The sequence below is a fragment of the Gordonia sp. 852002-10350_SCH5691597 genome (genome assembly GCF_001665715.1).
In the GTDB taxonomy this organism is placed as follows: Bacteria; Actinomycetota; Actinomycetes; order Mycobacteriales; family Mycobacteriaceae; genus Gordonia; species Gordonia sputi.
Genome location: NZ_LZMO01000131.1, coordinates 1 through 57,671, shown reverse-complemented (window position 1 = coordinate 57,671; position 57,671 = coordinate 1). Strand labels below are relative to the sequence as shown.

Sequence of the window (57,671 nt, the reverse complement as noted above, 5' to 3'; positions counted from 1 at the left end):
CTCCATGCTCCTGTCCTCCGACGATCCGCAGCAGCTCGCGCGCTGGTACGCGACCGCATTCGAAGCCGAACCGACGTCGGCACCGGGCGGTCCTGACGGGCCGGGCTACACAATCGTCGAGCTCGACGGCTTCTACCTGATGTTCGACAAGCGCGACGACGTCTCGGGGCGCAACCCGCAGGGCGCGCGCACGCTGCTCAACGTCGAGGTCGACGATGCAGCCGCGACGGCCGCGCGCCTCGACGCCCTCGGCGCCACCTGGATCAGCCCGCTCGAAAACCGCGACGGCAACCAGTTCGCGACGGTCGAGGACCCCGACGGCAACTGGCTGCAACTCGTATCGCTCTCCGACGAGCACGAGGCGCAGATGAGTTATCCGACGTCGCCGTACTCCGGCTTCGCGGTTCGCGACACCGCAACGACCGGGCAGTTCTATCGTGACGTACTCGGCATGCGAGTCTTGCGATTCCCCATGGGGGACAACGACATTCTGGGTATCCGCATCAACCGCGGTACCACTGTCCTCGCCTATCCGAAGCCCGATCACCAACCCGCGACCTTCACCGTGCTCAACATCCCGGTGTCCGACCTGGCCAAGAGCATCGACGACCTGACCGCGCGCGGCGTCGAGTTCCTGCGCTACGACGGCTTTGAGCATGACGAGCGCGGCATCGTGCACGGCAACGGTGTCGGACCCGACATCGCCTGGTTCACCGACCCCTCGGGCAACGTGATTGCACTTGCGCAACGAGGCGAGCAATGATGTCGGGCTCGACGTCGGCGGACTCGTACCCTTCCCCCATGCGCCCACTGCGGTATTCCATCAACATCACGATCGACGGCTGTGTCGACCACACGGCCGTGACCCCGACCGAGGCGATGCATCGGCACTCGGCACAGCTGCTCGCCGACGCCGACGCGCTGCTCTTCGGCCGGGTGATCTACGAGATGATGGAAGCCGGATGGCGAGAGGTCGCCAGAAACGACGAGATGCCCGACGGCAGGCCCGAGTGGATGGTGCCCTTCGCCCACGTCATCGACCGCGCGCCGAAGTATGTCGTCTCCGACTCGCTCACCAGCGTCGACTGGAACGCAGAACTGATCCGTCGCGACGACCTCGAGTCGACGGTCCGCGAGCTCAAGGCCCAACCCGGCAACGGGCTGGCCACCGGAGGCGTCACGCTGCCGCTCGCCCTCGCCGAGCTCGACCTCATCGACTCCTACGAGTTCATCGTCCATCCGAGGATCGTCGGCCACGGCCCACGGATCTTCGAAGGGATCTCGCAGCACGTCGACCTGCGTCTCGTCGAGCGATCCGAGCTCGACACCGACATCGTCGTGCTCCGTTATGAGCCGGTCCGGTAATCCACAGAACCTCGTTCGCTCTCGGCGTAGCCCACGTCACCATTTGCCGGAACATGCCCGTGTCCTGCGGAGTTGTAGCTGTCAGATCCCCGCCGACACCTGTTTTCGTTGCGACCTGTGCAGACGTTAAGTGCAGGTGCACTCCTGTTGACCACTACAGTGGAAGCCAGGCTGGTCGTCGTATATCGACACCACCGCAGTTGTCGCCAAGAGGCTTGAAGACATCGACGGCCGGGGCGCTAGCAATGTGAGGGAGAACAATGTTCGAACGGTTCACCGACCGCGCACGCCGGGTTGTGGTTCTGGCCCAAGAAGAGGCGCGGATGCTCAACCACAACTACATCGGCACCGAGCACATCCTCCTGGGGCTGATCCACGAGGGTGAGGGCGTTGCCGCCAAGGCACTGGAGTCGTTGGGGATCTCCCTCGAGGGCGTCCGCAGCCAGGTCGAGGAGATCATCGGCCAGGGTCAGCAGGCGCCGTCGGGGCACATCCCGTTCACGCCGCGTGCCAAGAAGGTCCTCGAGTTGTCGCTGCGTGAAGCGCTGCAGCTCGGCCACAACTACATCGGCACCGAGCACATCCTGCTCGGCCTCATCCGCGAGGGCGAGGGCGTTGCCGCGCAGGTCCTGGTCAAGCTCGGCGCCGACCTCAACCGGGTCCGCCAGCAGGTCATCCAGCTCCTGTCCGGCTACCAGGGCAAGGAGCCGCAGGAGGCGGGCACCGGCGGTCGTTCCAGCGAGGCAGGCACTCCGTCGACCTCCCTGGTCCTCGACCAGTTCGGCAGAAACCTGACCGCGGCCGCCGCCGAGGGCAAACTCGACCCCGTCATCGGGCGCGAGAAAGAGATCGAGCGGGTCATGCAGGTGCTCAGCCGCCGCACCAAGAACAATCCTGTTCTGATCGGCGAGCCCGGCGTCGGCAAGACCGCCGTCGTCGAGGGTCTCGCGCAGGCCATCGTCAACGGCCAGGTGCCCGAGACGCTCAAGGACAAGCAGCTCTACACGCTCGACCTCGGTTCGCTTGTCGCAGGCAGCCGTTACCGCGGCGACTTCGAGGAGCGCCTCAAGAAGGTGCTCAAGGAGATCAACACCCGCGGCGACATCATCCTGTTCATCGACGAGCTGCACACGCTGGTCGGTGCGGGTGCCGCCGAGGGCGCGATCGACGCGGCGAGCATCCTCAAGCCGAAGCTGGCCCGTGGCGAGCTGCAGACGATCGGCGCCACCACGCTCGACGAGTACCGCAAGTACATCGAGAAGGACGCCGCACTCGAGCGTCGCTTCCAGCCGGTGCAGGTCGGCGAGCCGTCGGTGGAGCACACCATCGAGATCCTCAAGGGTCTGCGCGACCGCTACGAGACGCACCACCGCGTGTCCATCACCGACGGAGCTCTCGTCGCTGCGGCAACCCTGGCCGATCGGTACATCAACGACCGCTTCCTGCCCGACAAGGCGATCGACCTCATCGACGAGGCGGGCGCGCGCATGCGCATCCGCCGGATGACCGCGCCGCCAGACCTGCGTGAGTTCGACGAGCGCATCGCCGACGCGCGCAAGGAGAAGGAAAGCGCGATCGACGCGCAGGACTTCGAGAAGGCCGCGAGCCTGCGCGACAAGGAGAAGCAACTCGTCAACGAGCGTGCCGAGCGTGAAAAGCAGTGGCGCAGTGGCGATATGGACGTCGTGGCCGAGGTCAACGACGAGCAGATCGCCGAGGTTCTCGGTAACTGGACCGGCATCCCGGTGTTCAAGCTCACCGAGGAGGAGACCACCCGTCTGCTCCGCATGGAGGAGGAGCTGCACAAGCGGATCATCGGTCAGGAAGACGCGGTCAAGGCCGTGTCGAAGGCGATCCGTCGTACCCGCGCCGGGTTGAAGGACCCGAAGCGCCCGTCGGGCTCGTTCATCTTCGCCGGCCCGTCCGGTGTCGGTAAGACCGAGCTGTCCAAGGCGCTCGCCAACTTCCTGTTCGGCGAGGACGACGCACTGATCCAGATCGACATGGGCGAGTTCCACGACCGCTTCACCGCGTCGCGCCTGTTCGGTGCGCCTCCCGGATACGTCGGCTACGAAGAGGGCGGCCAGCTCACCGAGAAGGTGCGCCGCAAGCCGTTCTCGGTGGTTCTGTTCGACGAGATCGAGAAGGCCCACTCGGAGATCTACAACACCCTGTTGCAGGTCCTCGAGGACGGACGTCTCACCGACGGCCAGGGTCGCACCGTCGACTTCAAGAACACGGTGCTGATCTTCACCTCGAACCTCGGTACCTCCGACATCTCGAAGGCAGTCGGCCTCGGGTTCTCGAAGACCGGCTCCGACGGCTCGCAGTACGAGCGGATGAAGCAGAAGGTCAACGACGAGCTCAAGAAGCACTTCCGGCCAGAGTTCCTCAACCGCATCGACGACATCGTCGTGTTCCACCAGCTCACCCAGGACGAGATCATCCAGATGGTCGACCTGATGCTGGCACGCGTCGAGACCGCACTGCGCAACAAGGACATGGCGATCGAGGTCACGGACAAGGCCAAGTCGCTGCTGGCCAAGCGTGGGTTCGATCCGGTGCTCGGTGCGCGCCCGCTGCGTCGCACCATCCAGCGTGAGATCGAGGATCAGCTCTCGGAGAAGATCCTGTTCGGCGAGGTCGAGCCGGGCCAGATCGTGCTGATCGACGTCGAGAACTGGGATGGCGAAGGCGAAGGCGAGGACGCGAAGTTCACCTTCGTCGGCTCGGAGAAGCCTCGCGAGCTGCCCGACGCTCCCGTCGAGCTGACGAAGGCAGGCGAGGGCAAGAGCGACGCCTGAGTCGAAGGACCGACAAGTCAATAGATCGACAAGTGCAGGGGCGCAACAGTAATAGCTGTTGCGCCCCTGCGCTTTATCCTCTCGGATAGTTGCCGCAGCGTCTGTCAGAAGGGCAGCGTCTGCCGAAGGGGCAGAGCGTGCCGAAAGGACATCGGGATGTTTCGACGTGGGCCCAATGCGCCGACCGCGCTGTATGAGGTCGGAGCGCAACTCGGATGGGCCACGGCCACGTCGGTGGATCTCTCGGCCATCCAGCCACCGACCCACGCCGGCGTCGATGTCCACGATCTCCGGCGACGTCACGCCCGGTGGCAGGCATGGGCGATCGAGAGTCCCGTCGGTGTGCTGGCCTCACACCTCGAGGTGTTCAACGACGAGTACGACCAGCCGGTGTACGACGTCGTTGGTCGCGCGGCTCCCGATCACACACGTGTTGCGTTGCCGCATGTCGAGATCGGATGGCGGCTGGTGCCGTACGGCAATCACCGGCTGGCCGGCCGGTTCGGGTCGCCGGGGTCGCGCAAGGTGTCGTCGAAGGGCACCGGCATGGCGGTGCGAGTGTCACGGGATTGCGACGAGGCCGCCGTCGATTCGTTGCTCGTCGACTCACGATGGACCGAGATAGGCCGTCGCGCACAAGCGATTTCGCGAACCGGACTGGCGGTGGAGATTGTCGGCAGCCGTGCGGTGGTGTTCACCACGACGGCCACGGCGCCACGCGGCACCGAGCGATGGCGTGAGCTGATCGCCGCCGAAGAGGTGCTGCACACCATTCTCGACGAGCACTGCAGATGACCGATCAGGGCTGACGTGCACGTGTCTATAGGTTGAGTCGTCGAAAAAAAATCTCGATGCGGGGGAACATGTCGGTGCTGTGGCCGCATCCAATGTAATGACAACGCAGAAAGCGTTGACGACCACCGGAGATCCACTCCTCGAAAGGACCATGATCATGGCGACTGCAAGCTACGACACCAACGGCGACGGCTACGTGGACGTTCAGCTCACCGACACCAACGGTGACGGTTACGCCGACGTCGAACTCCAGGACACCAACGGCGACGGCTACGCCGACGTGCGGTACACCGACACCAACGGTGACGGCTACGCAGACGTGCAGGACAACGACACCAATGGCGATGGGTACGTCGACACGCAGTACGCCGACACGACCGGTGACGGTTACGCCGATGTCGAGAACTACGACACCAATGGCGACGGCTACGTCGACACGCAGTACACCGACACGACCGGTGACGGCTACGTCGATACCGCCAATTACGACACCAACGGCGACGGATACGTCGACGCCAGCTACGGCGCCTAGTTGACATCACACCTAGTGCGCACACGCAGCCGCTGACTCGGTGGCGCCTACCATCGGCGGGATGAAACGAATCGCGCTCGGCGCCACTGATGTCACCGTGCCCAACGTCGTCCTCGGGATGATGCGTATCCAGGATCGCTCCGACGACGAGATCCGCGAGCTCGTCGCAGCGGCCCGCGACGCGGGCATCGACTTCTTCGACCACGCCGACATCTACGGCACAGCGCCCGCGCACGGATGTGAACAACGGTTCGCGGAGGCCCTGCGGTTCTCGTCATCGGAGCGTGAGCAGATCACGATCCAGTCGAAGGCGGGCATCGTCAAAGACGGCCCCTACTACGACTTCTCGTACGACCACATCGTCGGGGCCGTCGACGGATCATTGCAGGCACTCGACACCGACCACCTCGACATCCTGCTCCTGCATCGACCCGACGCCCTCGTCGAGCCCGACGAGGTGGCGCGCGCCTTCGACGACCTTGCGCAGGCGGGCAAGGTGCGCCACTTCGGGGTCTCCAATCACACGCCACGCCAGATCGAACTGCTGAAAAAGTCTGTGACACAACCGATCGTCGCCAATCAGCTACAACTGTCGATAACCCACGCACCGATCATCGCGCAGGGTGTTGCCGCGAACATGGCGGGCGAGGAGCAGGCGCAGACCCTCGACGGCGGAGGCGTCCTCGACTACTGCCGACTCAACGACATCACCGTGCAGGCCTGGTCGCCGTTCCAGGCGACATTCTTCGACGGAGTCTTCCTCGGTTCCGACCGCTACCCGGAACTCAATGCCGTGATCGATGCGCTCGCAGACAAGTACGACGTCGCACCGATCTCGATCGCCACGGCCTGGATCACGCGACATCCCGCCCAGATGCAGGTGGTGCTCGGCACCACCACCCCCGCACGCGTCGTCGCAGCATCGCAGGGTTCCGACATCCAGCTGACCCGTCCGGAGTGGTACGAACTCTTCCTTGCCGCCGGACACCGCGTCCCGTAGCCGCAGGCGACTGGCACCCGAATACTAGGATGTGCAACTATTTGGGAGAAGGTAGGCGAGACAGCGAGGAGTGGCACCCATGACGGATCAGCCGACGGTTCTCATCGATGTGGTCGGACGGATCGGGCAGGTAACGCTCAATCGGCCCGCGTCGATCAATGCGCTCGACCATTCGATGGCGCTCGCGATGCACGACGCGCTTCGCGCGTGGGCGAACGACCCTGCCATCGAGGCCGTCGTCGTCGCAGGTGCGGGTGAACGTGGACTCTGTGTGGGAGGCGACATCGCGGCCATCCATCGCGACGCGTCGAAGCTCTCGTCGGGTGGCGGAGATGATGCCGCGGCCGCGGAAAGCCCGTCGGGGCGCTTCTGGGCAGACGAATACCGCCTCAACCTCGACATCTCGACCTATCCCAAGCCGTATGTCGCGATCATGGACGGGATCGTGATGGGCGGCGGTGTCGGGATTTCCGCGCATGGCAACACACGCGTCGTGACCGATAGGACTCGTCTGGGCATGCCGGAGGTCGGTATCGGCTTCGTTCCCGACGTCGGCGGGACATTTCTCCTTTCCGGTGTGCCAGACGAACTCGGCACCTTCGCGGCGCTGACCGGCGGAACGCTGTCCGGTGCCGACGCGATCGTCATGGGCCTCGCCGATCACTACGTCCCGGCCGAGAATCTCGACGCCTTCCGCGACGCGATCGTCTCCGATGGCGTCGACGCCGCGGTGGCTCGGTACGCAGTGACGCCGCCGGCATCGGCGCTGGACTCCGAAAGAGACTGGATACGTGAGGCTTTCGCGGCCGACACCGTGTCGGAGATCATCGAGAGGTGCCGAGCAGTCGGCGTCGAGTCGGCCGATCGCGCCGCGGATCGAATTGCATCGAAGAGTCCTGCCTCCCTGGCCGCAACCCTGTACGCGCTGCGCCACAGGGACTCTGACCTCGCAGCGGCGCTGCGTCGTGAATACCGTGTCTCCCTGCGCTTCCTGCAGCACTCCGACATGGCTGAAGGGATTCGCGCCCAGGTGATCGACAAGGATCGCGCCCCGGCGTGGACCTCGGATCATGCGTCGGCGGCAGCGACGCTCGACGCCGTGTTCGCCCCGCTGCCCGCACGGTATGAACTTTCGCTCGACACCACAACGGTCCAGGAGGAATCGAATGTCTGACCACGAGACGATCATCGTCACCAGTGCCGACGGAGTCGGTGTGATCACACTGAACCGACCGAAAGCGCTCAACGCGCTGAACACCACGCTGATGAACGAAGTCGTGTCTGCGGCAGAGCAATTCGACGCTGACCCGGGGATCGGCGCCATCGTCATCACCGGTTCCGAGCGTGCCTTCGCGGCAGGCGCCGACATCAAGGAAATGGCCGACAAGACCTTCAGTGAAGTGGTCAGCGAGTCGTTCTTCGGTGCCTGGGACAACCTGTCGCGGCTGCGCACCCCGACCATCGCCGCGGTGACCGGCTATGCACTCGGCGGTGGCTGCGAACTCGCGATGCTCTGCGACATCCTCATCGCAGGCGACAACGCGGTGTTCGGGCAACCGGAGATCACCCTGGGCGTCATCCCCGGTATCGGCGGTTCGCAACGCCTGACGCGCGCCGTCGGCAAGGCCAAGGCGATGGATCTGATCCTCACGGGTCGCCAGATGAAGGTCGACGAGGCCGAGCGCGCGGGACTCGTCTCCCGTGTCGTCCCCGCCGCCGAATGCCTCGCGACCGCGAAAGAGGTCGCCGCGACGATCGCGGGCACGTCGTCGATCGCTGCGGGACTCGCCAAGGAGGCGGTGAACCGTGCTTTCGAGACCACGCTGACCGAGGGCGTGCGCGCCGAACGCGGCTTGTTCTACTCGACGTTCGCCACCGACGACCAGACCGAGGGTATGGCGGCATTCGTGGCCAAGCGCAAGCCGGAGTTCCGTAACAGCTGAGAAGGGTCCCGTCGCCTCGAGTGTGCCCTCCGTCATGACGGTCGACGGGTGTGGTCGCGGTGGTCTGCGCGAGGAGTATGGGAAGATCGCAGTCGTGTCTCGACGCCTGTTCCGCCGTGTGGGTATTGCCGCGGGTGCGCTTCTCGCTGCTGCCGCAGTGGTCGTGCCAGGTGTCGGCGGCGGAGACAGCACGTCCCAGGGGCCGACGATCAAGCCTGCCGTCCGCGCCTCCGCTGAGACGCCACCCGCGTACGTGGCACTCGGAAGTTCGTATGCCGCAGGCCCCGACGCCGTACCGACGCGACTGAACGTCTGCTTCCGTAGCCCGGACAATTACCCCAATCGGGTGGCCAGGGCGATGCGCCTGCGGTTGGTCGACGTGACGTGTTCGGGCGCGACGACAGAGAACATCGTCGACAAGCCGCAACGATTCCTCGCGCACAAGCAGATCGACGCCGTCACCCGCAACACCGCACTCGTGACCGTCACCAGCGGCGGAAACGACATCGACTACATCGGCCGACTACTCGCGATGAGCTGCAACAACGTCGCGAGCGGCGTCGACAAGGCGTTGGGGCCTGCCGCCAGGAGTTGTCACACCGGGCATCGGATTGCCGCAGAGCCCACGGACGCCGACTACGCGAAGGTTCAGCGCAAGTTGATCCAGACGGTCCTCGAGATCAAGCTGCGTGCCCCACGTGCGCGAGTGGTCATCGTCGACTATCCGCCACTCACCGTCGCAGGCGAGGCGGCGTGCGATCTGCTGCCACTCACGCCTGAACAGGTCGCGCAGACGGTGCGTATCTTCGACAGGCTCGCGGGCGCCACGGCGCTGGCGGCACACGAGACCGGCGTCGACCTGGTCCAGGCGTCCGTCGCCGGGGCCGACCACACCGTGTGCTCTGCGGAGCCGTGGCTGCGGGGGTTCGCTCCGCCGATTCCGTATCACCCGACGACGCGTGGCAAGGCGGGCGTCGCCGACCTCGTCGTCGCATCTCTCGGCGGTCCGGTCGCCTGACTGACGTCCCGTCCCCTGAAAGTCGATTGCCCTGAGAGTCGATGGCCCAGAGAGTCGATGGCCCAGAAAGTTGGGGCATGTGCGGATGATGGGGTCGCTCTAGGGTTTCTTCATGGCCCCGGTATCTCCGGGGTCAGGTCGGGGCCAATCCGTCATCGTCGTGCGATGTCATCGTGGATGGAGATCTCGTGGGTGCAGGTTCATGTGACTGTTGCCGGCGCTGTTGTCTGCCGAGTTCGGGTGCTCTGGGGAGGGGGCCGCGATCTCGGCAGCGTCTGCATCCGACTGTGACATTTCGACGACAGGGGACATCCCGACAGGGGACATCCCGACAGGGGTGGACGCCTCCGCCCACGACGGTCACCGAGAAGGACTTTCCGTCACCTCGGTGATTCTATGAATCCCAGGTCGGTAACACCCATCTCGGTGACTGTCGTGCGAACGCGGCCGTCGGTGTCGACTCCGATCCACTCGCATCGGTCGTCGGCCTCGGCGACCACGCTGACAGCAAATGTTCGGTGTTGCGGCAGCGCACGTATCCGGACCGCACCGTCCGCGGCTCGGCGGAGCGTGTCGATGATCAGGTCGCGCGTCGACTTGTCGAGGGGATCCGGGGCGTCACTGTCGGGGCGGTCGAGTCCGCGGTCGTCGAGCAGGCTGACCGTGACACCCCGACGTCGGGCAGCGTCGACCGCGGCGTTGATGTCCGGAGTGCACAATGCCCTGGAACGCAACAGATCTCGTAGTCGCGCCTCGGTGAGACCGCATTCGGTTCGGGTTGCGTCGTCGATGTATTCGCCGCTGCAGAGTCGCAGCAGGAGTGGCCGGGCGAGCGCGGTCACCGGTTCGAGTTGTCGAGCGCGTTCCTGGGCCGCCGCACGCGTCGCGGCGACATTGCCCGCAGCATCCGCGGTGCGTCGTCGACTGTCTGTCAGATCTCGCGCCAGCGTCCGATTGACCCGCGCGAACACGATGCCGATCGCGACGAAGCCGCCGGACGGGCCGATCAGCAGAATCCCGGGAAGTGCGTTGCCCGTCGCGGTGTACGACCACAGACCCGAAACGGCCAAGGCAACGGCGAAGCCGAGAATCGCAGCGGTCGGGCGTCCCCTCATCGCGAGCAACGCCGCCATCAGCGCCGGAGGGCCGGTGACCCACAGCGGGATCGTTTGCGTGGTGTCGGCGAGCGTGAACAGGTAGGTGGCGCACATGAGCGCGGGCACCGCGGCGACGAAGAGCCCTGGCAGCGGTCGCAGCAGGTCTGCTGCACCGCCGACCAGGAACGCGACCGCGACCGCCATCATGGCGATGATCGCCACCGGGGCCCACCAGGGAACGGAACCCGGATTGAGGGCCGCAGACACAGCAAGGACGACGATGATCGTCGAAGCGAGCACCCGAGCGGTGGATGAGCGCAGCCGGAGGGGGTCGGGGTCGTCGACGGGGACGGGCTCGGCCGGTCTGCGCCAGCCTAGAGCCAAGGTGGTGCCCCTGCCGGGAACGGAGTCGACAGTTGCCTCACCGCCGACCCGGCGCAACCGTTCTTCGACCGACATCGCGAGTCCGAGCCGCTCACGCGGCACCGCCGAGCGGTCGAAGCCGGGTCCGTCATCGCCGATGGTGACCTCGATCCCATGATCTTCCACGAGTATTCGGCAGAACCGGGTGCATTCGGGCGGAACGTGTCGAAAGCAGTTGCGAGCGGCCTCCGCGGTTGCGCCCACCAGCGCGTCCACGGCCGATTGCGGATACGTCGATCCGGCGGATGCGCGTACGTCGCTGCTCACGGTCATGCCCGGATCGTTGCGCTGTGCGGCCTCGCTGAGCCTGCCCACGACCCCGGCGGGTTCGGGGTTGAGGCCCGATGTTGTCTCACGCAGAGCGTCATCCAGTGCGACCAGCGTTGCGGTTGCACGAGAGGGGAGTTCGGGCGACTCCGGGTCTCGCGAGGCCTCGAGCAGAGTGGACATGATCTCGTCGTGGGTGATCGCCCGCGCGAGCGCGCGTTGGGCCAACCGTGCACGGGTCGCAGCGGTCTGCTCGGCGAGGGCGATTTCGGCGGCAGAGTTGCGGTCGAGTGTGGCCGCGATGCTCAGCCCGGACACGCCCAGTGCGAACGGCACGATGGCGAATGCCGCACTGCACGCGGCGTCGGTGATCATCGTTGCCGGAGACGAAACCCCTTGTGCCACATTGCCGGTGACTTTGAAGGTGACCGCGCACACGATCAGATACAGAGCTGCCGGGGCGGGCTTCCACGCGATCATCGCGCAGATCGTGCCCAACACCACGAACGGCCCGAGCCAGTACACCGTGGCGTCGTCGAGCGGCGTTCCGTTCCACGCAGGCCACCAGAGGAACTCCGCCACGAGCACACCGAGGGCTCCGAGGGCGGCCCACCGTCGGAGCCGGACCGGATTGGCCGAGATCAGGCAATGAACTCCGACGAGGACGCCCGGGAGTGCCGCACAGATCAATGCCGTCGGAGTCCACCACCACGCCGATATCGAGCGTGCTTGCGCTACTGCGGGAATCAGAAATGGAATGAACACGCAGTAGGCCGCACCAGCAAACAACCCGTAGTAGCGAAGGGCTCGGGAGACAGCTGTTCGAGACGCAGCGAAGTCCGGGGTAGGCGATCGGAGCGCAGCATTCTTCGGCAGTCGGCCCGCATCAATCCGACGGGACTCGGACACCGACCGATATGGTCGGGGGAATCGCCGTGCGTTCACCGCCCGCATTATTCCCCTCAGCGCTCATGCTGTCTTGTAGAGAGAGTATTCCGACCACTTTCTGGAAGAAGGACTATCCCATGGTGAATTCGGAAGAATCCGAAAGCCACATCGTGGTGCGGCGAATTGGCGTCATCGACGATCACGATTCGGTGATCGAAGGCCTACGGGGCTTCTTCGCGGACACAGATGACCTGCACCTGGTGGTCGGCGCGCACACCGTCGGAGACCTCCTGGCTCAGCTCACATCCGACTCTCCTGACATGGGCCTTCCACTCGACCTTGTCGTCCTCGATCTCCGGCTCGGTGACGGGTCGACGCCCGCGGGCAATATCGCGGAGTTGTCGGAAGCGGGGGTATCGACACTCGTCTACACCTCGGGAGACGAACCGTATCTGGTCCGGGATGCGGCTGGTGCAGGGACTCTCGGCGTCGTCCGCAAGAACGCGACGAAGACCGAGGTGTGCGCGGCTGTCCGTACGGCAGCGTCGGGGTCGACCGTCGTATCGATGGATTGGGCTGCGGCGCTCGACTCGGACCCGCAATTCGTCGACCTTCCCACGCGACTGAGAGAAGTGTTGGAACTGTACGCAGCGGGCGGCTCCGGGCTCACGTCGCTCGTGTCATGGGGCTCTCTCCGGACACTGTCAACGAATACATCGAGCGCATTCGTAGTAAATACCGCGAGGTACATCGCGACGCTCCGACGAAGACGGACCTCTACAAAAGAGCTGTCGAGGACGGCTGGCTTCCTATGCCGCGTCGGAATCCGCCGAAATAGCCGCCTCCGATACGGCAATTGTGTCCCCAAATGATGGGGCTTTCCAGTGATCGCAGTAGTTGGAATCGTCTGTGGTGCAGGCGCGTTCCGCCCGCGCGTCGATTGCGCACAACCCGACGCGAGGCTTCCCCATCACTGAGGAGTGGCGACGACCGAGGCAACACGATGACCCAGACGAGATGTAGCGGTTCGACTCGCAGGGTACGGGCGGCGGTGGCGGGTGCGGGGATCGGTGCTGTGTTGTGGTGGGGAGGGCAGGCGGCGATCGCTTCGGTGGCACGGTGAACTCCGACGGCAAATATGCCTTCGTCGGCGAGACGCTTGCGAACAAGGTCGTGATCCTCGACGCCGACCCCGCCAGCCCCACCTACAACCAGGTCATCGCGGAGGTGCCTGCGAATGATGCGACCGGGGCGGTCGCCACGCCGGACGGCAAGACGCTCTACGTCGCCGATCAGAGCTCGAACAAGTTGGTGAACGTGATCGACCTCGATCCGGCGAGTCCCACCAAGGGCACCGTCGTTGCGAGTATCGCCGTTCCAGGTGAGCCCGGCGGCCTGACGATGAGCCCCGACGGCAACACGTTGTATGCGACCACCCTCGACGACGTCGTTGCCATCGACGTCGATCCGCAGAGCCCGACCTACAAGCAGGTCCTCGGGACGAACGCGGTGAGCGCGAAGCCGTACGACGTCGCGCTCACCCCGGACGGCACGCGTCTGTACACCGCCAACTCCGATGACACCGTGAGTGTGATCCCGACGGGCGTCGTGACCGGAACAGCGCGCGGCTCGGACGCTGACGGAGACACACTGGCCTATTCGGTCAGTGGCCAGCCGGCCCACGGCGCGGTGGTCATCGATCCGATGACTGGCGCGTGGACCTACGCACCCGGCGTTCCGGGCTCGAGCACCCCCGACAGCTTCGTCATCACGGTTGACGACGGCCACGGCGGCGTTGCGTCGCAGACGGTCACGACCAACGCCCCCGCGGCTCGGTGTGATGTGCCGATTCACCCCGCGGAATGTCATTCGCTTGGAGGGATTCGTGTCCTTGTGGGCATCGGATCGTGGACAGGCCCCAATGTGTGACACACTAGAAGTCGGGTCGTCGAACTGACGGCTCAGCAAAACAGGAAGAGAAATTGCATGACTCAGGGCACCGTCAAATGGTTCAACGGCGAGAAGGGCTTCGGCTTCATTGCTCCCGATGACCAGAGCCAGGACGTGTTCGTTCACTACTCCGCCATCACGGGCAGCGGCTTCCGCAGCCTCGAGGAGCAGCAGCGCGTCGAGTTCGACGTCGAACAGGGCGCCAAAGGACTTCAGGCCACCAACGTGACCGCTCTCTGATTTACATCAGACACAGGTAAAAAGCCCCGACGATGTCGTCGGGGCTTTTTCGTGCCTGCTGGTTTTTTCAGACCGGCTGTTCGGTGAACTCGTCGTCGCGGTTGCGCCACTGATGCCATGCGACGATCACGGCGGAGATCGCGAGTAGCGCGCCAGTCGCGGCGAACAGGTAGCCGGCCCAGACGTCGAACGCCTCGGAGGCGATCACTCCGCCGACGATCGCGACCGTCGCGACGGCCAGCTCGCGGCCGACATTCTGTGATCGCCAGTCGAGACGATTACGACCGGTGGTGATCAGACTGACGGGGCTGCGTCGAAGTACCTCGACCACGAAGACCGTCGCCGCGACGGTGATCGCGTAGGCAAAGATCACGCGCGGAACGCCGGGCCACGACGCCGGTGCGATGGTGGGCAGCAGTGCGCTCAGCGCAAGGGGATGCGCGAGGTAGATCCCGAATGATCTGTCCGACGCCGTGCGGAGAATCTTGTCGGGGACCGACCCCGGTGTTCGACGCTGCTGCCAGATCGTGCCGAGGCAGTACAACATCATGATGATCGCGATGAATGCGTAAACGTTGTGCGGCAGGAACACATTGGTGGCGCGCGCGACGCTCGTGCCGGTCGACGTGATGTGCAGGTAGTACGCCAGCGTGGCGCCGATGGTTGCGACACAGGCCGCGAGAAGTGCCCAGCGCCAACGGATCACGAATGCCTGGAAGGCCTCGTAGTGCATGGCCGCGACACATCCCGCGAGGATGAAGAACTGATACGGGAAAATCGTGATGACCAGGTGCGTCCAGATCACGCCGCCGACGCCGTCGGCAAAGATGTCGAGCGGCGGACGAACCATGAGATACATCAACGTCACCTGGATCGCGAAGCTCACGATCAACTGGTAGCGGTGAAATCCCCACGTGCGCTTGAGGATTGCGAGGATGAGCGGGAAGAACAGATAGATCTGCATGCTCACCGACAAGAAGTACAGGTGATACATGGCGTTGCCGGTGATGAGGTCGTAGCCGATGCTCTTGGCTGCGGTCGCCATCGAATGTTGGTCGGCGACAATACCTTTTAATGTCTCCAGGCCGCCGATGCGGTATCGTCCGTACAGCCAGTAGAACAGTGTCCACGTCACGAAGGGCAGCCCGATGAGCTTGAATCGACGGCGCCAGAAGCTGATCGGCTCGAGACTGCGGTGGCGGTACTGATAGGTCAGCACGAAGCCGGTCAGCGCAAAGAAGCCGTAGCGGGTGTAACGAAGAAAGAGCTCGACGGAGCCTGCGGCAACGCTCGTCGCAGCGGTGATGCCGATCATGACGTGATCGAGGATCACGCCTCCGAATGTCACAAGCCGGACCAGGTCGATCTGATAGAGATGCTTGTCGCGCCGCGGCTTCTCGGTTAGCGACGGCTTCTCGGTCGGCGACTGTTTTTCGGTCAGCGACGGCGTGTCTGCTTTGCCGCTTTCGGAGGTGCCTTCGGGTTCTGGCAGTCGCGGCGTGGTCTGCTGGCTTACGATTGCTCACCCTCCGTTAACCCGGCGCCCGTAGATCCTGAGTCGCCCTAAATGGTGCGTTGCACCGAGGAACGGTACTCCTGCACCCTGTGATTCTTCCTGTGCGATCGCTGTCGAACCTAATCGACGTCCGATTTGCGTCGAATCGGGTAATTGCAGGTCAGCGAGTTCGCCGCCACACCACGAGACCGATCGCTGCGGCCACGAAGCACGACCCCGCGCCGACCGCGAGTCCGGTGCGCGCCCCGGCCACCTGGGTGATCGCGCCGATCAACGGTCCGCCGATCGGCGTCGAACCCATGAAGGCGACGGACCACAGTGCCATCACCCGACCCCGCATCTGCGGGCGTGAGTTGAGCTGGAGCGTCGCATTGCCTGTCGACATGAACGACACGCTGAGCCAGCCGACGAAGAACAGCGCGACGATCGCCAGCCACAGGCTGGGCGCTGCCGCAGTCACCGCAATCGTGATGCCGAACCCGGTTGCGGTCACGATCAGCGTGCGCAGGCCGGTGGTGCCGCGTGCGGCGACGATGAGACCGCCGACGACCGCGCCGACTCCCATCGACGAGGTCATGAACCCGAAGGCCTGCGGTCCTCCGTCGAAGACGTCGCGGGCGGCAACGGGAAGCGACACCTGGAACTCATACGCGAGTGTGCCGACGAGCGCCATCATGACCAGCGGAACCCACAGGATGGGTTTGCTGCGGACGTAACGCAGTCCCTCGCGGAGCTGTCCCTTGGCGCGGGGGACGGGGATCTCGTGGGAGATCTCGGTGGTCCGCATCGCCAGTAGCGAGACCACCACCGCGACGAAACTCGTCGCGTTGATGACGAAGCACCATCCGGCACCCACGGCGGCCAGGATCACGCCTGCCACCGCAGGCCCGATCGCTCGCGCGGCGTTCACCATGACGGAGTTGAGGGTGACCGCATTGCGGATCAGCGATTCGCCGACGATCTGGTGGATGAACGCCTGCCGCGCCGGATTCTCGAATGCGTTGTTGAGTCCGAGAAGTAGCGCGAGGATCGCGATCTGCCACACCGCGATCCAGCCGCCGAGCGTGAGGATGGCCAGCACCAGCGCGAGGACACCCATGATCGACTGCAGAAAGATCATGAGCAGACGCCGGTCGACGCGGTCGGCGACGACCCCCGCGTACGGCCCGATGATCAGGATCGGCAACGCCTGCAGCGCGACGATCAGACCGAGAATCGACGACGACCCGCTGAGCGTGAGCACCAACCACGCCTGCGCCGTGGCCTGCATCCACGTCCCGACCAGCGAGACGGCCTGGCCGCCGAAGTACAGGCGGTAGTTGTGTACCGACAGTGACGCGAAGACCCCGGTCGACTGCGCGGGTAGCGGCGACGTCGGGGCTGTCAACGCTGCGCGCGATTGAGCCGCCAGACGTCCGTCGACAACTTCGTCGCGAAGCCGCACCACAGCGGATACGGCGCAAGCGCGGCGCCTGCTGCGGGTGAGACCTTGGCCGTGCGCCGCGCGAGGTCGGCGCTGCTCGCCGTCAGCGCCAACGCGGTGATCGCCGACGCCCCGAGGCGGTGCGCGCCGAAGAACAGCCAGCTCCAGCCTGCGTTGAGCACCAGATTGGTGCCGAGCGCTGCGATGTATTTCTTCGCCTCGGCGGCGTCGTGCTCACTCAGATCGTCGATGCTGATCGCCGATGTCACCGCTATATCGGCATAGAGTGCCGTCCACACGATCGGGAACGCGAGATCGGGTGGCACGTACGATGGCTTGTTCAGTTTCGGATACCACGACTGCAGCGCCGAGCGAGATGCGAAGCTGCCGACGGCTGCCGCTGCGGCGGTACCAAGACCCGTTGCGAGAAGTGTTGTCAGACGCACGCCACCGACGTTACCGCCGCGCCCAACTCAATAGACTATATTGTTCGACATGAGTGCCGAGGTCCCCGCACGTCCCCGGAGACGACGACCTCGGCTGTCCGACGAGGCGGCCGAGCATGTGCGCGAGCTGATCGTCTCAGGTCAACTCGAGCCCGGACAGTTCATCCGCCCCGAGACGATGGCAGCCGAACTCGACATCTCCGCGACGCCGATGCGTGAGGGACTACTCACCCTGCAGAGTGAAGGCCTGCTGCGCGTCGAACCGCGCCGCGGTTTCATGGTTGCGCCATTGAGCGCCAACGACATCGAGGACGTGTTCGTCGGGCAATCGCTCCTCGCGGGCGAATTGGCTGCGCGCGCGACATCGCGGATGTCCGACGACGATCTCGACGCCCTTGAGAACATTCAGGCCGACCTCGAACATGCCGCTGACACAGCCGATTACGACGAGGTGGAACGGCTCAACCATGAATTCCACCGGTTGATCTATTCGGCTGCCGACTCCGCAAAGCTGTCATGGATGATCAAGGGATCGCTCAACTACGCGCCGCGCCGGTTCTTCGCCTCGGTCGACGGGTGGCCGCAGGCGTCGGCCGCCGACCATCGGGCGATCATCGCGGGGTTGCGTGCTCGCGACGGCGAGGCCGCACGGGTGGCGATGATCGACCACATCAGGAATGCGGGCCACCTCCTCGCCGCGCGGCGCTGAGTGAGGCATCGGGCTGAGGAAAACATCGGGCTGAGGAAGTCGTCGGGCTGACGAGGGACCGGGCAACGACTTACGGATTCTGTGCAATCCGCCTACGATGAGGGCATGGCGGGCCAGGACGAGACGAGTGTTGAGGTCGCGACCCGACTGTTCGACCTGTTGACCGACACGCTCGAACGCAGAACCAGAGAGCTGAGTATCGGCGGGTCGTCGACGCTGTTCAGTTTGTGGCGCTGGGGGCCGCGGCGCGCGACGAGCCTCGCCGCGCTCGAGGGTGTCAACCAGCCCGCCATGACCGCACTCATCGGCTCGCTCGAACGGTCGGGGATGGTCGAGCGTCGTCCCGATCCAGCCGACGGACGGGCATCGCTCATCGCGATCACCGACTCGGGTGCCGCCTACATGCAGGAGCGGGTGCGCGAACACGTCCACATGCTCGCAGTGGGAATCGACGCAATGTCGGAGCGTCGAAGGTCTGAATTGTTCTCGGCGACAGACGCTCTCGTCGAACTCGCCGAACGCCTTCGTGTCGACGACTAGTCCGCTAGTCGTCGAGGAAATCCATCACCAGCGGACTGGCCTCTGCACGACACTCGTCGAAGTACGCGTGCCGGGCGCCGTCGAAGACGTGTGTCCTGGCGTCGGGTATGGCCGACGCCAGTATCTCGGCGTTGACGACCGGTGCGAATCTGTCGTCGGAGCCGTGGAGGATGAAGGTTGGCGCGGCGATCTCCGGCAGGTGGTCCCACGCATCGTGAGAGTCGCTGGCCCGCAGGTGTTGTCGTCGTGCACGCGGTGTCATCGTCGGGTCACCGAGAACCGTGTACGGCCCGGGGTTGGTCGCCTGCCATTCGGGCGTGTACATCAGGTCGGTCATGACCTGCGTGGCATCCGGACCCGCCAGTGCGCGACGGACCTCCGGATCACGTTCTCGCGCATGGCTTCCCCCGGGAGTGGTGCAGCCGAGGACGAGTCTGCGGACGCGGTGCGGTGCGGAGATGGCGATCCACTGCGCGGTGCGCCCACCCATGGATGTGCCGTAGATGTCGAATCTGCCGATCGACAACGCATCGAGCACCGAGAGCGCATCCCGCGCGAACAATTGGGTGCTGTAGTCGCCGTCGGGGGAATCGCTTGCGCCGGTGCCGCGATAGTCGAAGGTGACAGTGGTGCGGTGGCGTGCGAAGTCGTTGCGGGTGCGGTCCCACCAGTGATGGTTGTTGGACTGACCGGGTAGGAGGAGCAACACCGGTCCGCTCCCGCGTACCTGTACGGCCAGGCGGGTGCCGTCTGACGCATGGGTGGTTTCGTGATACTCCTGCACGGGCACCATTCTGACAGCACCGCTGGTCATGACCGGACCGCGGCGAGGATCTGCTGCGCGCGTGCGACGACGGGGGGATCGACCATGTGACCGTCGACCGCGACAGCCGATCCGTCGGCACGCGTGGCGTCGACGATCCGCCGTGCCCACGCGAGCTGATCGTCGGTCGGTGCGAGTCGGTCGTGCACCGCAGCGACTTGGCTCGGATGAATGCAGAGCTTGCCGCGCAAACCGATTCGTGCGGCGTATCCGACGTCGTCGGTGAGCTTCTCGGCGTCGCGTAGCGCCGTCGTCACACCGTCGACGGGCGATGCGACCCGTGCCGCGGCCGACGCCAGCACCAGCGTCGACCGTGCGTGGAGCAGGGCCTCGCGGTCATCGGGGTCGACGCCGAGTTCGGCCGCGAAGTCGATGGCGCCGAACGCGATCCGTGCGACACCGGGTGTCGCGGCGATACCGGGCGCGTTGAGCACGCCGACCGCGGTTTCGATGAGCGGGATGACAGGTGCGTTCGACGCCGTGGCGACCCTCGAAACGATCTCCGACGCTTCGGCTTTGGCGAGCATGGCCCCTGCCCCTACCCCTTCCGCTGCCCCGGCTGGGTTGTTGATGCCCACTGCGGCGAGCATGGCGATGTCGCCGTCGAACCACTGCGTGTCTGCGCCGTTGATCCTGACAACAGCGGCGTGCCCGGACGACAACCACTGGGCGACATCGGATCTCGCGGCATCCTTGTCGTCGGGAGCGACCGCATCCTCGAGATCGATCACGACGACATCGGCGCCCGCCGCCTCGGCTTTCGCGAAGCGATCGGGGCGGTTTCCCGGAACGAACAGAAATGTCCGGGCGGCACGGAGTAGATCGACGTTCATCGCAGCGCACCTCGCCCGGTGACGTACACCGTGTCGGCACCACTGATGATCTGGAGCTCGATGTCACCATCGTTGCCCGAGGGTCGACCCTCGAGTCGGAAGGCGTCGCCGAGGAACAGGGGCTTGCGGAGTCGGAAGTCGAAGCTGCGCAACGACTGTCCCGACCTCTCCCGCACCAGCTCGGCCAGATAGGTCGCGAGAAGCGGGCCGTGAACCACGAGATCGGGATAGCCTTCGACCTGCGTCACGTACGGCTGGTCGTAGTGGATGCGGTGTGCGTTCGACGTGAGCGCCGAGTAGCGGAACAGCAGGGGAGCGCTGGGCGTCGGCTCCGCGCTCCACGCCGCGTCCGTCGGACCGAGCTTGCAGACCTCGCGCTCAAACGGGCGGGACGAGCCGGAGTCGCTGCGGTACACCAGGTCCTGATCCTCGACGAGTGCTGTCCGATCCTCCTGGAGGTACTCCGACCGCACGGTGACGAACAGCATGTCGCCTGTGCGGCCGTGCTTTTCGGTGACCGCGTGCAAACTTGTTCGTTTCTGTGTGGGTGTACCGAGGCGGAGTGGCTCGGAGATGCGGATCGATGACCCGGCGAACATGCGACGTCGGTCGGGGATCGGTGGCAGGAAGTGGCCGTCCGTCGGATGGCCGTCGGGGCCGAGTTCACCGGTGTGGGGCCACTCGGAGAAGTAGATCCACTGCCAGGTCATCGGGAGTGGTGAACCCGCGCTGAAGGTGTCGTCCAGATCGAGGGTCGCTGCCAAGCGTGACGCCTGAGCGGGATCGAGGCCGTCGGTCTCGACGACGGGCTGCGGCGTCCAGTTCTCGACGTAACTGCTCAACGTGGTGGTCGCGGTGTCGGTCACGAGGTGCCCCCCTGTGCGGTTCCGGTCTTCTGTGTGGGTGTATCGAGCACTCCCGACGAGAGGAGCGCGTCGATGTCGTCGTCGGTCGCGCCCAACTCGCGGGCGATCGTGATGCTGTCGGCTCCGAGTGCCGGAACCGGGTCCATCCGCGCTTCGTCGCCGAATCCGATGGGCGGCAACAGAGCTCGTATCGGTCCGCGCTCGGTGTCGACGCTGCGCCAGCGGTCACGGCCCGCCAGCACCGGATGGTCGAGGAACTCCGAGACGGTGTTGACTCCGCCGAAGGCGATCTTCGCCTGCTGGAGCCGCGCAGTGAGTTGGTCTGTCGTCATGCGACCGAAGTGCTCGGTCACCGCGGCGTCGACGGCGTCACGGTTGGCCACCCGCAGCGTGTTCGACGCGAACCGCGGGTCATCGGCGAGAGCGGCGTCGTCGAAGACGTTCTCGCACAGTCGTTGCCACTCCGGTTCGTTCTGGATGGCGAGGAGGAAGACGTGTCCGTCCGCGGCGGCGTATGGGCCGTATGGCGAGATGGTGGCGTGCGCCGCGCCGAAGCGTCCCGGTTGGCGACCCGCGCCCTGCGTGAAGTGTGCCGGCTGGCCCATCCACTCACTCAGTGCCTCGAACAGCGAGACCTCAAGGGTGGCGCCCTCGCCGGTGATCTGGCGCTGATAGAGCGCCGCGAGCACTCCGGAGAATCCGTACATCCCGGCGGCGATGTCGGCGATGGAGACACCGACCTTGGCGACGTCGTCGGGAGTCCCGGTCATCGATACCAGGCCCGTTTCACATTGCACCAGAAGGTCATACGCCTTGCGATCAGCCCACGGACCGGTGCTGCCCCAACCGGTGATCGAGAGCACGATCTTGCGTGGATCGCGCGCCCGCACCGCGTCGGCGCCGAGGCCGAGCCGCTCCGCTGCACCCGGCCCGAGGTTCTGGATGATCACGTCAGCGCGATCGGCCAACTCGTGCAACATCTTTGCGCCCGACTCGGATTTCACGTCGAGTGCGATGGACTCCTTGGAGCGGTTGAGCCAGACGAAGTAGCTGGCGAGACCGTCGACGGATTCGTCATATGCGCGGGCGAAGTCGCCGGTGCCCGGACGTTCCACCTTGATCACACGCGCGCCGAGATCGGCGAGCTGTCGAGTCGCAAACGGTGCTGCGACAGCGTGTTCGAGCGACAGGACCGTCACTCCGGACAGGGGGAGCATGCTCTCACCTCCGCGGTGATATTCGGGTGTGGTGATCAGATGTCGAGTCCGCCGCGCTTCACGAGCTGCTTGGCGATGACGTTCTGCTGGATCTCGTTGGTGCCCTCGCCGACGATCATCAGCGGTGCGTCGCGGAAGTACCGTTCGACGTCGTATTCGGTGGAGTAGCCGTAGCCGCCGTGGATGCGAACCGCGTCGAGTGCGATCTCCATCGCGGTCTCCGAGCAGAAGAGCTTGGCCATGCCTGCCTCCATGTCGGCGCGTTGTCCGGTGCCGACGCGGTCGGCGGCATCGAACAGCAGGCTGCGGGCCGCGGCGAGCTTGGTGCCCATCATGGCGAGCATGTTGCCGACGGCCTGGTGCTTCCAGATCGGTACCCCGAAGCTTTCGCGATCTTGCGCGTAGTTCAGCGCGTCGTCGAAGGCGGCTCGTGCGACGCCGGTGGCTCGTGCGGCGACCTGGATGCGGCCGACCTCGAGGCCCTTCATCATCTGGGCGAAGCCCTTGCCTTCTGTGCCGCCGAGCACGGCGTCGGCGGGCACGCGTGCGTCGGTGAAGTTCAGTTCACAGCTCTCGACGCCCTTGTAGCCGAGTTTTGGCAGGTCCTTGGAGACCTCGAAACCTGGCACCTTCTCGACGAGGAGGATCGAGACACCGGTGTGCGCGGGTTGGGCCTTGGGGTCGGTCTTGCAGAGCAGTGCGACCAGATCGGACTTGCGGGCGTTGGAGATCCACGTCTTGGAGCCATTGATCACGTACTCGTCGCCCTCACGGATGGCGCTGGTGCGCATGGCCTGCAGGTCGGAGCCACCGCCCGGTTCGGTCAGCGCCATGGTCGCGCGGATCTCGCCGGTTGCCATACGCGGCAGATACTTCTCCTTCTGCTCCTCGGTGCCGAAGGTCAGCAGCAGCTTGGCGACGACGGTGTGCCCGCCCATCGCCCCCGCGAGACTCATCCAGCCGCGTGCGAGTTCTTCGGTCACCCGCGCGTAGCAGGGCATGGAGACCTGTGCGAAGCCGTATGGCTCGGGGATGGCGAGCCCGTAGATGCCCATCTCCTTCATCTGCTCTATGAGGTCTTCGGGGTAGGTGTTCGAGTGCTCCAACTCCCGCACCACCGGGCGTACCTGCTTGTCGACGAAGTCGCGAACGGTCTTGATGATGGCTTCTTCTTCGACGCTCAGCGTGCTGGCCATGGGAACTCCTTCAATCGGTGTCTATTAAAAATAGTCTATAGAGTTTGCAAGCAGTTGTCACCATTTTCTACGTCTTGAGGGCGGCGCGCGCGGCGTATGCCGTGGTCACAACTGCCTAACGACCCCACTGAGCATTTGGCGACGCTCGGCGCACGGCAGTAGCATTTGAGGCTGTTGTTATTGGTGTGACTAAAGGGGCTAATGGTGCGTCTTCGTGGAGTTCGGTGTGCGACGGCTCTGACCGCGCTCGCGGCTGTGATCGTCGGCGCCGCCACGATGAGCGGCGTTGCCGCAGCCGACCCGACGCCTGTTCCGCCCCCGTCGAGCATCCAGACCGTCGTGCATGACACGCCGCTGCAGTCGACGCTGATCGTCTACTCGGCGGCGATGAACAAGGCGATCCCGGTCACGGTGCTGCATCCGAAGGACACCAGTAAGCCGGTACCCACCCTCTACCTGCTCAATGGCGCAGGCGGAGGCGAGGATTCGGCAACCTGGGCCGCCAAGACGTCGTATGCACAGTTCTTCTCCGACAAGAACGTCAACGTGGTCACCCCGATCGGCGGTGCATTCTCGTATTACACCGACTGGCAGCGCGATGATCCGGTCCTCGGCCGCAACAAGTGGCAGACATTCCTGACCAAAGAACTTCCGCCGCTGATCGACAAGGAGTTCAAGACCACCAAGGCCAACGCGATAGCCGGCATCTCGATGGCCGGCACGTCGGTGCTCAATCTCGCGATCGCGGAGCCCAAGCTCTACAAGGCTGTCGCGGCCTACAGCGGGTGTGCGCGAACCAGCGATCCGCTTGGGCTGCAATACATTCGGATGGTCGTGGGTGATCGCGGACGCGGAAACATCGTGAACATGTGGGGCGTCCCGGGTGGCCCGGGGTGGCAAGCGAACGACCCCTACCTGAACGCGGCCAAGCTGCGCGGCACCAAGGTGTACATGACAAGCGGCACGGGATTGCCCGGCCAATACGATCGGCTCGACTCGCCGCTGATCAACGGCGACCCGGTCACTCTCGCGAACCAGGTGCTGCTCGGAGGGGTCATCGAGGCGGCAGTCAACAACTGCACCCAGCAGATGGTTGCGCGCATGAAGCAGCTCCACGTTCCCAACAAGGTTCTGACCCGATCGGGCGGGACGCACTCCTGGGCATACTGGGAACAGGACCTCCACGACACCTGGCCGATGATCGAGGCCGATCTCAACGCCAAGCCTGCACCGGCTGCGAAGCCCGCACCGAAGAAGTAGGGTCGCGCTACGGCGCCGGGCGGACAGCCCGGCTGTCGACGCTGCGCTCGACTTCGCATCCCGCAGAGTTCTCACATCCCGCCGCGTCGAAAGGTGAGCAGACTGTGACGGCGGGGTCACGCGCAGAAAACTTCCTGCAACAGGCGCTTCCTAGGGTCGTAGACACATCACGTCGCGCCGCCGGTTGTCGCGACACCTCAGCCCCATCGCAGGAAGCGGCACCCCCATGAGTTATGCGTACACCCGTAAACACCACATCACCGGATGGGACCCGGAAGACCGGCAGGCCTGGGACGCCGGCGGCGCGCAGATCGCCAAGCGCAACCTGGTCTGGTCGATCATCTGTGAGCACATCGGCTTCTCGATCTGGTCGCTGTTCTCGGTGATGGTGCTGTTCATGTCGCCGGCGTACGGCATCAGCCTCGACCAGAAGTTCGCCATCACGGCAACGGCCACTCTCGTCGGTGCTTGCCTCCGTATTCCCTACACCACGGCGACCGCCAAGTTCGGTGGCCGTAACTGGGCCATCTTCTCCGCGGTGGTTCTGCTGATCCCGACCACCCTGGTGTTGATACTGATGCTGAATCCGGGCAAGTTCGGGTTCGGTTGGTTCCTCTTTGCCGCAGCGCTCACCGGCCTCGGCGGCGGCAACTTCGCGTCGTCGATGACCAACATCAACGCGTTCTTCCCGCACCGCCTCAAGGGCTGGGCACTGGGACTCAACGCAGGCGGCGGCAACATCGGTGTCCCGGTGATCCAGTTGATCGGGCTCTTGGTCATCTGGTTGGCGTCCGACAAGCCGGAGATCGTGTGCGCCATCTACCTCGTCGCCCTCGCATTCGCCGCCATCGGTGCCGCGATCTACATGGACAACCTCGACCACCAGACGTCGAGCTACCGCTCCATGGTCGATTGCCTGAAGTACCGCGACACCTGGTTGATCTCGTTGCTCTACATCGGCACGTTCGGCTCGTTCATCGGCTTCAGCTTTGCCTTCTCGCAGGTCCTGCAGATCAGCTTCAAGTCGTCGGGCGTCGGCAATGCCGCACTCGCTGCAGCCCAGATCGCCTGGATCGGACCGCTTCTCGGTTCCATCGCGCGTCCCTACGGTGGCAAGCTCGCCGATCGCTTCGGTGGTGGCCGCATCACCTTCGTGTGCTTCCTCGCGATGATCGCGTCGGCGTCGGTGCTGGTGATCTCCGGAATGGCTGCCGACGCACACGCCCATCACAAGATCGGTACCGCTCAGCTGATCGGCTTCATCATCGGCTTCATCCTGCTGTTCCTGATCTCGGGAATCGCCAATGGTTCGGTCTACAAGATCATTCCGACCGTCTTCGAACACAAGGCTCGCAACCTCACCGGCCTCGACACGATGGGCCGTGTGGTCTGGTCGCGCAAGATGTCCGGTGCGCTCATCGGTATCGCGGGTGCGGTCGGTGCGCTCGGCGGCGTCGGCATCAACCTGGTGCTGCGTTCGAGCTACAAGGCCAATCAGTCTGCGACGGTCGCCTTCTGGGTGTTCCTCGGCTTCTATGTGATCGCCGCGATCATCACCTGGGTCTTCTACGCTCGACGCGAGATCGTGCTCGAGGAGCGCGAGACCACCGACATCGCGGTCGATCCGACGGTCGTCGACGACGCTCCCGCGGCCACCATCCCGGCAGCGGAACCCGCGAAGTGACCCCCGAAATGGATTCGGCGCCAATAATGGACACGCGCACCTGTGTGGTCGTCGGTCACGGCATGGTCGGCCACCGATTTGTACAGGAACTCCGCGAACGCGACACCGCGAACCAGTACCGGGTGATCGTGCTGAGCGAAGAACCGGTCGCCGCCTATGACCGGGTCGGGCTGTCGAGCTACGTCGGGTCGTGGGACCCAGCGTCGATGTCGCTGCCCGACAACACCTACGCCGGAGACGATCTCGTCGAGCTCCGGCTCGGCGAGTCCGCCACCACCATCGACCGCGAACAGCGTCGGATCACCACTTCGGCGGGCAATGAGATCGATTACGACACAGTGGTTCTCGCCACCGGATCGTATCCGTTCGTGCCGCCGGTCGAGGGTAAGGACAATCCGCGCAGCTTCACCTACCGCACCCTCGCCGATCTCGACTCGATCCGCGCGACCGCTGAGTCTGCGGGCTCGGGCGCACCGGGTGTCGTTGTCGGCGGCGGCCTGCTCGGACTCGAGGCAGCCAACGCACTCCGGTTGCTCGGAATGACGCCGCACATCGTCGAATTCGCGCCTCGATTGATGCCACTGCAGGTCGACGAGGGCGGCGGTGCGTTGCTGGCATCGCTCGTCGGTGACCTCGGTCTGCACGTACACACCGGGGTGTCGACGACGGCCATCGCCGACGCCGAAGACGGTTCTCTGGCGGTCACCCTGTCGGACGGGACCGTCCTCGACGCTGCGCTCGTGGTGTTCTCCGCTGGTGTCCGACCACAGGACGCGCTCGGTCGGCAGGCGGGCCTCGACGTCGGTGAACGCGGCGGAATCATCACCGATACCGGCTGTCGCACAAGCGATTCGTCGATCTGGGCGATCGGTGAGGTCGCCGCGGTCGAGGGTCGCTGCTACGGCCTGGTCGCTCCCGGTTACACGATGGCCGAGATCGCGGCGGACGGCATCCTCGGTGCCGCCGAGACGACGTTCGGTGGCGCCGACATGTCGACGAAGCTGAAACTGCTCGGCGTCGACGTCGCGAGCTTCGGCGACGCGATGGGTGTCACCGAGAACGCACTCGAGATCGTCTACTCCGATCCCGTCGCGGGAACGTACAAGAAGCTCGTGCTCTCCGACGACGCGTCGACGCTGCTCGGCGGCATCCTCGTCGGTGATGCCGACGCCTACGCGATGTTGAAACCGATGGTGGGGCGCGAGATTCCGGGCGATCCGTCGTCGCTGATCGCGCCGGCGGCAGGCGAAGGCGGCGGGATCGGATTGTCGGCACTGCCCGACGACGCCGAGATCTGTTCGTGCAACGGCGTTTCCAAGGGAGCGATCTGCTCGGCCATCGCCGACGGTGCGTGCTCGGTCGCCGACATCAAGGGGTGCACGTCTGCGGGCACCACGTGTGGTGGTTGCGTGCCGTCGATCACCAGACTCCTCGCCGACTCCGGCGTCGAGTTGTCCAAGGCGCTGTGTGCTCACTTCACACAGTCGCGTGCCGAACTGTTCTCGATCGTGGCGGCAACCGGAATCCGCACCTTCTCCGAGTTGATCGCCCGCTTCGGGACCGGCGGTGGCTGCGAGATCTGCAAGCCGACCGTCGCGTCGATCCTGGCTTCGACGTCGAGCGATCACATCCTCGACGGCGAGCAGGCCGCACTGCAGGACACCAACGACCACTTCCTGGCCAATCTGCAGAAGAACGGCACCTACTCGGTCGTTCCGCGGATGCCCGGTGGCGAGGTGACCGCGGATCAGCTGATCACGATCGGTCAGATCGCCAAGGATTTCGGCCTCTACACCAAGGTCACCGGTGGTCAGCGCATCGACATGTTCGGTGCGCGCGTCGAGCAACTCCCCGAGATCTGGCGCCGACTCGTCGACGCCGGGATGGAATCGGGCCACGCCTACGGCAAGAGCCTGCGGACGGTGAAGAGCTGCGTCGGTTCGAGCTGGTGTCGCTACGGTGTGCAGGACTCGGTGGCTATGGCGGTCCGCCTCGAACATCGCTATCGCGGGTTACGTTCACCACACAAGATCAAGCTCGGCGTGTCGGGGTGTGCCCGCGAGTGCGCTGAGGCACGCGGCAAGGACGTCGGCGTGATCGCGACCGAGAATGGCTGGAACCTCTACGTCGGCGGAAATGGCGGCCAGAGTCCCGCGCACGCAAAGCTTCTCGCGTCCGGACTCGACGACGAGACGCTGGTGCGCTACATCGACCGCTACCTGATGTTCTACGTCAGGACCGCCGACCGGTTGCAGCGCACCGCGCCGTGGCAGGAGAGCTTCGACGGAGGGCTCGATCGGTTGCGGGAGATCGTCTGCGACGACATCCTGGGTATCGGAGCCGACCTCGAGGATGCGGTCGCCAGGCACGTTGACGGCTACCGCGATGAATGGGCCGCAGTGCTCGACGATGAGGACAAACTGCGTCGCTTCGTGTCCTTTGTCAACGCCCCGGAGACTCCCGACCCGACCATCGCCTTCGATGACTCGTCGGGCCGCAAGGTCCCGGTGCTACTCGGCACGCCCACACGATTCAAGGAGACAGCATCATGACCGCGTTGGACGACGCCGTAAGCACCTGGGTGCCGGTGTGCACACTTGACCAGTTGACCGTCGGCCGTGGTGTCGCTGCGCTCGTCGGCGGCACGCAGGTCGCGGTGTTCCGCCTGTCCGATGGTGAGGACACACTGCGCGTCGTCGACAACATCGACCCCTTCGGTCGTGCTGCCGTGATGTCGCGCGGGCTCATCGGCGACAGGAACGGCGAGCCCACCGTCGCATCGCCGCTGCTCAAGCAGGTGTTCTCGCTCGATACCGGCGCGTGCCTCGACGATGCGTCACAGGCCCTGCAGACGTATCCGGTGCGGGTGGTCGACGGAACGGTCGAGATCGGGATCATCGATACCCAGTTCAGCGATACCCGATGACACCCTCCTCCGACTCGGCCTCCGACTCACCCACTGTTTCCGACTCACCCACTGTCGCGGCGACTCCGGACAAGACCCTGACCGGCTTCACCATCGGCATCACCGCGGCGCGGCGAGCCGACGAGTTCGCCGCTCTGCTCACACGTCGTGGCGCCGAGGTCATCCATGCCCCCGCTATTCGCATCATCCCGCTCATCGACGACGACGAGCTCGAGCGCGCCACCGAATCGATCCTCAGAGAACCGCCAGACGTCATGGTGGCGACCACCGGAATCGGGTTCCGCGGTTGGGTCGAGGCGGCTGACGGGTGGGGACTCGCCGACGACCTGGTGGACACACTCGGCGGCGTCCGGCTGCTCGCGAGAGGCCCCAAGGCCAAGGGCGCCATTCGTGCGGCAGGCCTGCGTGAGCAGTGGTCGCCACCCAGCGAGTCGTCGAGCGAGCTCATTCGCGAGCTACTCGACGAGGGAGTCGCGGGACTGCGGGTCGCCGTACAGCTCCACGGCGCGACGACGAGTTGGGAGCCGCTACCCGACCTGTGCGACGTGCTGCGTGAGGCAGGTGCCGAGGTCGTCCCGGTGCCGGTCTACCGCTGGACTCCGCCGGACGACACCGACCCGATGGCTCGGATGATCGACGCCGTCATCAACCGCGACCTCGACGCCGTGACGTTCACCAGCGCTCCGGCGGTTGCGTCGATGCTCGGTCAGGCGCATCGCACCGGTGCACTCGAACCGTTGCTGCACGCCATGCGCACCGCGGTCCCCGCGATGTGCGTCGGCAATGTGACTGCGGGGCCCCTGCATGCGCTGCAGGTTCCCACGATGCAGCCCGCCCGCTTTCGTCTCGGTGCGCTCGTCAGACTGATCGCCGAGGAACTGCCGCGTCGTGCGAGTGTGCTCCGCGTCGCCGGGCACGACCTGAGCATTCGGGCGTCGGGCGTTGTCGTCGACGGCTGCTTTCACTCGGTGACGGGTTCGAGCATGGCGCTACTGCGGGTGCTGCATCGCGTTCCGGGACAAGTCATCTCGCGCAAGGCGATGCTCGACGAACTCCCCGGCGGTGGCACCGACACCCACGCCGTCGAGATGGCGGTCACCAGACTGCGCTCGGCGCTGGGTGATTCGAAAATGATCCAGACGGTGGTCAAGCGTGGATACCGCTTGGCTGTCGACCTCGAATATGACGAGAACGATTCCGATGAAGCCTGAACACACCGCTGTCACCCGCCCACAACCCATCCTCGTGGCACACGGCACCCGCTCGGTTGCGGGAGTCTCGACCGTCGGCCGCATCGCCGAACTCGTGGGGGAGCGCGTGGGGACGACCCGCGTGGCTTTCGTCGATGTTCTCGGTCCGTCACCGTCGGAACTGCTCGCGCAGACCCCGGGACCGGCGATCATCGTGCCTGCCTTTCTTGCCGCCGGATACCACGTCCGACGCGACATCCCGGAGCACATCGAGGCCAGTGGCCATCAGCGGGTCACATTGTGCGACAACATGGGCCCCGACCCGATGCTCGCGGTGCTGATGCTCGAGCGACTGCGCGCCGCAGGCTGGCGCGACGGTGACGCCGTGGTCATGGCCGCCGCCGGATCGTCGGATTCGCTCGCGTTGGCCGACGTCGAGACCGCCGCTCGTCAGCTCGGAGAGCTGATCGACGACGACGTGCCGGTCGGCTATGTCGCCACCGCGACACCGCGCGTCCCCGACGTGGTGTCGGCCACGCGCAGGTCACGGCGGCGTCGGGTCTTCATCGCCGCATACTTGTTGGCGCCCGGGTTGTTTCACTCCCGCTTGAGCAAGTACGGCGCCGACGGCGTTGCGGCACCGATCGGCGCGGACCCGCGGGTGGCGGATCTGATCGTCGCGCGGCTCACCTTCGCGGGCCTGCGCGACTCACAGTCGCGACCGGCCCGTGTGAGAACCATGTGATCGACCGGTAACGCGCATTCATGGCATCGGAAACAATCGGCTCCAACCATGGAGTCATGCCCGCGACCTCCACCGTCGACTCGCTCTGTGCTTACTGCGGGGTGGGGTGCGGGATGGTGCTGCACGTGTCGACGCCCGACGGCGCAGGACTTCCGTTGGTCACCAAGACCACCGGACGTAAAGACCATCCGACGAACTTCGGGCGGTTGTGCACCAAGGGATCGACCACGTCGGACATGCTGGCCGCGCCGGGGCGGATGGAGAAGGCGTCGATCCGGACCAGCCGCGACACCGACCGGGAGTCGGTCGGAATCGACGAAGCGATCTCCTTTGCCGCACGCCGGATGCGGGCGATAGCCGACGAGCACGGCCCGGATTCGGTTGCGGTGTACGTGTCGGGCCAGATGTCGACCGAGGCGCAGTACCTGTCGAACAAGTTCACCAAGGGCTATCTGCGCGGCATCAACATCGAATCCAACTCGCGACTGTGCATGGCAAGCGCAGGCACCGGCTACAAGCAGTCCCTCGGCGCCGACGGCCCACCCGGCTCGTATCAGGACTTCGAACACGCCGACCTGTTCTTCGTCATCGGCTCCAACATGGCCGACTGTCATCCGATCCTGTTCCTGCGCATGATGGAACGGGTCAAGGCCGGAGCGAAGCTGGTCGTCATCGATCCACGACGCACCGCCACCGCGGCCAAGGCCGACCTCTACCTGCAGGTCAAACCCGGCACCGACCTCGCATTGCTGAACGGTCTGCTGCACCTGTTGATCGAGGCCGACAACGTCGACCACGACTTCGTCGAGACCTACACCGAGGGTTTCGAGGCGACCAAGGAGTTCGTCTCCGAGTACACACCCGGTGTCGTCAGCGCGACCACTGGCATCGCCGAGGACGACATTCGCACGGCCGCAACGTGGATCGGCGAATCCACGAACTGGATGAGTTGCTGGACAATGGGGCTCAACCAGTCGATCCACGGCACCTGGCACACCAACGCGCTGATCAATCTGCACCTGGCCACCGGCGCGATCTGTCGCCTCGGCAGTGGCCCGTTCTCGCTCACCGGACAGCCCAACGCGATGGGCGGACGCGAAATGGGTTACATGGGGCCGGGTTTGCCGGGCCAGCGGGCGGTGATCTCCGAAGCCGACCGCGATTTCTGCGAGGACACCTGGGAGGTGCCACGCGGCACGCTGCGCAGTGAGGTCGGGACCGGGACCATCGACATGTTCGACCAGATGGCCGACGGCAAGATCAAAGCCTGCTGGATCATCTGCACCAATCCCATTGCCAGCGTGTCCAATCGGTCCCGGGTCGTCGAGGCATTGCAACGTTGTGAGCTGGTGGTGGTGCAGGATGTGTTCGCCGAGAACGAGACCCTGCCATACGCCGACGTCGCGCTGCCCGCCACCCTGTGGACCGAGTCCGACGGGGTGATGATCAATTCCGAACGCAACCTCACCCTCTTCCAGCCGGCCGTCGCGCCGCCCGGCGACGCGCTGCCCGACTGGCAACTGATCTGCCGGATCGCCACCGAGATGGGATACGGCGAAGGATTCTCCTTCGGATCGGCCGAAGAGGTGTTCGAGGAGATCAAGCGTTTTTGGAATCCCAAGACCGGGTGGGACATTCGCGGTGCCAGCTATGCGCGTCTCCGCGAGACCCCGCTGCAGTGGCCGTGCCCGCCCGATGACGACGCCGACCGTCACCCGATCCGCTATCTCAACGACGGCCGCAGTCAGACCAAGGTGGTGCGGGCCGACGGCACCACTCCGGAATTCGTCTTCCCCACCCCGAGCGGGCGGGCGATCTTCCACGCCCGCCCGTGCCTGCCGCCCGCCGAGATGCCCGACGACGAGTTCCCCCTTGTCCTCAACACCGGCCGGCTTCCGCATCAGTGGCACACCATGACCAAGACCGGGCGGGTGGCCAAACTCAACAAACTCAACCCGTCACCGTTCGTCGAGATCCATCCCGACGATGCGGCCGCTCTCGATGTGGCCGAGGGGGATTCGGTGCGCGTCCGCTCTCGGCGTGGTGCTGCGGTACTGCCTGCAGTCCTCACCGACCGCGTACGCCCCGGCAACTGCTTCGCCCCGTTTCACTGGAGCGACATGTTCGGTGCGGACGTGACCATCAACGCCGTCACCAACGACGCCGTCGACCCGGCGTCGCTGCAACCGGAGTTCAAGGTGAGTGCCGTGGCGTTGGAGAAGGTCGCCGCAGCCCCGACCTCTGATACACCCCCAGCGGCGCCGGCCCGTGCCGATGTCCCGGCGTCGTCTCTTGCTGTGACACTGGGGCTTTCAAGTGTCGCTCCGCCTGCGTTGTCGGCAACCGAACAAGCCTATGTGGCAGGCGTGCTGGCCGGTCTGCAGAGCGAGGCGTCGGTCGCAGGCGTACCGCTGCTGCCGCCGGAGGCGCCGCTGTCCGAACAGAATCGCGCCTGGGTGAATGGTGTTCTCGCCGGGGCATTCTCACGATCGACGTCCACCGCGGGCGGGCCGCTGACAGCAGCGCCGGAGCAGCAGGTTCCCGCGCCGACCGTCGAGGTGCTCTGGGCATCGCAGACCGGTACCGTCGAGGACTATGCGCCGACGATCGCGCAATCACTGGCCGCGCAGGGTTATTCGGCCGCCACCAAAACTCTCGACGAGGCCGGCCTGGCGTCCCTTACCCCGGAGAGCACGGTACTGATCGTCACCTCCACCACGGGAGACGGCGATCCCCCGGACAACGCCACATCCTTCTGGGACCAACTGTCCGGCGACGATGTACCACCGCTGAGCGGCGTGCGGTACGGGGTACTGGCCTTCGGCGATCCCAGCTACGACGAATTCTGCGGATTCGGGCGCAAACTCGACGACCGGCTGGCCGAGCTGGGAGCCACCCGTCTGCTCGACCGGGTCGACTGCGAACCAGATTTCGAGTCGACAGCACAGGGCTGGCTCGACGCCGTGTCCGGTGAACTGGCCACCGCACTGCCGTCGGCGAGCGCCCCTGCGGAAGCTCCGCCGGCGCCGGCCGCGCCGATCTCCTACGGTCGCAAGAACCCGCTGGTGACCTCGCTGGTTCGGAACACCCGCCTCAGTGGCGACGGATCAGCAAAGGATGTGCGGCAGTTCGGGTTCGCGCTGCCCGAGAACACTCTGACCTACGATGTCGGCGATGCGCTCGGGGTGTGGCCGCGCAATAGTCCGCCACTGGTCGAAGCATTCCTGGAGACCTCCGGGCTCGACGCCGACACGGTGGTCACCGTCGGCGGGAACGACATGCCGTTGGGTAGCGCTCTGCGTGAGCGCCTCGAGATCGCGAAGATCAGCCCCGGTGTCCTCGAATTCGTCTGCGACCGGGCAGCATCGGCGGATCTGCGGTCGATGCTGGCGCCGGAGAACAAGTCCGCTCTCGACGACTGGCTGTGGGGCAGGCAGATCGCCGACCTGCTCACCACGTTCCCGATGCGTGCTTCGGCTACTGACTGGCTGTCGAAGCTGACACCGATGACGCCTCGGCAGTACTCGATCTCGTCGAGTCCGCTGGAGAGCCCCGACGAGGTCCAATTGACCGTGTCGGCAGTGCGCTACAACCTGCACGGCGTCCCGCGTCATGGCGTCTGCTCGACCTACCTCGCCGACCACGCCGCCGACGATGACATCCGAATCTGGGTGCAGCGCAACGCAGGCTTCTCGCCGCCCGAGGATCCCGACGCCCCGATGATCATGGTCGGCCCGGGTACCGGCATCGCACCATTCCGCGGGTTCCTGCATCACCGTCGGCTACTGGGTCATCGCGGGCCGAACTGGTTGTTCTTCGGTGAGCAACACGCGGCCACCGACTTCTACTACCGCGACGAACTCGAGACGATGCTCGCCGACGGGTCGTTGGACCGGCTCGACGTCGCATTCTCCCGCGATCAGAAGTCGAAAGTCTATGTGCAGGACCGGATGATCGAGCACGGTGAACAGCTCTGGCGATGGCTGTCCGACGGCGCGCACTTCTACGTGTGCGGTGACCGGTTGCGGATGGCCCGCGACGTCGACGACGCGCTGACCCGGGTCGTCGCCGAACACGGTAAGTTGTCCGGCCCCAGCGCCGAGGCATATGTGAAAGCCCTTGCCGCCGATAAACGTTACGTGCGTGACGTCTACTGAAAGGTGCCCTGAGACCTCATGAGTGACAGCAGCACACCGCGATTTCTGCAAGGCCTGTTCGCGTTCAAGGGAGCCGGATTCGAGACCCTCGCGGTCATCGACGACTCGCTCACCCTGACCGTGCCCGATGGCTCGACGCTGCAGGCGGTCTACTTCCGTGGCGGCAACAGCAGCGACGAGATGATCACGATCGCGCTGATGCATGACGGGAAGCCGGTGCGCTACTTCCCGATTGCCGCCCAGGGCGGTACCCACGTGCCGTTGCGGCTGGTGGAGGATTTTCTGGAGGGCGCGGAGATATCCTTGGCGCTGGCCGCACCCACCTCCGCGTCGGGCACCGTGGTCATCGACCTCGGCGTGGTGGAGTTCTGATGGCGCAGGATACTGCGGGGGACCGGCAATCGCTGGTGGTGGTGGGCAATGGCATGGCAGGCGCCCGCGCCATCGAGGAGATCCTGGCGCGTGGCGGAGCAGATCAGTTCGCCATCACCGTCTTCGGTGACGAACCGTATGGAAACTACAACCGCATCGCGCTGTCCCACGTGCTCGCCGGATCCGATGCGCCCGACGACATCTACCTCAACGCGGTCGATTGGTACGGCGACAACGGAATCGATCTGCGGGCCGGGGTGCGGGTGGTCCGCATCGACCCGTACGCGAAAGTCGTGCTCGCCGATGACGGTTCGCGGGTGGCTTACGACAAGCTGATCATCGCTACCGGCAGCCGTGCCTTCTTCCCGCCCATCGAAGGGCTGTGGGTCGACGACACCACGCAGCTGAGCGGCGTATTCGGCTTTCGCAGCCTCGACGACACCACGGCGATCATCGCCCACGCCGACGACGCCCAGCATGCGGTGGTCATCGGCGGCGGACTACTCGGACTCGAAGCGGCACACGGTCTCTACGGCCGCGGTGTGGCGTCGACGGTGGTGCACTCCGGCCCCATTCTGATGAACGCCCAGCTCGACGAAACCGGTGGCGCGGTGTTGCGCAGCGCGATCGAGTCGACAGGCGTCACCGTGGTCACCGGTAAACGCACCGTCACAGCCTTCGCCGATGACGAGAATGCCATCACCGGAATTGGATTCGCCGATGGCGAGCAGATGGAGTGCGATCTGCTGGTGCTGGCCACCGGCATCCGACCCAACGTGGGCCTGGCCCGCGGTGCCGGACTGACCGTCGAACGCGCCATTGTCGTCGACGACCACATGCGCTCGATCGACGACGACGACATCTACGTGGTCGGCGAATGCGCGCAGCACCGTGGCCAGGTGTACGGACTGGTCGCACCCCTGTGGGAGCAGGCCAAAGTCCTGGCCGATCACCTCACCGCAGCCAATTCGACTGCCGCATATCATGGTTCGCGGACCTCGACGAAACTCAAGGTCGCCGGCGTCGACGTCGCCCAGATGGGTGTCAAGGCACCCGAACATGCCGACGACGAGTACCTGCAGTTCTACGAGCCCCGGCACGGTGTCTACAAGACAGTGGTGATCCGGGAGAACAAGCTCGTCGGTGCCACCCTCGTCGGCGACGTCAGCAAGGTCTCATTCCTGATGCAGGCCTTCGATCAGGGAACCGAACTTCCCGACGAACGCATCTCGCTGATGTTCGACATCGGAACACCCGACGCCGCAACGGGTGTCGAGGAACTCTCCGACGATGCCCAGGTGTGCAACTGCAACGGTGTCGACAAGGCGACCATCGTCGGGTGTGTAGCAGGCGGCACCACCTCGGTGGCAGGCGTGATGGCCGCGACCCGCGCGGGAAAGGGCTGCGGCTCGTGTAAGGGATTGGTGGCGCAGGTCGTCGAATGGGCCGCAGGCGATGCGGTCACCGAAGACCCGTCGGCCAACTGGTACGTTCCCGCAATCCCGTACGAGAAGCCAGAACTCATGCGGCTGATCCGCGAACTCAAGCTCTACTCGGTGCGTTCGGTGTTCGCCGCCCTCGCACCGGACGGCAAGGAGGATGCGAACTCCAAGATGGGGTTGTCGTCGCTGCTGGAGATGATGTGGGGTTCCGACTTCATCGACGAACGCGCCGAACGCTTCATCAACGACCGTGTCCACGCGAATATTCAGCGCGACGGTACGTTTTCCGTTGTGCCGCAGATGAAAGGCGGCGTGACCAACGTCGAGCAGTTGCGCAAGATCGCCGACGTCGCGGAGAAATACGACGTTCCGCTCATCAAACTGACCGGAGGCCAGCGCATCGACCTGCTCGGCCTGCGCAAGGAGGATCTGCCCGCCGTGTGGGCCGATCTCGACATGCCGTCGGGGTATGCGTACGGCAAGAGTTTCCGCACGGTGAAAACCTGTGTGGGAAGCGACTTCTGCCGATTCGGGGTGGGCGACTCGACGGCGCTGGGCATTGCTCTCGAGGAGCGGTATCAGGGCATAGCGGGTCCTGCGAAGATGAAACTCGCGGTCACCGGCTGCCCGCGCAATTGTGCTGAAGCGCTGTGCAAGGACCTCGGCGTCGTCGCGATCGACGGCGGCAAGTGGGAGATCTACGTCGGCGGTGCCGCGGGCGCACACATCCGCAAGGGAGATCTCTTGGCGACCGTCGACAGTGCCGACGAGGTCATGACACTGGCGGGCCGCTTCCTGCAGTACTACCGCGAGAGCGCGAAATGGCTCGAACGCACCTACGCCTGGGTTCCGCGCTACGGCATCGAGAAAATCAGGGCCGTCGTCGTCGATGACGCGGAAGGCATTGCGCAACAACTTGATTCCAACATGCAACGGTCCGTCGACGCCTATCGGGACCCCTGGCAGGACGGCAAACAGCCTGCAACTCCCGGGCAGTTCCGTTCGGCACTACCGCTGCTGCCGCTCCCGCAGGTTCCGGTCCGATGAGCGAGATAGCAGTCGGCAACATCGCCGACATCCCGCCGGGCGAGGGACGGGCATTCGGTATCGAAGGTGCGCAGATCGCGGTCTTCCGACTCCGCGACGACTCGCTGCGCGCACTCGACGCCGTCTGTCCGCACCGCGGCGGGCCACTGGCCGACGCGCTGATCGACGACTGTGTCGTGGTGTGCCCGTTGCACAATTACACCTACGACCTGGGGACGGGTGACGAGATCGCCTTCGGCGGCAGCGGAGTCCGTGCGTACGCGGTGCGCGCCGACGAATCGGGCACGATCACCGTCGACCTGGGCTGATCGCGTCGGCCCAACCCGGCGGATCGGTTACGCCTCTGCTGCGACCCTGCCCTTGAGCAGCAGGCGCACGGTGAGTTCGAGCCGGTTGGTCACGTCGGTAGCCGAGGCGCGGCGGGTGAGCCACTGCACCAGGTTCGACATCCACACATCCGACAGCACGCGTGCGATAGCGAGTTCTTCGTCGCTCGGCTCGCCCTCGTCGACGATCGCGCCTGCGAACAGCCGGTCGATGATCCCGGCGACCTGATCGACCTCCGCGGTCGCGGACGCGTCGGCGAACATGAAGGCCCGTGTCATGGCCTCGGTCAACAACGGATCGCGCTGCATCGCGAAGGTGATCATGTCGAGGACGTGGCGCAGTCGCTCAATGGCGTTCTCGCCCTGCAGTTGGGAGCGGTCGACGCGGGTCTCGACGCGCTCGAACTCGCGCGCAAGGGCCGTGACCAGCAGGTGCACCTTCGACGGGAAGTAGCGGTAGAGGGTTCCGACCGCGACGTCAGCTTTCTCTGCGACGGTGCGCATCTGCACGGCGTCGTAGCCGCCCTTGGAGGCGAGGGCGAGTGTCGCGTCGAGGATGCGGCGTCGACGGTCGCGTTGCGCTGCGGAACCGCTCTCCGTCGTCGAAGTAGCTGTCGTGGATGTCGCTGCGTTTGATGTCGCTGTGGCTGCGGTTGATGCGGCGTCGGGCCGGCCGGGAGAGCCCTTGTCGGCGACCGACTTCGACGAGGCTCTCTTGTTCGGACTCGGTGCCGACTTCTGTGGCACGGCATCTTCAGACGACCGGGTCATGTGTAGGCGACATCCTCATCTCGTGACCGTCGACGCCGACGGCGCCAACAGGTCTGGTGGACAAAACCCCTGCGGACTATTAGAACAGGTTCTAATTCTTCGTCACAACCGAAATGCAGAGGATTTCAGCGTGAGCCTTGCCACGTCGGCCGAACAGATCGCCGTCTGCGAAGCCATTTCCGCGTGGGCGACGCACCGTCGCACCACCGATATCGTACGGGCTGAACTGGAGAAACCGCGCGATCACTGGCGCGACCTGTTTCCAGAGCTAGCCGAGTTGGGCATGTTCGCTGCGCTGGTCGACGAGGAACATGGCGGCGTCGGAGCCTCGTTCGCCGACGTCGCAGCGATGATCGAGCAGTGTGGGGCCAGCCTGGTGCCGGGCCCGATCGGAGAGACGGTCGTTGCGACACTCGCGCTCTGTACGTCGACGGATTCTCGCGCTGAAGAGCTGCGTGACGCCTTGGCGTCGGGAGAGGTCTCCGCGGCGGTGCCCACCCTTACGCGGGCAGGTGGTGAGGCGGTGCTGGTCGACGGATCAGTCGATCTCGGCAGCATCATCGGATATGTCGACGGCGGCATAATCCTCGCAAAAATTGCAGGTCAGGGTATTGATGCCGGGTGGTTTGTGATTTCTGCCGATGCGGGCGTACGCGATGTGGAGCCTGCGGCGAGCCTCGATGGCAGAGGATCGGTCGGTCGGCTGCGCATCACCGATCTGAGAGTCGACGACCTGCTCGCCGTCGACGATGGTGATCTCATTGCGGGTGCGCTGTCGGCCGCCTTCGCCGCATACGCATCCGGCGTGACGCGCTGGGCGCTCGACACCGCGGTCGACTACGCCAAGGTGCGCACTCAGTTCGGAGCGCCGATCGGCTCGTTCCAAGCCGTGAAGCACATCTGCGCCGACATGCTCGCTCGCAGCGAACAGGTCACCGCGGCGGCATGGGATCTCGCGGTCGCCGTCGACGCTGCGATTGCCGCGCCCGTGGGCGACGACGACGCGGAGACCGCGCGCGAACAACTCGCGTTCTCCAGGCTCGCCGCCGATGTGCTGGTCGCATCGCTGCCCGTCGCGACCACCGAGGACTGCATCCAGGTACTCGGGGGCATCGGGTTCACATTCGAGCACGACGCACATCTCTACCTGCGAACGGCGCTGGCACTGCGCGCAGCGACAGCGGCCGCGTCGACGCAGCGAGAGCAACTCGGTCGCCTCGGCATCCTCGGTGGGCGTCGACGCTTCGAGCTCGACCTGAGCTCCGTCGAACACCGTCGCGCGGCGATCCGGGCCGACATCGCCGCGATCGCGGCGGCCGCACCGGATGCGCAGCGGGCTGCGATGGCCGAATCCGGTTATCTCACACCGCATTGGCCGCCGCCGCACGGTCTCGGCGCCGACCCGGCGCTGCAGTTGCTCATCGACTCCGAGTTCGAACGCGCAGGCGTCGAACGTCCCGACCTCGTGATCGGGACATGGGCGATCCCGACAATCCTCGAGCACGGAACAGCGCAGCAGCACACACGTTTCGTGTATCCGACCCTCGTGGGCGACATCATCTGGTGCCAGTTGTTCAGCGAACCCGAGGCGGGCTCCGACCTTGCGTCGTTGCGTACCAGGGCTATTCGCGTCGAGGGCGGTTGGAGTCTGACCGGGCAGAAGATCTGGACCTCTCAGGCGCACAACGCGCAGTGGGGGATCTGTCTTGCCCGAACGAATCCCGAGGCGCCGAAACACAAGGGGATAACCTACTTCCTGATCGACATGGCTTCGTCCGGCATCGACATCCGGGGGCTTCGGGAGTTGTCCGGGCAGGCCAACTTCAACGAGGTCTTCCTCGACGACGTGTTCGTGCCCGACGAGTGCGTGGTCGGTGAGGTCGACGGTGGCTGGCGCCTGGCCCGTACGACGCTCGCCAACGAACGTGTGGCCATGGGTGGTTCGGGACTCGGCAAGGAGATGGATGCGCTACTGGGGCAGATCGATTCGTTGGGTCGGGAGCTGTCCGCAGGCGAGTTGGCACGGTTGGGTGAGCTCGTCGCCGACGCTCACGTCGGACGTGTTCTCGACGCACTCGCGGTGTCTCGTCGGCTGGCGGGCCACGATCCGGGTGCGCTGTCGAGCGTGCGCAAGCTGATCGGCGTCGCGCACCGGCAATCGGTGCCCGAGTTCGGTCTCGACCTACTCGGCGTCGACGGTGCTGGTGCCGGTGAGGCGTCCGATCAGCTCCTGCAGAACAGGTGCCTGTCCATCGCGGGCGGCACCACCCAGATACTGCGGACCGCCGCAGCCGAACGGATTCTCGGTCTGCCGCGCGGCTGACGCGTGACGAGGCCCGAGAATCAGCAGATCAACCGCCAATTCGCCCACCGAGGGCGCGGAGTCTGATACAACTAGAACGAGTTCTAGTTTTGGTGTTGGCGAGAAGGGGACCGTCGGTGGATTTCGGCATGGACAGCTCCGCGGAAGCGGTCGCCGATGTGGCGCGGGATGTATTCGCCCGCCATGAGTCCGACTGGACATCTCTGTTCGGCGGACGGGTCAGGGCAGGCGAGTCACAAGAGGATTCCGCCCCGTCGTACGACGGCTCTGATCACCCGTCGTACGACGGCTTCGATCGCAACCTCTGGACGGCATTGACCGACGCCGGGCTCCTCGCCCTGCCGCTACCGCAGGCGCTCGGGGGTGACGATCTCGGTGTCCTCGGCGTACTACCGCTGCTGCGGCAGCTGGGTTCGGCCGCCGCGGTGACCCCGGCACTCGGCGCACTGGTATCCGCACTTTTCCTGCAGACCGTCGACGACGCCTCGCGCGATCGGTGGGCCGCGACGCTCACCGACGGCGGATGGCACGCACTCGCGATCGGCGAACCCGGCGATCCGTTGACGTCGACGCCGCGCACCACGTTGCGTGACGGACGGTTGTCGGGCACAAAAAGTGGGGTGTTGCACGCCGACGGCGCGTCGACGCTACTCGTCGCAAGCGATGCCGGGGTGGTCGCTGTGGCCACTGCCGCCGACGGTGTGTCGATCACGCGAACCCCGGCGTCGAGTGGTTGGGGTGAGTTCACGGTGCGGTTCGACAACGTGATCGTCGACGACGCCGACGTTCTCGCCGCCGAGATCTCGGGATTGCGTGACCTGTACCGACTCGCGCTGAGTGCGTACGCCGACGGCCTTGTCGCGGGGGCTACGCGCCTCACCGCCGATCACGTGTCCAACCGCACGCAGTTCGGCAAACCGATCGCATTGTTCCAGGCTGTCGGACAGCAGTTGGCCGACATCTATGTGGTCGGCCGATCACTGAACCTCTCGACCACGGCTGCCGCGTGGCGTCTCTCCGAAAATCTTGATGCACAACAGGATCTGGGCATCGCGTCGTATTGGACCGCAGCCGAGATCCCCGCCGCGATGCGGACCATGACCCACCTCCACGGAGGCGTCGGTGTCGACCTGACGTATCCGTTGCATCGATACTTCTCGATCGCCAAGGATCTCGCGCGACTCGTCGGAGGGGCCAACGCCCGACTCGACGAGCTCGCCGACGCGTCGAATCCATAGCGGCGCCAACCTAATTCACCCGACGACCCAGTCCAGAGCACGCCGAGCACGCAGGGGACGCAACCGATGTTCATAGACCTCACGCCGCAGCAGCAGCAGTTGCGCGCCGATCTGCGTGAGTATTTCGCCGATCTGGTCGACCCCACGGCAGCACAGACCATGCTCACCGAGCGCCACGGCCCCACCTATCGGGATGTGATCCGACAGATGGGGCGCGACGGGTGGCTCGGGGTCGGGTGGCCGAAGGAGTACGGCGGCAAGGGATTCGGAGAGATCGAACAGCAGATCTTCACCAACGAGGCGGTGCGCGCCGACGTTCCGCTTCCCGCGGTGACCCTCCAAACGGTCGGGCCCACCCTCCAGGTACACGGAACCGACGAACAGAAGAAGCTCTTCCTCCCCAGAATCCTTGCCGGCGACGTCCATTTCGCGATCGGCTACACCGAACCCGACGCCGGGACCGACCTCGCATCGCTGACCACGACGGCGGTCCGCGACGGTGATCACTACGTGGTCAACGGGCAGAAGATCTTCACCACCGGCGGGCACGACGCCGACTACATCTGGCTGGCGGTCCGCACCGACAAGGACGCCCCCAAGCACAAGGGCATCTCGATCCTCATCGTCGACACCTCCGATCCGGGATTCAGTTGGACGCCGATCATCACCGCGGACGGCGCCCACCACGTGAATGCCACGTACTACAACGATGTTCGCGTCCCCGTATCGATGCGCGTCGGCGAAGAGGGCGGCGGGTGGAGACTGATCACCACGCAGCTCAACCACGAGCGGGTGATGCTCGGACCCGCCGGACGTATCGAGGGACTGGCGTCGCGTGTCCGTGCGTGGGCGTCGCGTCCGGGCCCCGACGGCACGGTGATCGCCAAGCATCCCGACGTGGCGCGGGCGCTTGCCCAGATCGACGCCTACGCGCGGATCAACGAACTACTCAACTGGCAGGTGGCGTCGACGGGGGAGGCCATCTCGATGGCTGATGCCGCGGCGACGAAGGTGTTCGCGACAGAGCGCGTGCAGGTGGTGTGTCGGATGATCGACGAGATCATCGGCCGTTACGGGGATTTCACCGATCCCGAGACCGCGGAGCTGGTGGACTGGCTCGACGTTCAGGAGAAGAGAAACGTGGTGATCACCTTCGGAGGTGGCGTCAACGAGGTGATGCGCGACATGATCGCCACCGCCGGACTGGGCCTGCCGAGGGCGAAGCGATGAGCGCCACTCCTTCTCCTTCTTCCTCTGCTGGTCGAGCGGCTCCGAGGAACGAGGAGCGTGTCGAGACCATCCGCACCGCCGCGCAGGCGATCATCGACGCCGGGCCGAGCGCGCCGACGCTCGGGCGTGACCCGGTGAACACCCCGATGATCAACAACTGGGTCGAGGCCATCGGAGACACGAACCCCGTCTACGTCGACGCCGACGCCGCGCGTGCCGCAGGACATTCGGGGATCGTCGCACCTCCTGCCATGGCGCAGGTGTGGACGATGCGCGGGCTGAACGGGCGGCGTACCGTCGACGATCCGCTCGGCCGGGCGTCGGAGCTCTTCGATGAGGCGGGTTACACCTCCGTCGTGGCCACCAACTGCGATACCACCTATCATCGCTATCTCGATGTGGGAGAGCAGGTCTCGCTCTCGGCTGAACTTCTCGACGTCGTCGGTCCCAAGCAGACGGCACTGGGGGAGGGTTGGTTCTTCACCACGCGCAACACCTGGTCGGTCGACGACGAGGTGGTCGCCGAGATGGATTTCCGCATCCTGAAGTTCCGGCCGCACGACGACGCCGCGACGACCGCCGACACCGAGGCCGGTGGCCTACCCTCCGATCTCGATCCCTCACGAATGTTGCGTCCCAGCGCATCTCGCGACACCGAGTTCTTCTGGGAAGGCGTCGCCGCCCACGAACTGCGCATCCAGAAACTCGACGACGGAACGCTACGTCATCCGCCGATACCCGCGACCTGGAAGCCTCGACTACCCGACGGCACGGTGCCGGTCACCGACTACGTCGTCGCGGCAGGCACGGGAACGGTCTACAGCTACGTGGTGCATCGCGCACCCAAGGTGCCCGGGCGCGAACTGCCTTTCGTGGTCGCACTCGTAGAACTCGACGATCTCGACGCGGTAGAAAGCGGCGACGGTGTACCGCTCTCCGCGCCCGTCCGAATACTCGCCGAGTTGCGCGACGTCGACCCCGCCGACGTGCACATCGGACTGCGCGTCGAGGCGATGTTCCTCGACTTTCCCGCCGACGAGGAGTCGGGCACCGACGCCTGGACGTTGCACGCGTGGCGCCCTACCGCACAGGAGGCACAGTGACCACACAGGAGGCCCAGTGACCACCAGCGCGATTCCCGCTATCGAAGTAGGAACGACGTTGCCGCCGTTGACAATCGACGCGACACCAACCTTTATCGTGTCCACAGCGCTGGCAACCCGTGACTTCCAGGACGTGCATCACGACCGCGATCTCGCTCAGGCCAAGGGATCCAAGGACATCTTTGTCAACATCCTGACCGACACCGGACTCGTCGAGCGATTCGTCACCGACTGGGCCGGTCCCTCATCGCGGATTCGTTCGATCAAGCTCACACTCGGTGTGCCGTGGTACGCCTACGACTCATTGACCTTCACCGGCGACGTGACCGGCGTCGACGACGATCTCATCACCGTTGCCGTCACGGGAACCAATGCACTTGGTAAGCACGTGATCTCGACGGTCACGCTCACGTGGGGAGGTCGCTGATGGGGAAGCTGTCGGGGGCAGCAGCGATCGCAGGCATCGGCGCCACCGAGTTCTCCAAGAACTCCGGACGCAGCGAACTACGATTGGCAACCGAGGCGGTGCAGGCAGCGCTCGCTGATGCCGGCCTGACCCCCGCCGAAGTCGACGGGCTGGTCAGTTTCACCATGGACACCAACTCAGAGATCGCCGTCGCCCGCGCGGTGGGAATCCCCGAGCTCACGTACTTCTCGCGCATTCACTACGGCGGAGGTGCGGCATGTTCGACGGTGCAGCAGGCGGCGATGGCTGTGGCCACGGGTGTCGCCGACGTCGTCGTGGCGTATCGGGCGTTCAACGAGCGGTCGGGTTTGCGCTTCGGACAGGTGAATTCGGCCGTCGCCAACCAGGAGAACTCGTCGGGTACCGACAACGCGTTCAGCTATCCGCACGGGTTGTCGACCCCGGCGGCGTTCGTCGCCATGGTCGCGCAGCGGTACCTGCACGAGTTCGGCGCCACGAGTGAAGATTTCGGACGCATCGCCGTCGTCGACCGCAAGCACGCGGCAACCAATCCCGAGGCGTTCTTCTACGGCAAGCCCATCACGTTGGACGACCATCAGCAGTCGCGCTACATCGCCGAGCCGTTGCATCTGCTCGATTGCTGTCAGGAGTCGGACGGCGGCGTAGCGATCGTCGTCGTATCGGCAGACCGCGCACGCGATCTATCGAATCCGCCTGCCGTGATCTCGGGGGCGGCGTCGGGCAGCGGCGTCGACCAGTTCATCATGACGAGCTACTACCGGGACGAACTCGCCGCATTGCCCGAGATGGGCTTGGTCGGGCGGCAACTATGGGAGCAGTCGGGATTGCGGCCGGACGACATGGACGCCGCGATCCTCTACGACCACTTCACGCCGTACACCCTGTTGCAGTTGGAGGAGTTGGGGTTCTGCGGCCGCGGCGAGGCAAAGGATGTCGTGCGAGAGCCGGGCGCGCTGGAAGTCGGTGGTCGGCTCCCGTTGAACACACACGGAGGTCAGTTGGGGGAGGCCTACATCCACGGGATGAACGGGATCGCCGAAGCGGTCCGGCAACTGCGCGGCACCTCGGTGAATCAGGTGCCGGGCGCGGAGCGGGTGGTGGTCACGGCCGGAACAGGGGTTCCGACAAGTGGTTTGGTGCTGACGGCGGCGTAAGAGCCGTGCAGCGCGGAGAGAGATGACGGGTCACAAGCAGTGCAGCAAGAGGAGCCAGCAGCAATGAAATTCAACCTCGCCGACGTCTTCGAGACAGTCGCCGATTCGGTCCCCGACCGCATAGCCCTCAGCTACGGCGGACGGCAGATCAGCTATGCCGAGCTCGATCGACTTTCGAGCCAGGTCGCGCACATGTTCGCCGCGCAGGGCATCGGACTCGACGACAACGTGTCACTGTTTCTCAAGAACAGCGTCGAACACGTCACCAGTCTGCTCGGCCTGCTGAAGGTCCGCGCGGTGCCGGTCAACGTCAACTATCGCTATACCAATGCCGAGCTGGGATACATCTTCGACAATTCCGACTCGCGGGGAATCGTCGTCGAAGAGCCGGAGCATCAGCGCAGCGTCGCCGCCCTGCTGTCCGAATTGCCGCTCGTGAGAACGGTATTCGTCATCGGCGAGATCGTCGACGAACTGCGCGCGGCGGCCGACGATCTGCCCGACGGACGCACTGTGCAGATCGTGCCGTTCTCTGATTCGGAGAAAATGTCCGACGCAAAGGATTTCGAGCCGCGGACCGGCGACGAGCACTATCTCCTGTACACGGGCGGCACCACCGGCTATCCGAAGGGCGTGATCTGGCGCCACGACGACTTCTTCCGCAAGCCGATCTCCGGTGGCAACCCGTATGGCGAGGCGCGCAAGGATCTTGCCGAAGTCGGTGCGGCGGTGAAGGATTTCCCGTCGATCGCCTTCAATATCGCCGCACCGCTGATGCACGGCGCGGCGTCGTATTCGTTGTTCACCTTCCTCACGCTTGGCGGTCGGTTGGTGCTGATGCGCGACTTCGATCCGGCCGCAATCGTGTCGGGCATCGAGGATGAGCAGATCCAGATCATCCTCATCGTCGGCGACGCGATGGGAATGCCGCTCGTCGAGGAACTCGAGCGTCGCAAGGGCGACGTCGATCTGTCGTCGCTGTTCTCGATCACCTCCGGCGGTGCGATCTGGTCGCAGCACGTCCGTGAGCGGATGGCGGCGGTCAAGCCGGATCTGGTGCTGCGTGACAATTTCGGCGCGTCGGAGTCGGGCAACGACGGCGAGATCATGATGGACGACAACGGCAACCTTCGGGTGCCGCCGACGGACAAGATGATGGTGGTCGACGAGTCGCTCAACGAGATCACCCCTGGCTCAGGCGATGTCGGATACATCGCGCGAATCGGCAATGTGCCCCTCGGCTATTACAAGGACGAGGCCAAGTCGGCCAAGACATTTCCGACACTTCCCGACGGTCGACGCATCTCGGTGCTCGGCGACATGGGAACAGTCGAAGCCGACGGCACCATCGTGTTTCTCGGGCGTGGTTCGCAATGCATCAACACCGGCGGCGAGAAGGTCTACGCCGAGGAGGTCGAGGCGACGCTGCACGCGCACCCCGCCGTGGCCGACGCTCTCGTCGTGCCGGTACCCGATCCCAAATACGGGCAGCGGGTCGGTGCGGTGGTCGCGGTGGCGCAGGGCGAATCGGAGCCGACTCTCGAAGACTTGCAGACGCATTGCCGCGAATCGCTGGCGGGCTACAAGGTGCCGCGCCTCGTCGTCTTCGTCGACGAGGTCAAGCGGACGCCCGCAGGCAAGGCCGACTACAAGTGGGCGAAAGCCACCGCTGCCCAGGCGCCCGCGGCCCCGGAGTCGGCAGGCGTCTGACGCACACTCGGCCCGACGGTGCACCCACTCGGCGTAACGCAGCACCCACTCGGCGTAACGCGACGCCCACTCGATCGGCCGTTTGCCGCGCGAAGGGGGCGCCGAATGTATACGGTGTTCATCGTGAGTAAGCGAAGCAGGGTCGGGCGTCGGGTTGGCGTGATGGTGTCGGCGATGGCAGTGGCCGTTGCGACGGTGTCGGCGGTGGCCGGCGCCCCGCCCGCACATGCGGCCCCGAGCGGTGCGTCGGGCACTGTGGTGTCCACCGAGCCGCTCCCGGCGCGCATTACCGTCCCCGGTGCGGTCGATGCAAAGCGAATCACCTACTGGACCAAGGGCGTTCGCGATGTGCCTGCGCTGTCGAGCGGTGCTGTCTATCTCCCGCCGGGTACTCCTCCCAAGGGTGGCTGGCCGGTGATCGCGTGGGCGCACGGTACTACCGGGCTCGCCGATCACTGTGCCTACTCCATCGGCGGTCCGGTCGCCGTCGAGCGTGACTGGGAGTACCTCGGCTCGTGGATGTCCAAGGGATACGCGGTGGTCGCCTCGGATTATGTGGGGCTCGGTACGCCGGGTAACCATCCGTATCTGAACGGTCGGGTCGAGGCGCACAGCATCGTCGACAGCGTGAAGGCGGCACGGCAGGTGTATCCGCAGTTGTCGCGCAAGTGGGCGGTCGTCGGGCAGTCGCAGGGTGGCGGAGCCGCGATCACGACGGCTCGCTACGCAACCCAGTTCGGTGGCAAGGATCTGGACTATCGGGGCGCCGTCGGGACCGGCGTTCCGGCATACATCGAGAATCTCGTTGCGGCGCTTGGTCGTCCGTCGCCGGTCCGACTAGGCGGGTTCTCGCCCAACACGACGATCTACGTGATGTACATCCTCTCCGGACTGCGGACGTCGTTCCCGGAATGGAACATCAACTCGTTCCTGACCCCGTACGGGCGCTACTGGGTCGACAAGGCCGAGACCCTGTGCGACTCCGACAATGAGCTCGGCGGTCTGGTCCGGTCCCAGAAGGTCGATCCCGGAAAGCTGTTGAGCCGCCCGCTGTCGGACATTCCCGGATTCCAGGCGAAACTCACCGACTACATGGGCATCCCCGAATCCGGCTACGACCGACCATTCTTCATCGGACAGGGCGGCCTCGACACCGATGTGAACACTCCCGGAGTGTTGCTCCTCGTGTCGCGACTCAAGGCGAACAACCAGCCGGTCACGTTCCGGTTCTATCCGAACCAGGACCACAGTGGCACGGTCAATGCGTCGAAGGGTGACTCGATCCCGTTCGTGGCCAAGCTCTTCGGCTGACCCACACGGCCGCGAGTTGTGCCGGGGCTCACCCGAAAGCCCGCAGCCCGACCCACAGTGCGAGCACGGCGGCGGCCAGTGTCAGCGGCACCGACACCAGTCCGAGCGACAGATAGACACGCGACGACGTCGACGCCGAGTGTCGACGCATGACGTCACGCCACAGCAGATTGGCCAGCGACCCGAACACGGCCAGGTTGGGGCCGATGTTCACACCGAGCAGTATCGCGAGCACCAGCGCCGGTTGACCCGCCACGAGCGGGACGAGCAGCAGCGTCGCCGGGAGATTGTTGAACAGGTTGGCGGCGATCGCCGCGATCACCGCGGCACCCAGCAGCGCGAGAAGTCCTGCCCCGGAGGGCATCAGCGTCGAGAAGAGATCACCCACGGGGCCGTTGCGCACGGGCAGGATGATCACACCCAGCGCGGCAACGAAGATCAGGAATGGGACTCCTGCGGCGCGGACGGCGTCGACGCATGTTGCGGCCGGTGCCCGCCACAGCGACGGCAACGCCATGACCAGCGCCCCGATGCCCGCCACGGCGGCCAGCGGGACACCGAGGGGTTCTGCGACGACGAATCCCACGAGAAGCACGCCGAGCGCGGCCAACGTCAGCAGCGGCGCTCGTGGCGACTCGCCTGCTCCCGAATTGTCGTGCGCCACATCGGGTACGTCTGGTTCGGGAGGGTCGTCGACCTCACGTTGTCCACGGGGAGACCGCAGGTCTGCGGCGAAGAACCACCGAAAGACGAGATATTCGACGACGATCGCCGCGACCCACGGCCACGCCATGATGGCGGCGAAGCGCGTGAACGACAGCCCGGCCGCGCCGAAGGCGAGCAGATTGGTCAGGTTGGAGACGGGTAGAAGCGTCGAGGCGCTGTTGGCCAGATGGTTGCTCGCGTAGGCGATGGGTGTGACCCGCGCGCCGATGTGTCGTGCGGTCAGCACCGCCACCGGGGTCAGCAGGACGATCGTGGTGTCGAGGGACAGTACAGCGGTCGTGATGGCTGCCACCACGAACACGATGCGCAGCAATCCGATCGCCGAACCGCGACTCCACCTGGCCAGTACCACCCCGACCCAGACGAAAACGCCTGCGCGTGCGCAGATCTCGGCGACGACGAGCATCGCCGCGAGAAACCCGATCGTCGGCAGCATGAACCGTACCTCTGCCAAGGCGGTGTGCCAGTCGACGAGACCCAGCGCGACGACGAGCACAGCCGCCGGAACGGCGACAACTGCGGCGGGGACGCGTGTGACCGATACGGTGGCGACGATGGTCACGACCATCACGACGACCGCGACCACGGTGCCGAACGCGCTGCTCGCCTCGATCACCGGAGCGAGCCTACGCTGCTCACCTGTCCGTGGAGCGTTGACTGTCGCCGTCGGCCCAGCCGAACTCGTTTGTCCCTGTCACAGGTTCCCCCTCGCCGGTTCCGGTACCGGTGTCGGTGACCGCGACGACACGACGAGGAGCGAGCCACAGCAACACGGCTGCGCCTACGAGGAGGACCGCCCCGAGGACGACGCACGCCTGATTCATCGGCGTGACGAACGCGTCTTGCGCGCCGTCGAGGATGGCGCGTGCCAGACCGCTCGCCTGCGCGGGAAGTCTGTGTGCCACCTCGGTGGCCTCCGCCAGTGACTTGCCGATGCGAGTCGACGCCTCGTCGGCCTGGGCGAGAAGCGCCTGGCCACCCGCCGTGTCGCCGGCGGCGATGCGTTGGCGTCCGGCGGCGTCGAGTTGGTCGTGAGCGAGTGCGCTCGTCGGCCCGATTCGGGCGGAGTACCCGGCCGCGAGCAGCGACCCGGCGATGGCGATCCCGATGGCCGCACCGAGTTCGCGCGCTGTGTCGTTGACCGCCGACCCGACGCCCTGGTTGTCCAGCGGTGTATTCGACATGATGGCCGTGGTCGACGGTGCGGTCGCGAGTCCGATACCGGTCGCGATGACTCCTGTCATCGCCGCGAACACCGGGTAACTGTCGTAGTCGACGAGCCCTAGGAGCAGCATGCCGATGCCTGCGACGAGGATTCCGCCCGCGAGAACGAAACGCAGCGAGTGGAACCGCACGGCGACCCAGTTGCCCACGAGCGCGAAAGCGCTGACGCCGACGACCATGGGCATCAGTGCGAAAGCCGATTGCAGCGGGGAGTAGCCCATCACCAGTTGCAGTCGCTGCAACATCAGATAGAAGGCGCCGAAGGACGCGAAGAATTGCAATGCCACCGAGAGTGCGCCGGAACCGAAGGCGCGGTTGGTGAACAGTCGGACGTCGAGCAGCGGGTCGGTGATGCGTAGTTCCACCACGCAGAACGCGGCCAACAGCACCAGTCCGCCGATCAGGGTGAACAGTACGAGCGCGTCACCCCAACCCCGGTGCGGTGCTTCGAGAAGACCGAAGACGATTCCGGTCACGCCGAGGACCGAGAGGGCGGTACCGCCGAAGTCGAAGCGTCCGGGGTTGCTGTCGCGGGAGGTTCCGATCGTCAGGCACAGCAGAGCGGTCACGAGGGCCGATGCCGCGAAGGTGATGAAAATCGAGTGCCACGAGAAGAATTCGAGCAGCACACCGGTGACGAAGAATCCCGCGATCGCTCCCGCACCTGCCACCGCAGCCCAAATGCTCACGGCGATACTGCGCTTGTCCGTGGGCACGCCGGAGGTGATCAGCGACAGCGTGGTGGGCATGATGAGCGCCGCAGCGGCGCCTGCCAGGATTCGGGTGCAGATCAACTGGGTGGGATTGGTGGTCCAGATCGCCAGCAGCGAGGCGACGGCAAAAATGACGAGACCGACGATCAGGACCTCGCGCCGACCGAACCGGTCGCCGATGGCGCCTGCCGGAAGTAGAAGTGCCGCAAGGGCTAACGTGTAGCCGTCGACGATCCACGTCATCTCGCTCGAGTCGGCGCCGATGTCGACGGCGATGTCGGCCAGAGCGGTGTTCAGTGCGGCCATCGCCGCGACCACCATGCTGACCGCAGCGCAGGCGATCAGAATCAGCCATGCCGCACGTGTGTTCTCGCGGGTCAGTCTCGTGCGTATCAGCCCGGCCATTTCGTCCCCGTGGGTATCGTGTCGAGGTTATTCGCGACACGCTGCCGGGAAACACCCCAAACTCCTGCACCATGTGACACATTTATCACTGTAGTAACACACCGGGAGTATTCGACAAGGTAGTTGGCGGGTGTCCCGGACGATCGAAAGTGAGAGATCATGGCCTCATCCCAGGTCGCATCTTCACGAGCAACCGACACGACGCCGGTCCGCCTGCACATCTGGCGGGTGTTGTCGATGCTGGCCGCGCTGATCGCGGTCGGTGTGGTGTTGGTTCTCATCCTCACCTCCGCGGCCTAGCGCGACCAGCCGACACGTCGGACTCAGCCCGCGTACTTCTCGACGACTGCGCCGACTCGCGGAAGTGCCGCGGCCACATAGTTTTTCGCCTTGCCGCGCAGCGAGTTGTATGCCTTCGCCAGTGCAGGCTTGGCATTCGATACCTGATCGTCGGTCACCTGAAGCAGTGCTTCGGAGGCCGCGTCGGAATTGTTCGCGAGATGATCGCCGAACGCGACTCCCGCGGGCTTGCTGTCCCAGAACGGTTGCAGCGCAGCGAGAAAGTCGGGCAGCAACTGATCGGTGGCCCGAGTCACGATGTCCGGCTTGATCTTCTGGACTGCGCCGTATGCCGCTTTGACAGCGGCTCCGCTGAGGCCCTTCTGCTCCGACACCTCGGCGTCGATCACGCCGACGAAATCGTTGACCACTGCCGGACGGTTGGCTCCGAGCAGTGACTGCAGCGAATCGCTCATCGAATCTCCTTCTTGGTCCGTGGCACGGCCACGGCAGGTTGCGGGAATGACCGTCAGTGACCTTATCGGTTCCGTCTGCGATGGTGCGCGCTGGCGGCATCCGGTCTTCGACGTCGAATTTCCGCGACTCCCGTCGACTGCTCAGCGGCGTTTGTCCACGACCACGTTCGCCAGCGCCGGGGCGTTCTCGCGGTCGATCACCGAGGCGGTCACCAGGAGCCTGTCGGCCTCGTCCCACACCGCAACGTCGAGAGTCTCACCCGGGAACACCACGCCCGCGAAGGTTGCCGAGAAGTCGGCCACCGCAATGACATCGCCGTCGAGGAGTTCGTCGACGACGGCCCGGCACACCGATCCATACGTGCACAGGCCGTGCAGGATGGGACGCGGAAAGCCGGCGGCCGCGGCGAATGCCGGGTCGGAGTGCAGGGGATTGCGGTCGCCGCACAACCGGTAGAGCAGCGCCTGGTTCGGCAGCGTGGGGACCTGCAGGGTGACATCGGGTGCTCGGTCGGGATAAGCGACTTTGCTCGACGCTCCGCGTTCGCCTCCGAAACCGCCCTCGCCCTTGGCGAAGATCGACGACCGCTCGGTCCACAGCGGTTCGCCCGTCTCGTCGACGGTGACGCCCTCGGAGATGATGACCGCCGCGGACCCCTTGTCCTGGACCTCGACAATCCGCTTGCGCGTCGTCGCCTTGCCCTCCGGCGGCAGTGGTCGGTGCGCGGTGATCTGCTGGCTGCCGTGGACGACCTTCGCCAGATCGATGTCGATGCCGGGGAAGGAGACCGTGGGAGCCTGCGTCGCGTGGAACGTCGCGGCGACCGTCGCGAACGTCGGTAGCACCTTGGGAGCGGCGTCGTCGACGTAGCGCAGGCCGGCGGCGTCGAGCGGATCACGGGCTGCTCCGACGGCGAGGTGGTAGAGCGCAACGTCGGATGCCGTCCACGAGAAGGTGACCTCGGGCAACTCTGCCCCGACTGCGACCGATGGATCGATGGGCACGGCTTACGCTCCTGCCGTCGTCGACGTCGGGGTTGCCTGCCCGGTGCGTGCGGCGGCGTCGAGCGCGGCGAGGTAGCCGAAGACGAGCGCGGGGCCGATGGTGGCGCCGGGGCCGGCATAGGTGTGGCCCATGACCGGTGCGCTGGTGTTGCCCGCGGCGTAGAGGCCCTCGATGACCGAGCCGTCCGGTCGCAGCGCGCGGCCCGACGCGTCGGTGTCGATGCCGCCCTTGGTGCCGAGGTCTCCCGGCACCATCTTGACCGCGTAGAACGGCGCCTTGCGGACCGGCCCGAGGCTCGGGTTGGGCTTGTTGGCGATGTCGCCGTAGTAGTGGTCGTAGCCGCTCTCGCCGCGATGGAAGTCGGCGTCGACGCCGGACTTCGCGAATCCGTTGAAGCGTTCGGTTGTCGTGGTCAGCGCGTCGGCAGGGACGCCGATCTTGTCGGCGAGCTCGGAGATCGTGTCGGCTTTGACGACGACCCCGGAATCAAACCACTTCTTGGGCAACGGTTGTCGCGCGTTGATCCCCGCGAAGAGGTATCGGTTGCGGCACGTCTGGTCGAAGATCAGCCAGCCGGGTACGTTCTCTCCCGGGCCGTCGCCCTGGCCGAACTCGCCGCCATACATCTGGTGCACGGCCTCCACGTAGGGCAGTGATTCGTTCATGAATCGCTCGCCGCGCATGTTGACGATGAACGTGCCGGGGACGGAGCGTTCGGAGAGTGCGAACCACGGCCCGCGCGGCAGGGGAATGGTCGGTCCCCACCAGGCGTCGTCCATCAGCGACACCGCGGCGCCGATCTTGATGCCCGCGTTGATCCCGTCACCGGTGTTCGACGGCGCGCCCGTCGTCCAGTCCGCCCCGATCGGTTCGCGCTGATATTTGCGGCGCATCTCGACGTTGCGCTCGAATCCGCCGCAGGCGAGGATCACGCCTTTCTCGGCGCGGATGTCGAACTGCTGACCGTCGGATTCCGCTCTCACCCCGACGACACGGCCGTCATCGGTGAGAAGGTCGACGAGGCCGGTGTTCAATCGCAGTGGCACGCCGGCCTGTCGAACGCCGAGCAGCAGTTCGGCGGCGAGTGCCGCACCCATCGCGATGAGCTTCTTGCCGCGCGAGCGTGCCCAGAAGAATCGACCGCCGACCTTGGCCATCCGCGCCGGGCCGCGCCAATGGCGTATACCGGTGTTGAGCCAGCGGTAATCCGATTGCAGCACAACCATATTGAGCGGCGCCTTGGTGTACTGCGGGTGCAGGGTGTCGAGGTCGTCGCCGAGTGCTCGTGCATCGAATGGCCGAGGTTCGACGCTGCGCCCGCCCAGCCGACCGCCCGGCGCTTCGGGGTAGTAGTCGGAGTAGTTCTTCACCCATTCGAGGTCGAGAGGGGCGTGCTTCATCAGGAAGTCGAGCGCCTCGGGGCCGCGGTCGATGTAGGCGTCGATGCGGTCTTCGCGTGCGTGCTCGCCGATGATCGCCTTGACGTACTCGCGGGCCCGCTCGGGTGTGTCGTCGACGCCGTCGCGCTTCAACACGGAGTTGTTCGGAATCCAGACGCCGCCACCCGAGCGCGACGTCGAGCCTCCCCAGTACGGCGACTTTTCGATGATCACCGTCGTGAGGCCCTGCGCCGCTGCGGTGATCGCGGCACTCAGCCCTGCCGCACCCGCACCCACGACGATGACGTCGTAGGTCTCTGGTTGTCCTTGCTCGCGCTCGCCTGCCATCGGGTTCCCTTCGTGCTCCGCGGTGGAACGTGTTCTATCTACGAATTAGAACACGTTTCAGAAATGTGGCGCCAGGGTGTGGGAGAGTCGGTGCGCATGGAGCATGGGCGAGTTGTGGTGGTGACCGGCGCGAGCCGCGGCGCGGGCAGGGGAATCGCGCTCGCGCTGGGCGCGAGCGGGGCGACGGTGTACGTGACCGGCCGGACCGCGAACGACGGCGACAGCGGACTACCCGGTTCGGTGAATTCGACTGCTGCCGAGGTGAGCGCTCGCGGCGGCGTCGGTGTTCCGGTGGTGCTCGACCACGCCGACGACAAGGCGGTCGCCGCACTGTTCGAGCGAGTCGGTGACGAGAACGACGGCTTCCTCGACATCCTGGTCAACAACGCGCTGACCCTGCCGGACGCATTGACGGGGAAGGGTCCGTTCTGGAGCAAGCCGCTCTCGCTCACCGACCTGTTCGACGTCGGAATGCGCTCGACGTATGTCGCAAGCCATTTCGCCGCACCGCTTCTGGTGCACCGCGGTTCGGGCCTGATCGTCAATACCTCCTCCTTCGGTGGCGCCTGCTACATGCACGGACCCGCGTACGGCGCGGGCAAGGCTGCCGTCGACAAACTGGCTCACGACATGGCCGTCGACTTCCGGCCGCACGACGTCGCCGTGATCTCGCTGTGGATGGGCCTGCTGCTGACCGAGCGCACCCGCGCGGCATTCGCCGATCACCCGGATGCGTATGCCGGTCTCGCCGCCAACGCCGAATCGCCGGAGTTCGTGGGGCGGGTCG

General features: G+C 65.3%; 48 protein-coding genes and 1 pseudogene (1 of these 49 running past the window's edge). 34 read left to right on the top strand and 15 right to left on the bottom strand.

What is annotated here, in order from left to right; translation table 11 throughout:
• The 9 genes from A5777_RS10215 to A5777_RS10175 form a co-directional block, all read left to right on the top strand.
• On the top strand, positions 1-763 hold the 3' portion of the coding sequence (locus tag A5777_RS10215; protein WP_064862576.1) for a VOC family protein. Its footprint begins 20 nt before the window's first position; 763 of the gene's 783 nt are visible here — the last part of the coding sequence; its start codon lies off the left edge, out of view; the stop codon is at positions 761-763.
• A gap of 38 nt (positions 764-801) precedes the next feature.
• Positions 802-1,365, top strand: coding sequence for a dihydrofolate reductase family protein (locus tag A5777_RS10210; protein WP_039856284.1), 564 nt, complete (start codon positions 802-804; stop codon positions 1,363-1,365).
• 260 nt (positions 1,366-1,625) lie between these two features.
• Positions 1,626-4,169, top strand: coding sequence for an ATP-dependent Clp protease ATP-binding subunit (locus tag A5777_RS10205; protein ID WP_005207455.1), 2,544 nt, complete (start codon positions 1,626-1,628; stop codon positions 4,167-4,169).
• A 156-nt stretch (positions 4,170-4,325) separates the two neighbouring features.
• Entirely contained in the window at positions 4,326-4,964 is a 639-nt protein-coding gene (locus A5777_RS10200) for a hypothetical protein (protein ID WP_005207456.1), read from the top strand.
• 157 nt (positions 4,965-5,121) lie between these two features.
• On the top strand, positions 5,122-5,496 hold the full coding sequence (locus tag A5777_RS10195) for a hypothetical protein (RefSeq protein ID WP_064862587.1): 375 nt from the start codon (positions 5,122-5,124) through the stop codon (positions 5,494-5,496).
• 61 nt (positions 5,497-5,557) lie between these two features.
• Entirely contained in the window at positions 5,558-6,496 is a 939-nt protein-coding gene (locus A5777_RS10190; protein ID WP_064862575.1) for an aldo/keto reductase, read from the top strand.
• 79 nt (positions 6,497-6,575) lie between these two features.
• On the top strand, positions 6,576-7,670 hold the full coding sequence (locus A5777_RS10185) for a 3-hydroxyisobutyryl-CoA hydrolase (protein ID WP_005207459.1): 1,095 nt from the start codon (positions 6,576-6,578) through the stop codon (positions 7,668-7,670).
• Complete coding sequence (locus A5777_RS10180) at positions 7,663-8,439, top strand: enoyl-CoA hydratase (protein WP_005207460.1); 777 nt, start codon at positions 7,663-7,665, stop codon at positions 8,437-8,439. Before A5777_RS10185 ends, A5777_RS10180 begins: the two co-directional genes overlap by 8 nt.
• A gap of 94 nt (positions 8,440-8,533) precedes the next feature.
• On the top strand, positions 8,534-9,457 hold the full coding sequence (locus A5777_RS10175; protein ID WP_005207461.1) for an SGNH/GDSL hydrolase family protein: 924 nt from the start codon (positions 8,534-8,536) through the stop codon (positions 9,455-9,457).
• 380 nt (positions 9,458-9,837) lie between these two features.
• Here the strand turns inward: A5777_RS10175 and A5777_RS10170 are convergent, their stop codons facing one another.
• Positions 9,838-12,009 (bottom strand): sensor histidine kinase, encoded by a 2,172-nt coding sequence (locus A5777_RS10170; protein WP_156527332.1) that lies wholly within the window; start codon positions 12,007-12,009, stop codon positions 9,838-9,840.
• A 260-nt stretch (positions 12,010-12,269) separates the two neighbouring features.
• On the opposite strand from A5777_RS10170, the pseudogene A5777_RS10165 reads away from it, so the two are divergent.
• The 3 genes and pseudogenes from A5777_RS10165 (at position 12,270) to A5777_RS10155 (ending at position 14,322) form a co-directional block, all read left to right on the top strand.
• Positions 12,270-12,970 (top strand): annotated as a pseudogene (locus tag A5777_RS10165) (LuxR C-terminal-related transcriptional regulator).
• 245 nt (positions 12,971-13,215) lie between these two features.
• Positions 13,216-14,061: an Ig-like domain-containing protein gene (locus tag A5777_RS10160; protein ID WP_156529343.1), complete on the top strand. Its 846-nt coding sequence runs from the start codon at positions 13,216-13,218 to the stop codon at positions 14,059-14,061.
• A 57-nt stretch (positions 14,062-14,118) separates the two neighbouring features.
• Positions 14,119-14,322: a cold-shock protein gene (locus tag A5777_RS10155; protein ID WP_005207466.1), complete on the top strand. Its 204-nt coding sequence runs from the start codon at positions 14,119-14,121 to the stop codon at positions 14,320-14,322.
• Between the two features lie 67 nt (positions 14,323-14,389).
• On the opposite strand, the gene A5777_RS10150 is transcribed toward A5777_RS10155, so the two are convergent.
• From A5777_RS10150 to A5777_RS10140, 3 genes are all read right to left on the bottom strand, one after another.
• On the bottom strand, positions 14,390-15,763 hold the full coding sequence (locus A5777_RS10150) for an acyltransferase (protein WP_269446997.1): 1,374 nt from the start codon (positions 15,761-15,763) through the stop codon (positions 14,390-14,392).
• 235 nt (positions 15,764-15,998) lie between these two features.
• Complete coding sequence (locus tag A5777_RS10145) at positions 15,999-17,225, bottom strand: MFS transporter (protein WP_064862571.1); 1,227 nt, start codon at positions 17,223-17,225, stop codon at positions 15,999-16,001.
• On the bottom strand, positions 17,222-17,707 hold the full coding sequence (locus A5777_RS10140) for a TspO/MBR family protein (RefSeq protein WP_064862570.1): 486 nt from the start codon (positions 17,705-17,707) through the stop codon (positions 17,222-17,224). Before A5777_RS10140 ends, A5777_RS10145 begins: the two co-directional genes overlap by 4 nt.
• A gap of 49 nt (positions 17,708-17,756) precedes the next feature.
• On the opposite strand from A5777_RS10140, the gene A5777_RS10135 reads away from it, so the two are divergent.
• Together A5777_RS10135 and A5777_RS10130 are read left to right on the top strand one after the other, a co-directional pair.
• Entirely contained in the window at positions 17,757-18,416 is a 660-nt protein-coding gene (locus tag A5777_RS10135) for a GntR family transcriptional regulator (RefSeq protein WP_064862569.1), read from the top strand.
• Positions 18,417-18,521: 105 nt separating this feature from the next.
• Positions 18,522-18,956 carry a MarR family winged helix-turn-helix transcriptional regulator gene (locus A5777_RS10130; RefSeq protein ID WP_064862586.1) on the top strand — a complete coding sequence of 145 codons (435 nt, stop codon included), beginning with the start codon at positions 18,522-18,524 and terminating at the stop codon, positions 18,954-18,956.
• Between the two features lie 4 nt (positions 18,957-18,960).
• Here A5777_RS10130 and A5777_RS10125 read toward each other — a convergent pair whose 3' ends face one another.
• Genes A5777_RS10125 through A5777_RS10105 form a run of 5 tightly spaced genes read right to left on the bottom strand, consistent with a single transcriptional unit; the run spans position 18,961 to position 23,891 of the window.
• Entirely contained in the window at positions 18,961-19,770 is an 810-nt protein-coding gene (locus A5777_RS10125) for an alpha/beta fold hydrolase (RefSeq protein ID WP_064862568.1), read from the bottom strand.
• Positions 19,767-20,612: an HpcH/HpaI aldolase/citrate lyase family protein gene (locus tag A5777_RS10120; RefSeq protein WP_064862567.1), complete on the bottom strand. Its 846-nt coding sequence runs from the start codon at positions 20,610-20,612 to the stop codon at positions 19,767-19,769. The genes A5777_RS10125 and A5777_RS10120 overlap by 4 nt, the downstream gene beginning before the upstream one ends.
• Positions 20,609-21,478 carry a hypothetical protein gene (locus A5777_RS10115; RefSeq protein WP_064862566.1) on the bottom strand — a complete coding sequence of 290 codons (870 nt, stop codon included), beginning with the start codon at positions 21,476-21,478 and terminating at the stop codon, positions 20,609-20,611. Before A5777_RS10115 ends, A5777_RS10120 begins: the two co-directional genes overlap by 4 nt.
• Positions 21,475-22,695, bottom strand: a complete 1,221-nt coding sequence (locus A5777_RS10110; protein WP_064862565.1) for a CaiB/BaiF CoA transferase family protein — start codon at positions 22,693-22,695, stop codon at positions 21,475-21,477. The genes A5777_RS10115 and A5777_RS10110 overlap by 4 nt, the downstream gene beginning before the upstream one ends.
• A 35-nt stretch (positions 22,696-22,730) precedes the next feature.
• On the bottom strand, positions 22,731-23,891 hold the full coding sequence (locus A5777_RS10105; protein ID WP_064862564.1) for an acyl-CoA dehydrogenase family protein: 1,161 nt from the start codon (positions 23,889-23,891) through the stop codon (positions 22,731-22,733).
• Positions 23,892-24,092: 201 nt separating this feature from the next.
• Between A5777_RS10105 and A5777_RS10100 the strand changes: the two genes are divergently transcribed.
• The 10 genes from A5777_RS10100 (at position 24,093) to A5777_RS10055 (ending at position 39,022) form a co-directional block, all read left to right on the top strand.
• Positions 24,093-25,151, top strand: a complete 1,059-nt coding sequence (locus A5777_RS10100) for an alpha/beta hydrolase (protein ID WP_064862563.1) — start codon at positions 24,093-24,095, stop codon at positions 25,149-25,151.
• 226 nt (positions 25,152-25,377) lie between these two features.
• Positions 25,378-26,835, top strand: a complete 1,458-nt coding sequence (locus A5777_RS10095) for a nitrate/nitrite transporter (RefSeq protein WP_064862562.1) — start codon at positions 25,378-25,380, stop codon at positions 26,833-26,835.
• A gap of 26 nt (positions 26,836-26,861) precedes the next feature.
• Positions 26,862-29,387 (top strand): nitrite reductase large subunit NirB, encoded by a 2,526-nt coding sequence (gene nirB / locus A5777_RS10090; RefSeq protein ID WP_197502343.1) that lies wholly within the window; start codon positions 26,862-26,864, stop codon positions 29,385-29,387.
• Positions 29,384-29,761 carry a nitrite reductase small subunit NirD gene (nirD, locus tag A5777_RS10085; protein WP_197502342.1) on the top strand — a complete coding sequence of 126 codons (378 nt, stop codon included), beginning with the start codon at positions 29,384-29,386 and terminating at the stop codon, positions 29,759-29,761. Before nirB (A5777_RS10090) ends, nirD begins: the two co-directional genes overlap by 4 nt.
• Entirely contained in the window at positions 29,758-30,972 is a 1,215-nt protein-coding gene (locus tag A5777_RS10080; protein WP_064862560.1) for a uroporphyrinogen-III synthase, read from the top strand. Before nirD ends, A5777_RS10080 begins: the two co-directional genes overlap by 4 nt.
• The gene (locus A5777_RS10075) at positions 30,962-31,696 is read left to right on the top strand and encodes a sirohydrochlorin chelatase (RefSeq protein WP_064862559.1); all 735 of its coding nucleotides are present in this window, start codon (positions 30,962-30,964) and stop codon (positions 31,694-31,696) included. The genes A5777_RS10080 and A5777_RS10075 overlap by 11 nt, the downstream gene beginning before the upstream one ends.
• Before the next feature lie 56 nt (positions 31,697-31,752).
• A complete protein-coding gene (locus tag A5777_RS10070; RefSeq protein WP_231895014.1) occupies positions 31,753-35,853 on the top strand; it encodes a bifunctional nitrate reductase/sulfite reductase flavoprotein subunit alpha in 4,101 nt (1,366 codons plus the stop codon).
• 18 nt (positions 35,854-35,871) lie between these two features.
• A complete protein-coding gene (locus tag A5777_RS10065) occupies positions 35,872-36,225 on the top strand; it encodes a hypothetical protein (protein ID WP_049697710.1) in 354 nt (117 codons plus the stop codon).
• Positions 36,225-38,714, top strand: a complete 2,490-nt coding sequence (gene nirB, locus A5777_RS10060; protein ID WP_064862557.1) for a nitrite reductase large subunit NirB — start codon at positions 36,225-36,227, stop codon at positions 38,712-38,714. Before A5777_RS10065 ends, nirB (A5777_RS10060) begins: the two co-directional genes overlap by 1 nt.
• On the top strand, positions 38,711-39,022 hold the full coding sequence (locus A5777_RS10055; protein WP_064862556.1) for a Rieske (2Fe-2S) protein: 312 nt from the start codon (positions 38,711-38,713) through the stop codon (positions 39,020-39,022). The genes nirB (A5777_RS10060) and A5777_RS10055 overlap by 4 nt, the downstream gene beginning before the upstream one ends.
• 27 nt (positions 39,023-39,049) lie before the next feature.
• Here A5777_RS10055 and kstR read toward each other — a convergent pair whose 3' ends face one another.
• On the bottom strand, positions 39,050-39,811 hold the full coding sequence (kstR, locus tag A5777_RS10050; RefSeq protein WP_064862555.1) for a cholesterol catabolism transcriptional regulator KstR: 762 nt from the start codon (positions 39,809-39,811) through the stop codon (positions 39,050-39,052).
• 130 nt (positions 39,812-39,941) lie between these two features.
• Between kstR and A5777_RS10045 the strand changes: the two genes are divergently transcribed.
• From A5777_RS10045 to A5777_RS10010, 8 genes are all read left to right on the top strand, one after another.
• The gene (locus A5777_RS10045; protein ID WP_064862554.1) at positions 39,942-42,134 is read left to right on the top strand and encodes an acyl-CoA dehydrogenase; all 2,193 of its coding nucleotides are present in this window, start codon (positions 39,942-39,944) and stop codon (positions 42,132-42,134) included.
• 116 nt (positions 42,135-42,250) lie between these two features.
• Entirely contained in the window at positions 42,251-43,372 is a 1,122-nt protein-coding gene (locus A5777_RS25380; protein ID WP_064862553.1) for an acyl-CoA dehydrogenase family protein, read from the top strand.
• A gap of 66 nt (positions 43,373-43,438) precedes the next feature.
• Entirely contained in the window at positions 43,439-44,602 is a 1,164-nt protein-coding gene (locus A5777_RS25375) for an acyl-CoA dehydrogenase family protein (RefSeq protein WP_064862552.1), read from the top strand.
• Entirely contained in the window at positions 44,599-45,705 is a 1,107-nt protein-coding gene (locus tag A5777_RS10030) for a bifunctional MaoC family dehydratase N-terminal/OB-fold nucleic acid binding domain-containing protein (protein WP_231895013.1), read from the top strand. Before A5777_RS25375 ends, A5777_RS10030 begins: the two co-directional genes overlap by 4 nt.
• 16 nt (positions 45,706-45,721) lie before the next feature.
• Positions 45,722-46,132: a MaoC family dehydratase gene (locus tag A5777_RS10025; protein WP_064862551.1), complete on the top strand. Its 411-nt coding sequence runs from the start codon at positions 45,722-45,724 to the stop codon at positions 46,130-46,132.
• On the top strand, positions 46,132-47,307 hold the full coding sequence (locus tag A5777_RS10020) for a lipid-transfer protein (RefSeq protein ID WP_064862550.1): 1,176 nt from the start codon (positions 46,132-46,134) through the stop codon (positions 47,305-47,307). The genes A5777_RS10025 and A5777_RS10020 overlap by 1 nt, the downstream gene beginning before the upstream one ends.
• Positions 47,308-47,370: 63 nt before the next feature.
• Positions 47,371-49,017 carry an AMP-binding protein gene (locus A5777_RS10015; protein WP_064862583.1) on the top strand — a complete coding sequence of 549 codons (1,647 nt, stop codon included), beginning with the start codon at positions 47,371-47,373 and terminating at the stop codon, positions 49,015-49,017.
• 105 nt (positions 49,018-49,122) lie between these two features.
• On the top strand, positions 49,123-50,328 hold the full coding sequence (locus A5777_RS10010; RefSeq protein ID WP_064862549.1) for an alpha/beta hydrolase family protein: 1,206 nt from the start codon (positions 49,123-49,125) through the stop codon (positions 50,326-50,328).
• Between the two features lie 28 nt (positions 50,329-50,356).
• Here the strand turns inward: A5777_RS10010 and A5777_RS10005 are convergent, their stop codons facing one another.
• Together A5777_RS10005 and A5777_RS10000 are read right to left on the bottom strand one after the other, a co-directional pair.
• Positions 50,357-51,670, bottom strand: a complete 1,314-nt coding sequence (locus A5777_RS10005) for an SLC13 family permease (protein ID WP_064862548.1) — start codon at positions 51,668-51,670, stop codon at positions 50,357-50,359.
• A gap of 19 nt (positions 51,671-51,689) precedes the next feature.
• Complete coding sequence (locus tag A5777_RS10000) at positions 51,690-53,396, bottom strand: MFS transporter (RefSeq protein WP_064862547.1); 1,707 nt, start codon at positions 53,394-53,396, stop codon at positions 51,690-51,692.
• Between the two features lie 159 nt (positions 53,397-53,555).
• Between A5777_RS10000 and A5777_RS25030 the strand changes: the two genes are divergently transcribed.
• Positions 53,556-53,696, top strand: a complete 141-nt coding sequence (locus tag A5777_RS25030) for a hypothetical protein (protein ID WP_168431241.1) — start codon at positions 53,556-53,558, stop codon at positions 53,694-53,696.
• Positions 53,697-53,719: 23 nt separating this feature from the next.
• Here A5777_RS25030 and A5777_RS09995 read toward each other — a convergent pair whose 3' ends face one another.
• The 3 genes from A5777_RS09995 to kstD all read right to left on the bottom strand — a co-directional run bounded on the left by A5777_RS09995 (position 53,720) and on the right by kstD (position 56,884).
• Positions 53,720-54,151, bottom strand: a complete 432-nt coding sequence (locus A5777_RS09995; RefSeq protein WP_005204096.1) for a DUF6918 family protein — start codon at positions 54,149-54,151, stop codon at positions 53,720-53,722.
• A gap of 141 nt (positions 54,152-54,292) precedes the next feature.
• Positions 54,293-55,156, bottom strand: coding sequence for a MaoC/PaaZ C-terminal domain-containing protein (locus A5777_RS09990; protein ID WP_005204098.1), 864 nt, complete (start codon positions 55,154-55,156; stop codon positions 54,293-54,295).
• Positions 55,157-55,159: 3 nt separating this feature from the next.
• Positions 55,160-56,884: a 3-oxosteroid 1-dehydrogenase gene (gene kstD / locus A5777_RS09985; protein ID WP_064862546.1), complete on the bottom strand. Its 1,725-nt coding sequence runs from the start codon at positions 56,882-56,884 to the stop codon at positions 55,160-55,162.
• Between the two features lie 96 nt (positions 56,885-56,980).
• Here kstD and A5777_RS09980 point away from each other — a divergent pair.
• A partial coding sequence (locus A5777_RS09980) for an SDR family NAD(P)-dependent oxidoreductase (RefSeq protein WP_231895012.1) occupies positions 56,981-57,671 on the top strand: 691 nt, incomplete at its 3' end.

Coding starts and splice junctions, on each gene's coding strand:
- A5777_RS10210 (WP_039856284.1), top strand. CDS start 802: ATGCGCCCACTGCGGTATTCCATCAACATCACGATCGACGGCTGTGTC.
- A5777_RS10205 (WP_005207455.1), top strand. CDS start 1,626: ATGTTCGAACGGTTCACCGACCGCGCACGCCGGGTTGTGGTTCTGGCC.
- A5777_RS10200 (WP_005207456.1), top strand. CDS start 4,326: ATGTTTCGACGTGGGCCCAATGCGCCGACCGCGCTGTATGAGGTCGGA.
- A5777_RS10195 (WP_064862587.1), top strand. CDS start 5,122: ATGGCGACTGCAAGCTACGACACCAACGGCGACGGCTACGTGGACGTT.
- A5777_RS10190 (WP_064862575.1), top strand. CDS start 5,558: ATGAAACGAATCGCGCTCGGCGCCACTGATGTCACCGTGCCCAACGTC.
- A5777_RS10185 (WP_005207459.1), top strand. CDS start 6,576: ATGACGGATCAGCCGACGGTTCTCATCGATGTGGTCGGACGGATCGGG.
- A5777_RS10180 (WP_005207460.1), top strand. CDS start 7,663: ATGTCTGACCACGAGACGATCATCGTCACCAGTGCCGACGGAGTCGGT.
- A5777_RS10155 (WP_005207466.1), top strand. CDS start 14,119: ATGACTCAGGGCACCGTCAAATGGTTCAACGGCGAGAAGGGCTTCGGC.
- A5777_RS10135 (WP_064862569.1), top strand. CDS start 17,757: ATGAGTGCCGAGGTCCCCGCACGTCCCCGGAGACGACGACCTCGGCTG.
- A5777_RS10130 (WP_064862586.1), top strand. CDS start 18,522: ATGGCGGGCCAGGACGAGACGAGTGTTGAGGTCGCGACCCGACTGTTC.
- A5777_RS10125 (WP_064862568.1), bottom strand. CDS start 19,770: ATGACCAGCGGTGCTGTCAGAATGGTGCCCGTGCAGGAGTATCACGAA.
- A5777_RS10120 (WP_064862567.1), bottom strand. CDS start 20,612: ATGAACGTCGATCTACTCCGTGCCGCCCGGACATTTCTGTTCGTTCCG.
- A5777_RS10110 (WP_064862565.1), bottom strand. CDS start 22,695: ATGCTCCCCCTGTCCGGAGTGACGGTCCTGTCGCTCGAACACGCTGTC.
- A5777_RS10105 (WP_064862564.1), bottom strand. CDS start 23,891: ATGGCCAGCACGCTGAGCGTCGAAGAAGAAGCCATCATCAAGACCGTT.
- A5777_RS10100 (WP_064862563.1), top strand. CDS start 24,093: ATGGTGCGTCTTCGTGGAGTTCGGTGTGCGACGGCTCTGACCGCGCTC.
- A5777_RS10095 (WP_064862562.1), top strand. CDS start 25,378: ATGAGTTATGCGTACACCCGTAAACACCACATCACCGGATGGGACCCG.
- nirB (WP_197502343.1), top strand. CDS start 26,862: ATGGACACGCGCACCTGTGTGGTCGTCGGTCACGGCATGGTCGGCCAC.
- nirD (WP_197502342.1), top strand. CDS start 29,384: ATGACCGCGTTGGACGACGCCGTAAGCACCTGGGTGCCGGTGTGCACA.
- A5777_RS10080 (WP_064862560.1), top strand. CDS start 29,758: ATGACACCCTCCTCCGACTCGGCCTCCGACTCACCCACTGTTTCCGAC.
- A5777_RS10075 (WP_064862559.1), top strand. CDS start 30,962: ATGAAGCCTGAACACACCGCTGTCACCCGCCCACAACCCATCCTCGTG.
- A5777_RS10070 (WP_231895014.1), top strand. CDS start 31,753: ATGCCCGCGACCTCCACCGTCGACTCGCTCTGTGCTTACTGCGGGGTG.
- A5777_RS10065 (WP_049697710.1), top strand. CDS start 35,872: ATGAGTGACAGCAGCACACCGCGATTTCTGCAAGGCCTGTTCGCGTTC.
- nirB (WP_064862557.1), top strand. CDS start 36,225: ATGGCGCAGGATACTGCGGGGGACCGGCAATCGCTGGTGGTGGTGGGC.
- A5777_RS10055 (WP_064862556.1), top strand. CDS start 38,711: ATGAGCGAGATAGCAGTCGGCAACATCGCCGACATCCCGCCGGGCGAG.
- kstR (WP_064862555.1), bottom strand. CDS start 39,811: ATGACCCGGTCGTCTGAAGATGCCGTGCCACAGAAGTCGGCACCGAGT.
- A5777_RS25375 (WP_064862552.1), top strand. CDS start 43,439: ATGTTCATAGACCTCACGCCGCAGCAGCAGCAGTTGCGCGCCGATCTG.
- A5777_RS10030 (WP_231895013.1), top strand. CDS start 44,599: ATGAGCGCCACTCCTTCTCCTTCTTCCTCTGCTGGTCGAGCGGCTCCG.
- A5777_RS10020 (WP_064862550.1), top strand. CDS start 46,132: ATGGGGAAGCTGTCGGGGGCAGCAGCGATCGCAGGCATCGGCGCCACC.
- A5777_RS10015 (WP_064862583.1), top strand. CDS start 47,371: ATGAAATTCAACCTCGCCGACGTCTTCGAGACAGTCGCCGATTCGGTC.
- A5777_RS10010 (WP_064862549.1), top strand. CDS start 49,123: ATGTATACGGTGTTCATCGTGAGTAAGCGAAGCAGGGTCGGGCGTCGG.
- A5777_RS10000 (WP_064862547.1), bottom strand. CDS start 53,396: ATGGCCGGGCTGATACGCACGAGACTGACCCGCGAGAACACACGTGCG.
- A5777_RS25030 (WP_168431241.1), top strand. CDS start 53,556: ATGGCCTCATCCCAGGTCGCATCTTCACGAGCAACCGACACGACGCCG.
- A5777_RS09995 (WP_005204096.1), bottom strand. CDS start 54,151: ATGAGCGATTCGCTGCAGTCACTGCTCGGAGCCAACCGTCCGGCAGTG.
- kstD (WP_064862546.1), bottom strand. CDS start 56,884: ATGGCAGGCGAGCGCGAGCAAGGACAACCAGAGACCTACGACGTCATC.